Source organism: Acinetobacter sp. ANC 4218, from assembly GCF_002135245.1.
Classification (GTDB): domain Bacteria; phylum Pseudomonadota; class Gammaproteobacteria; order Pseudomonadales; family Moraxellaceae; genus Acinetobacter.
Genome location: NZ_NEGD01000019.1, coordinates 1 through 46,329 on the forward strand (window position 1 = coordinate 1; position 46,329 = coordinate 46,329).

Annotated in this window: 40 protein-coding genes and 2 rRNA genes; 21 read left to right on the plus strand and 21 right to left on the minus strand. The window is 41.7% G+C overall.

From position 1 onward, the window contains the following. Positions 1-277: ribosomal RNA gene (locus tag B9T38_RS15080) — 16S ribosomal RNA — on the minus strand; the annotation flags it as partial. A gap of 425 nt (positions 278-702) precedes the next feature. Then, a complete protein-coding gene (locus B9T38_RS15085) occupies positions 703-1,272 on the minus strand; it encodes a peptidylprolyl isomerase (protein WP_086197576.1) in 570 nt (189 codons plus the stop codon). Between the two features lie 102 nt (positions 1,273-1,374). Here B9T38_RS15085 and B9T38_RS15090 point away from each other — a divergent pair, with 102 nt between their 5' ends. Further along, positions 1,375-2,043, plus strand: coding sequence for an acetoacetate decarboxylase family protein (locus tag B9T38_RS15090; protein WP_171263255.1), 669 nt, complete (start codon positions 1,375-1,377; stop codon positions 2,041-2,043). Between the two features lie 53 nt (positions 2,044-2,096). On the opposite strand, the gene B9T38_RS15095 is transcribed toward B9T38_RS15090, so the two are convergent. Continuing rightward, complete coding sequence (locus B9T38_RS15095; protein WP_086197608.1) at positions 2,097-3,167, minus strand: alpha/beta hydrolase; 1,071 nt, start codon at positions 3,165-3,167, stop codon at positions 2,097-2,099. A gap of 1,094 nt (positions 3,168-4,261) precedes the next feature. Here B9T38_RS15095 and grpE point away from each other — a divergent pair. The 4 genes from grpE (at position 4,262) to B9T38_RS15120 (ending at position 8,389) form a co-directional block, all read left to right on the plus strand. Next, positions 4,262-4,810 (plus strand): nucleotide exchange factor GrpE, encoded by a 549-nt coding sequence (gene grpE, locus B9T38_RS15105; protein WP_086197579.1) that lies wholly within the window; start codon positions 4,262-4,264, stop codon positions 4,808-4,810. 122 nt (positions 4,811-4,932) lie between these two features. Beyond that, entirely contained in the window at positions 4,933-6,876 is a 1,944-nt protein-coding gene (gene dnaK / locus B9T38_RS15110; RefSeq protein ID WP_086197580.1) for a molecular chaperone DnaK, read from the plus strand. Between the two features lie 104 nt (positions 6,877-6,980). Beyond that, complete coding sequence (locus tag B9T38_RS15115; RefSeq protein WP_086197581.1) at positions 6,981-7,892, plus strand: matrixin family metalloprotease; 912 nt, start codon at positions 6,981-6,983, stop codon at positions 7,890-7,892. A gap of 119 nt (positions 7,893-8,011) precedes the next feature. Next, complete coding sequence (locus B9T38_RS15120) at positions 8,012-8,389, plus strand: hypothetical protein (RefSeq protein WP_171263258.1); 378 nt, start codon at positions 8,012-8,014, stop codon at positions 8,387-8,389. 93 nt (positions 8,390-8,482) lie between these two features. Here the strand turns inward: B9T38_RS15120 and erpA are convergent, their stop codons facing one another. The 4 genes from erpA to B9T38_RS15140 all read right to left on the minus strand — a co-directional run bounded on the left by erpA (position 8,483) and on the right by B9T38_RS15140 (position 12,433). Next, positions 8,483-8,818, minus strand: a complete 336-nt coding sequence (gene erpA / locus B9T38_RS15125; RefSeq protein WP_086176706.1) for an iron-sulfur cluster insertion protein ErpA — start codon at positions 8,816-8,818, stop codon at positions 8,483-8,485. A 117-nt stretch (positions 8,819-8,935) separates the two neighbouring features. Continuing rightward, on the minus strand, positions 8,936-9,946 hold the full coding sequence (locus tag B9T38_RS15130) for a putative solute-binding protein (RefSeq protein WP_086197609.1): 1,011 nt from the start codon (positions 9,944-9,946) through the stop codon (positions 8,936-8,938). Positions 9,947-10,179: 233 nt separating this feature from the next. Beyond that, on the minus strand, positions 10,180-11,190 hold the full coding sequence (locus B9T38_RS15135) for a putative solute-binding protein (protein ID WP_086197583.1): 1,011 nt from the start codon (positions 11,188-11,190) through the stop codon (positions 10,180-10,182). A 235-nt stretch (positions 11,191-11,425) separates the two neighbouring features. Next, positions 11,426-12,433 (minus strand): putative solute-binding protein, encoded by a 1,008-nt coding sequence (locus tag B9T38_RS15140; protein ID WP_086197584.1) that lies wholly within the window; start codon positions 12,431-12,433, stop codon positions 11,426-11,428. Positions 12,434-12,673: 240 nt separating this feature from the next. Between B9T38_RS15140 and B9T38_RS15145 the strand changes: the two genes are divergently transcribed. Continuing rightward, entirely contained in the window at positions 12,674-14,608 is a 1,935-nt protein-coding gene (locus tag B9T38_RS15145) for an ATP-binding cassette domain-containing protein (protein ID WP_086197585.1), read from the plus strand. Positions 14,609-14,983: 375 nt separating this feature from the next. On the opposite strand, the gene B9T38_RS15150 is transcribed toward B9T38_RS15145, so the two are convergent. From B9T38_RS15150 to dnaA, 5 genes are all read right to left on the minus strand, one after another. Beyond that, positions 14,984-15,367 (minus strand): hypothetical protein, encoded by a 384-nt coding sequence (locus tag B9T38_RS15150; protein WP_086197610.1) that lies wholly within the window; start codon positions 15,365-15,367, stop codon positions 14,984-14,986. 176 nt (positions 15,368-15,543) lie between these two features. Next, positions 15,544-18,012 carry a DNA topoisomerase (ATP-hydrolyzing) subunit B gene (gene gyrB, locus B9T38_RS15155; RefSeq protein WP_086197586.1) on the minus strand — a complete coding sequence of 823 codons (2,469 nt, stop codon included), beginning with the start codon at positions 18,010-18,012 and terminating at the stop codon, positions 15,544-15,546. A 54-nt stretch (positions 18,013-18,066) separates the two neighbouring features. Then, a complete protein-coding gene (gene recF / locus B9T38_RS15160) occupies positions 18,067-19,149 on the minus strand; it encodes a DNA replication/repair protein RecF (RefSeq protein WP_086197587.1) in 1,083 nt (360 codons plus the stop codon). Between the two features lie 27 nt (positions 19,150-19,176). Next, complete coding sequence (gene dnaN, locus B9T38_RS15165) at positions 19,177-20,322, minus strand: DNA polymerase III subunit beta (RefSeq protein ID WP_086197588.1); 1,146 nt, start codon at positions 20,320-20,322, stop codon at positions 19,177-19,179. A 109-nt stretch (positions 20,323-20,431) separates the two neighbouring features. After that, complete coding sequence (gene dnaA / locus B9T38_RS15170; RefSeq protein WP_086197589.1) at positions 20,432-21,811, minus strand: chromosomal replication initiator protein DnaA; 1,380 nt, start codon at positions 21,809-21,811, stop codon at positions 20,432-20,434. A 661-nt stretch (positions 21,812-22,472) separates the two neighbouring features. Between dnaA and rpmH the strand changes: the two genes are divergently transcribed. From rpmH to mnmE, 5 genes are all read left to right on the plus strand, one after another. Beyond that, a complete protein-coding gene (gene rpmH / locus B9T38_RS15175; RefSeq protein WP_000831329.1) occupies positions 22,473-22,607 on the plus strand; it encodes a 50S ribosomal protein L34 in 135 nt (44 codons plus the stop codon). Between the two features lie 30 nt (positions 22,608-22,637). Next, positions 22,638-23,027, plus strand: coding sequence for a ribonuclease P protein component (gene rnpA, locus B9T38_RS15180; RefSeq protein WP_086197590.1), 390 nt, complete (start codon positions 22,638-22,640; stop codon positions 23,025-23,027). Between the two features lie 9 nt (positions 23,028-23,036). After that, positions 23,037-23,357: a membrane protein insertion efficiency factor YidD gene (gene yidD / locus B9T38_RS15185; RefSeq protein ID WP_086197591.1), complete on the plus strand. Its 321-nt coding sequence runs from the start codon at positions 23,037-23,039 to the stop codon at positions 23,355-23,357. Positions 23,358-23,362: 5 nt separating this feature from the next. After that, positions 23,363-25,117, plus strand: coding sequence for a membrane protein insertase YidC (gene yidC / locus B9T38_RS15190; RefSeq protein WP_086197592.1), 1,755 nt, complete (start codon positions 23,363-23,365; stop codon positions 25,115-25,117). 99 nt (positions 25,118-25,216) lie between these two features. Next, a complete protein-coding gene (gene mnmE / locus B9T38_RS15195; RefSeq protein WP_086197593.1) occupies positions 25,217-26,572 on the plus strand; it encodes a tRNA uridine-5-carboxymethylaminomethyl(34) synthesis GTPase MnmE in 1,356 nt (451 codons plus the stop codon). A gap of 304 nt (positions 26,573-26,876) precedes the next feature. On the opposite strand, the gene B9T38_RS15200 is transcribed toward mnmE, so the two are convergent. Together B9T38_RS15200 and B9T38_RS15205 are read right to left on the minus strand one after the other, a co-directional pair. Then, positions 26,877-28,052, minus strand: a complete 1,176-nt coding sequence (locus B9T38_RS15200) for an MFS transporter (protein ID WP_171263256.1) — start codon at positions 28,050-28,052, stop codon at positions 26,877-26,879. 116 nt (positions 28,053-28,168) lie between these two features. Continuing rightward, positions 28,169-28,435, minus strand: coding sequence for a metal/formaldehyde-sensitive transcriptional repressor (locus B9T38_RS15205; RefSeq protein WP_086197612.1), 267 nt, complete (start codon positions 28,433-28,435; stop codon positions 28,169-28,171). Positions 28,436-28,489: 54 nt separating this feature from the next. Here B9T38_RS15205 and dmeF point away from each other — a divergent pair, with 54 nt between their 5' ends. Further along, positions 28,490-29,437 carry a CDF family Co(II)/Ni(II) efflux transporter DmeF gene (gene dmeF, locus B9T38_RS15210; RefSeq protein ID WP_086197594.1) on the plus strand — a complete coding sequence of 316 codons (948 nt, stop codon included), beginning with the start codon at positions 28,490-28,492 and terminating at the stop codon, positions 29,435-29,437. A gap of 132 nt (positions 29,438-29,569) precedes the next feature. Further along, positions 29,570-30,271: a DsbC family protein gene (locus B9T38_RS15215; protein WP_086197595.1), complete on the plus strand. Its 702-nt coding sequence runs from the start codon at positions 29,570-29,572 to the stop codon at positions 30,269-30,271. A gap of 100 nt (positions 30,272-30,371) precedes the next feature. On the opposite strand, the gene B9T38_RS15220 is transcribed toward B9T38_RS15215, so the two are convergent. The 4 genes from B9T38_RS15220 to B9T38_RS15235 all read right to left on the minus strand — a co-directional run bounded on the left by B9T38_RS15220 (position 30,372) and on the right by B9T38_RS15235 (position 34,046). Continuing rightward, a complete protein-coding gene (locus B9T38_RS15220; protein ID WP_086197596.1) occupies positions 30,372-30,629 on the minus strand; it encodes a GlsB/YeaQ/YmgE family stress response membrane protein in 258 nt (85 codons plus the stop codon). Positions 30,630-30,806: 177 nt separating this feature from the next. Next, positions 30,807-31,334, minus strand: coding sequence for a hypoxanthine phosphoribosyltransferase (gene hpt, locus B9T38_RS15225; RefSeq protein WP_086197597.1), 528 nt, complete (start codon positions 31,332-31,334; stop codon positions 30,807-30,809). A 222-nt stretch (positions 31,335-31,556) separates the two neighbouring features. Beyond that, on the minus strand, positions 31,557-32,873 hold the full coding sequence (gene guaD, locus B9T38_RS15230; RefSeq protein WP_086197598.1) for a guanine deaminase: 1,317 nt from the start codon (positions 32,871-32,873) through the stop codon (positions 31,557-31,559). Between the two features lie 216 nt (positions 32,874-33,089). Next, positions 33,090-34,046 carry a TerC family protein gene (locus B9T38_RS15235; protein ID WP_086197599.1) on the minus strand — a complete coding sequence of 319 codons (957 nt, stop codon included), beginning with the start codon at positions 34,044-34,046 and terminating at the stop codon, positions 33,090-33,092. Positions 34,047-34,426: 380 nt separating this feature from the next. Between B9T38_RS15235 and B9T38_RS15240 the strand changes: the two genes are divergently transcribed. After that, the gene (locus B9T38_RS15240) at positions 34,427-34,711 is read left to right on the plus strand and encodes a GNAT family N-acetyltransferase (protein WP_086197600.1); all 285 of its coding nucleotides are present in this window, start codon (positions 34,427-34,429) and stop codon (positions 34,709-34,711) included. 189 nt (positions 34,712-34,900) lie between these two features. Here B9T38_RS15240 and B9T38_RS15245 read toward each other — a convergent pair whose 3' ends face one another. Then, positions 34,901-35,986 (minus strand): zinc-dependent alcohol dehydrogenase family protein, encoded by a 1,086-nt coding sequence (locus B9T38_RS15245; RefSeq protein ID WP_086197601.1) that lies wholly within the window; start codon positions 35,984-35,986, stop codon positions 34,901-34,903. A gap of 229 nt (positions 35,987-36,215) precedes the next feature. Beyond that, positions 36,216-37,586: a UDP-N-acetylmuramate:L-alanyl-gamma-D-glutamyl-meso-diaminopimelate ligase gene (gene mpl / locus B9T38_RS15250; protein WP_086197602.1), complete on the minus strand. Its 1,371-nt coding sequence runs from the start codon at positions 37,584-37,586 to the stop codon at positions 36,216-36,218. A gap of 256 nt (positions 37,587-37,842) precedes the next feature. On the opposite strand from mpl, the gene B9T38_RS15255 reads away from it, so the two are divergent. The 4 genes from B9T38_RS15255 (at position 37,843) to B9T38_RS15270 (ending at position 42,196) form a co-directional block, all read left to right on the plus strand. After that, positions 37,843-38,181, plus strand: coding sequence for a DMT family protein (locus B9T38_RS15255; protein WP_086197613.1), 339 nt, complete (start codon positions 37,843-37,845; stop codon positions 38,179-38,181). A gap of 399 nt (positions 38,182-38,580) precedes the next feature. Beyond that, complete coding sequence (gene purE / locus B9T38_RS15260) at positions 38,581-39,093, plus strand: 5-(carboxyamino)imidazole ribonucleotide mutase (RefSeq protein WP_086197603.1); 513 nt, start codon at positions 38,581-38,583, stop codon at positions 39,091-39,093. A 27-nt stretch (positions 39,094-39,120) separates the two neighbouring features. Further along, on the plus strand, positions 39,121-40,242 hold the full coding sequence (locus tag B9T38_RS15265; protein ID WP_086197604.1) for a 5-(carboxyamino)imidazole ribonucleotide synthase: 1,122 nt from the start codon (positions 39,121-39,123) through the stop codon (positions 40,240-40,242). Positions 40,243-40,906: 664 nt separating this feature from the next. Next, on the plus strand, positions 40,907-42,196 hold the full coding sequence (locus B9T38_RS15270; protein ID WP_086197605.1) for a lytic murein transglycosylase: 1,290 nt from the start codon (positions 40,907-40,909) through the stop codon (positions 42,194-42,196). A gap of 80 nt (positions 42,197-42,276) precedes the next feature. Here the strand turns inward: B9T38_RS15270 and B9T38_RS15275 are convergent, their stop codons facing one another. Beyond that, entirely contained in the window at positions 42,277-43,404 is a 1,128-nt protein-coding gene (locus B9T38_RS15275; RefSeq protein WP_086197606.1) for an anhydro-N-acetylmuramic acid kinase, read from the minus strand. A gap of 63 nt (positions 43,405-43,467) precedes the next feature. Between B9T38_RS15275 and tyrS the strand changes: the two genes are divergently transcribed. The 3 genes from tyrS to B9T38_RS15290 form a co-directional block, all read left to right on the plus strand. Further along, positions 43,468-44,700, plus strand: coding sequence for a tyrosine--tRNA ligase (gene tyrS, locus B9T38_RS15280; protein WP_171263257.1), 1,233 nt, complete (start codon positions 43,468-43,470; stop codon positions 44,698-44,700). Positions 44,701-45,226: 526 nt separating this feature from the next. Then, positions 45,227-45,520 (plus strand): hypothetical protein, encoded by a 294-nt coding sequence (locus tag B9T38_RS15285; RefSeq protein ID WP_086197607.1) that lies wholly within the window; start codon positions 45,227-45,229, stop codon positions 45,518-45,520. Between the two features lie 708 nt (positions 45,521-46,228). Further along, positions 46,229-46,329 (plus strand): 16S ribosomal RNA (locus tag B9T38_RS15290); the annotation flags it as partial.

The following is a 46,329-nucleotide window of genomic DNA, read 5'->3' on the forward strand; positions in this document are numbered from 1 at the left end:
ATCGTCGCCTTGGTAGGCCTTTACCCCACCAACTAGCTAATCCGACTTAGGCTCATCTATTAGCGCAAGGTCCGAAGATCCCCTGCTTTCCCCCGTAGGGCGTATGCGGTATTAGCATCCCTTTCGAGATGTTGTCCCCCACTAATAGGCAGATTCCTAAGCATTACTCACCCGTCCGCCGCTAAGTTATGGTGCAAGCACCAAAACTCCGCTCGACTTGCATGTGTTAAGCCTGCCGCCAGCGTTCAATCTGAGCCATGATCAAACTCTTCAGTTTAAAATCAGTAGTAGCTTATGGCTACCAATCTTGGCTCATCAATTTTCTGACAAATATTTCTCAAATAAACTTCGAGTAATTTCTACCATCAATCAATGAAAATAATTTCGATCAATCAACCAGTAAAAATCCACACAAGTTGTTCTTCATAATCTCTTAATGATCTATTCCCTACCTCGTCAGTAGAAAATATAACGCAATAAACATTTAACAACTTAACCTGTTCAGCTAAGTTCGTTTGCTGTATCGCGTCGGGATGAGCCCATTATAGGGCAATTTCTTACCCATGCAAGTGCTTTTAACTGATTGTTTTATTGAGTGTTGTATTTTTATGCACTAAGTTGGTTCATTTTTATTCTAATTCCAATATAAACATATAATTTTAAAGCAAAAATATGAATAAAATATTTCTGCTTTATTTTTTCTTAATTTTTCACCTCTGCTGCTTTAATGTTCACGCTGATAATTTTCACCACTTGTTTTGGTACATTTTGATGCATTCCAAAGTTTGCAGTCGGTACTTGAGTGATTTTATCGACCACATCCATGCCTTTCGTAACCTTACCAAACACGGCATAACCTGCATTCATCTGACTTCTGTTTAAAAAGTCATTGTCTACTGTATTAATAAAGAATTGGCTGGTTGCTGAATTAGGCATATTGGTTCGTGCCATGGCCAATGTGCCACGTAGGTTCTTTAAGCCATTATAGGATTCATTTTGAATAGGGGCTTTGGTCTTCTTCTCGACCATGTTGGCATCCATTCCTCCCCCCTGAATCATGAAGCCAGGAATCACCCGGTGAAAAATGGTGCCGTTATAAAAGTTATCTTTTACATAGCTTTCAAAGTTCTTTGCTGAAATAGGCGCTTTATCATTAAATAGCTCTATTTCAATATTTCCCATTGAGGTTTTCATTTCTACCAGGGTATTTGCAGCCATCACCTGCAAACTCATACATGCAGTACCAATAGCAAATAAGGCCTTTTTTAACATTTCTTTACTCTTCTACGTTAAGTTGTCATTGTGAATATCTATATATTAATCTTTCAATATAAATATAACAGCTTCTCTTTTTGATATAAAATGAGCATTACAATGAGCGAAGAATTAAATACAACTACTTTTTCCCTTTACCCACCTTGGCATTTACAGGGTGATGCTTTTATTTTGAATTACTGGTTAACGCCCAAATTTATTGCGCAGCATCGGACTTTTTATATTGCTCCTTCTCCAATTGGACGCGTGGTACAGGTCATATTGGTTCGTTATCATGATTCTCCTGTAGGCCCATATGATGAATTGCTGATCTTGGATCATCCTTTAATCAGTAAAAGACGTTTGTCTTCCATTCCGAAAATTTATGTTTCTACCAAAGCCTCTATGCTAAATGGTCAACATTTTTGGGGAATACCAAAACAGCTGGCCCAATTTGAATGGCTCATCCATGATGATGTGGTGTATTGCAATATCTGCTTTGAGCAACAAGAAATGAGTTTGTGCTTGCAGAAATATAAACATAGCCAGATTTTTTATGTGAATAGTCATCATTTACCTGCACGGCTGCTCAAGATCAATCAAGCCTGGCAAGGTTTACGCTATCAGTTCACACTACAATTTCGCGGTAAACTGAGTAAATTAAAACAGGCGAGCTGGAAAAACACCCAGAACATTTTTCCCGATTTTTCTCACGCCCGCTATTTACAGAGCTTTTATGTGCCAGAATTTAGTCTCATCTTACCTAAAGCTAAAATCGAGAAAAAATAAAGGTGTTTCACGTGAAACACCTTTATTATAAATGAATACCCAGCTCAAAAAATTTAAGCGTGTTTATCCCAAAACTTTCTATAGTTTTTACTGATTTCAATAAAATACTTTTTAGCACGATAAGAAACGGGTGTGAGATTGACAAAACCATGCGCTTGATCGCTATATTCCTGATAATGCACCTTTACGCCACGATGACGTAATTTATGTGCATAAATTTCCCCTTCATCATGTAATACATCATGACCTGCAGTCACCACAAACGTAGGCGGTAATTTGTCATGCTGACCATAGGTCGGTGAAATCAGCGGATCATCGAGTTCAACCTGATGCGTATCTGCATAATAATGGGTGACAAAATCCACATCTTTACCGGTTAAAACCAGTCCTTCATTGTAGGCATAAAATGAAGGATGACGGCTTTTAAAATCGACTGCCGGATAAAGCAGTAATTGCGCTTGCGGTGCATACACTTTATGAGCTGTACGTTGTGCAACTACCGTGCTGATATTCCCTCCAGCGCTATCCCCCGCCACTGAAATTCTATTTTTTAAGATTTTCAGCTGCTTTCTGTTTTGATAAACCCATGCCAAGGCATCTTCACAGCTTTGAATCAGTTGATTCGGACTCGCTTCAGGTGCTAAAGGATAGTCAATACTTAAAACCTGCACTTTGGCATGGACGGCAAGTAAACGGCAGACCTCATCATGCGAATCCAGACTGCCTACAACAAAGCCGCCACCATGAAAATACACCACCATGGGCAATTTTTTAGTGGGTGCAGGATGATAATGTCGCGCAAAGATGGTGCCGCTGTGTAAAGGTAAACGTAGATCTTCCACCTGTTTCACCGGTGTAGGCTTGGCTTTGATGGACTGCATTTGCAAATCAAAGCTTTTACGGGCATGAATAATATCTTCACTGACCAAACCACTACTGCCCCGTTTTAACTGGGCTGCCATCATGCATTGCACCAAGGGATCAAGTTCAGGATATTGATGCGGATATCTTAAAATTTTAACTAGAAATTTTTGTGCAAAACTGGGCAATCGATCTAAAGTACGTGCCGCTGTACCTTGACCTTTTTCTAACATGGTCTGTAAAGTTCGGCTAAAAGCAACCATCATGGCACCTTCCTTTTATTTTAATCTTGATATTTTCTACATGATCAGCCAATGCGTGACCATACGCTTATATCAGTCTAATTATCGGTATACACAGTAAAAACATTCATACGCTAATCTTCTTTTCATACCTTGTCATTGACAATTTCCATGTATATTTCGGCGTTTTTTTGCCACTCCCGCCCACAAAAAGAATGAACGTTATGGTTAAAAGATGCCTTCTGCTATCATTAGCAAGGCTATTTTTGGCTGCATGATTATCCCCTTTCCTGAAGATGGCACTTATTAAAATGATTCTTATACTTGCTAGGACTGTCATTATAACCAAGCCTAGGGTTCAGGTTATGACTAGCAATATAAAGGGGAGTAATTCCTCAACGTTGGAAATATGATTCCTTCGCCTATTATTTAGATCCTAATTTAGAGGGGGGGTCCGCTCAGAATCCTGATAAAATTTTGCTAAACAGATACATAAATTCTATTTATTCTGCATTTACTTAACTTTAGGCAAAAAAAAAGCTTATCCAGAGGTTGGATAAGCCTAGAAAACACATTTCTAAATACCAAGAAGAAACTACAGCGATAGAATCTGGGTTAAATAGTAAGCATATAAAGCATTTTTGTGAAATATATAATTTATTTAATATTAATCGTTTTTAAGTCTAATAAAATCATTGCGAAGTTCATTCCTCTGCATGCAATCAAGCTTCTTAGATACATGGATATCAATTCTTTACTTCGGAACAGCCTATTATAACTGCTGTTGCGGTTAGTCCATCCATTATAGATCATAATGTGTATTTGTATCATGATCGGCTGTTCAAAAGAGTGAAACTGGTAGCTGGCTTAAATTCAGATATTCACCCGCCATCTCTCCATCATTTTGTGTTCTATTTTAGAAAAATAATGCTTTTTAATAATTTTAATCAAATTAAACAGATTTAATCGCTTATCTCGCTTGAATTTTTAGCGTCTGCCCCGAACTCTGTATTAATCATGAATTTTATCACTCATGGCAGTTCAGGATTAACGCAGTTAGCACTGAGGCCAAAAGGACTGACATGTTTAAAAACCCATTCAAACGGAGTAAATCTATGGCAACTGAGCAGAATCAAGACGCTCAAGATCTAGGGCAAGAGCAAGCTGAGCAACAAACAGTAGAATCTCAAGCTGAACCTGAACAGTCAGAAGTTACCGTTGAATCTTTACAAGAGCAGATTGCACAGCTTGAAGGTGACTTGAAGTTAGAAAAAGCCCGTACAGCCAATGCAGTTTATGAAGCACAAAAAAGCGTAGAACGTATTCAACGTGAAGCTGAAAAGCATAAAGAGACCGTGATTGAGAAGTTTGCTAAAGAGCTGCTCGACACTGTCGATAATTTAGAGCGTGCCATTCAAGCGGCTGGGGATATTGAATCGCCATTACTTGAAGGCGTTCAACTGACCCATAAATCATTACTCAGTACGCTGGAAAAATTTAACGTTGTAGAAGTCAACATGAACAACGGTTTCAATGCTGATTTACATCAGGCCGTCGGTATTGCACCTGACGTCAAAGCTGGTGAAATCGGTACCGTATTACAAAAAGGTTATGCCCTTTCAGGCCGTTTACTGCGTCCAGCAATGGTCCTCGTAGGTCAATAAGGTATAGAAATTCGAGAGTTTTTCTATTTTTTTCATGCAAACAACTTGAAAAATTTTGAATGGCTCTCATATCGGATAACAAGCAAAAACATTGCAAAAAATAATTTTGAGGAAACATCCAAATGGCTAAAATCATTGGTATTGACTTAGGTACAACAAACTCTTGTGTTGCCGTACTTGAAGGCGACAAAGTTAAAGTCATCGACAACGCTGAAGGCGCGCGTACAACTCCATCTATTATTGCCTATAAAGATGGCGAAATTCTGGTTGGTCAATCTGCGAAACGTCAGGCAGTGACTAACCCTAAAAACACATTATTCGCGATCAAGCGTTTGATCGGCCGTAAGTACCAAGACCAAGCAGTACAAAAAGACATCGGTTTAGTGCCTTACAAAATTATCCAGGCAGACAATGGCGATGCTTGGGTTGATGTGAATGACAAGAAACTTGCACCACAACAAATCTCTGCTGAAATCTTGAAAAAGATGAAAAAAACTGCAGAAGACTATTTAGGTGAAACAGTTACTGAAGCGGTAATTACTGTTCCTGCTTACTTCAACGATGCACAACGTCAAGCCACTAAAGATGCAGGTAAAATTGCCGGTTTGGACGTTAAACGTATCATCAACGAACCAACTGCTGCAGCTCTTGCGTTCGGTATGGACAAGAAAGAAGGCGACCGTAAAATCGCGGTTTATGACTTGGGTGGTGGTACTTTCGACGTATCCATCATTGAAATTGCTGACTTGGATGGCGACCAGCAAATCGAAGTATTATCTACAAACGGTGATACTTTCCTAGGTGGTGAAGACTTCGATAACGCTTTAATTGAATTCCTGGTTGAAGAATTCAAGAAAGAACAAAGCGTGAACTTGAAACAAGATCCTCTTGCATTACAACGTTTGAAAGAAGCCGCTGAAAAAGCAAAAATCGAGCTTTCTTCTTCTAATGCAACTGAAATTAACCTTCCATACATCACTGCAGATGCGACTGGTCCTAAACATTTAGTGATCAATGTAACGCGTGCAAAACTTGAAGGTTTGGTTGCTGATCTGGTCGCTCGTACTATTGAACCATGTAAGATTGCACTTAAAGATGCCGGTCTTTCAACTTCAGACATCTCTGACGTGATTCTGGTTGGTGGTCAGTCTCGTATGCCACTTGTACAACAAAAAGTACAAGAATTCTTCGGCAAAGAGCCACGTAAAGACGTAAACCCTGACGAAGCTGTAGCGATTGGTGCTGCAATTCAAGGTGCGGTATTGTCTGGTGACAAAACTGACGTATTGCTTCTTGACGTAACTCCATTGACGCTTGGTATTGAGACTATGGGCGGCGTGTTAACTGCAATTATCGAGAAAAACACCACGATTCCTGCTAAGAAATCTCAAGTGTTCTCAACTGCTGCAGACAACCAGCCTGCTGTAGACATTTCGGTTTACCAAGGTGAACGTAAAATGGCGCAGCAAAACAAATTGTTGGGTAACTTCCAGTTAGGCGACATCCCACCTGCTCCACGTGGTGTACCACAAATTGAAGTATCGTTCGATATCAATGCTGACGGTATCTTAAAAGTGTCTGCAAAAGACAAGAGCACTGGTAAAGAACAATCAATTCAAATTAAAGCAAACTCTGGTTTGAGCGATGCTGAAATTGAAGCGATGATCAAAGATGCGGAAGCAAATGCGGAAGAAGACCGTAAGTTCGAAGAACTGGCTAAAGCTCGTAACGAAGCTGATGCTTTAGTTTCTAGCGCGCAAAAAGCAGTAAAAGATCTGGGCGAACAAGTGACTGCTGACGAAAAAACTGCGGTTGAAACTGCGGTTTCTGAACTTGAAGCTGCAACCAAAGAAAATGATGTTGAAGACATCAAAGCGAAAACTGAAGCACTTCAAAACATCATCATGCCGATCACTCAACGCGCTTATGAAGCTGCGCAAGGTGCTCAAGGCGGTGCGCAAGGTTTTGATCCAAATGCATTCCAAGGTGATGCGGGTCAACAACAAAAAGCAGATGACGGCGTTGTAGATGCTGAGTTCACTGAAGTTAAAGATGACAAAAAATAATTTGTCGAATTAACAGAAAAAAGACCGCGCGCAAGCGCGGTTTTTTTATTTTTATTTCAGCTTAATTGTTATACAGTATAGAAAAATAATGATTTTAAGCTTTTATGCGCTTAGTGCTACTCAGCCTGTTGGTCATATTTCTGTTCGGCATGACCTATCAAACCCGAAATCATCCCCAAGTTCGCCACAATACCCTGTTGGATCGTATTCAACATCCTTTCGATACCCGCTTACGTTACCGTATTGCTGAGGTTGATTCACGTTTTGGTGTTACTGAAAATGAACTGAAACAGATTAGCCAGCAAGCCACTGACATCTGGAAAGCGGGTACAGGCAAAGACTATTTTGTTTATGATCCCGATGCCCGGCTCACCATCCATTTAATTTATGATCAACGTCAAGACGAATCGGTGCAACGTCGGCAGCAATTAGGCCAGATTCAAAACAACCAGCAAGTGTGGGTCAATAAAAATCAACAACTGCAGCAATTTAAAGATGAACTAGACCGTACCAATACTCTACTCGATGCGAAAAAAGCCCAACTCAATATACAAATAAATCAACATAATCAATATATTGCAATTATTAATCAAAGTGGCGGAATCCCGGCTTCACAACGTAATCAGCTCATGCAGCAGCAAAACCAGTTACAACAGCACATTTTTGTACTGCAGCAGGAGATCAATCTTTATAACCAGAAAATTCAGCAACTCAATCTTCAGGTTGATGACCTGAATCAGCTTAATCAACAGATTGATAGCTCTGTAAAAAGCTTTAATCAGCGTTTTCAGCCACGATTATTTGATAAAGGTTCATTTAATGGCAAGCAAATCAACATTTATGAATTTGAATCCGTTGAGGATTTACGCTTGACGCTGGCACATGAATTTGGCCATGCATTGGGCTTGAAACATAATCAGGATCCACAAGCGCTAATGTATCCAGTCATGAAAGAGCAGAACCTGCAAAATTTCCGCTTGTCCGCTGCTGATCTTGCCCTGTTACAGGTGCGTTAGACTCAACTTGAGATACAATGCAAAAAAACCTTACTTTTTATAAGTCTATGAATAGTAAGATATCGGCAATCAGGCAAATTTCGTGTTATGGTAATAACCAGAAATGACAACAGAAACCTCTGGAGATGCATGTGAGTTACTACCATATTCTTATTGAAGTAAATGATCACATCAGTACGATTGAACAGACTCGTGATATTGAAATTTTTGATATTATTGAGATTCAACCTTATCTCCATTCCATTCTTTTGCCGTATTTCAATGAGCAACTGATTGAACTTGAAGATGAAAATATAGAATATAAAGATATTCTGCATTTGCAAGTCAAACAGACCCTGTTGCCTATTCAAGATTTGATTGAAGAAGAACAACGTTTACTGCCAAGCGATACCGATATCACCATTAGTGCTTATGAAATTTTTAACAATCGCGATTTAAGCCAAGATGTGACTACGGTTATTTTTGATATTCTAGAAGCGGCAAAACTGCAAGCCTAATAATTTAAATAGCTTGCAACAGCAATTTAGCAGGCTGAACTGCAATAAAAAAAGCCCCCATTTTTGGAGGGCTTTTTATATTTGATTATTCGATTAAATTGAAAAAGATGAACCACAACCACAGGTGGTTGTTGCATTGGGGTTGTGCACGATAAAACGTGAACCTTCCAGACCTTCTACATAATCCACTTCTGAACCGACAAGATATTGATAGCTCAGTGAATCGACCAGCATTTTCACATCGCCATTAACAAATTCAGCATCATCTTCATTCATGCTTTCAGCAAAGTTAAAGCCATAAGAGAAACCGGAACAACCGCCACCTGTAACATAAACGCGTAACATTAATTCTTGGTTGCCTTCGCTATCACGCAATTGGCGTACTTTATTCGCAGCATTGTCGGTCAACACCAGAGCTTGGGCATTCATGTGGGATTCCTCTGTTCAATTCAGCTGTCTTGAAATATAAAAGACCATATATTAAGTATAGCATACCCAATATATGGTCAGTATTTACAGATTTAAAGTTAAATCAGACTATTTTTCTCAAGATTTTTTATAATTTTCATCCTGCAGACTACATTCAAAATTCTTCGGATCTTGCTTACAACGGAATTGCCACAGTAATTTCATCATACGTTTATCATAAACGCCGCGTTTGGTTAAATCGACCCGCGACTCGCGCATCAATTTTTGATAGCCCACTTTATCTGCTTCAGGAATTTGCATCCAGTATTTTTGCGGAATATCGGCTTTCATTTTGCCTAAAATCCCGAAGGCACGAGGTAACTGGCTTTTCACCCATTCACGTGACTTTTGCCCATATCCTGCCGGAAATTTATCTGGACGGATAATCACATTACCGGTGACTTGTAAAATAGGATAATTCACAATTGCGCCCTTATTGCCTAAACCCTTATACAGTTCTAAAGGTTTAAATACGGCAGCAGGTGCACCAATAATATCCACCTGACCATTGTTAAATTTAGCGCCAAAATTGGTGACATCTGCACTAATCGCCTGTGCACCCACTTGCTGAACCATAATTTTTTGCGCTTCATCATAATCAAGCACGGCAATTTTTTTGCCTGCAGCTTTCGCCACGGTATTGATATTACGATCATTAACCATTAAAAAGGCATCGCCGACTGGAATCACACCCACCACTTCATATTTGCTATTCAGCATATGTTTGGCAAAAGTTGGATTGGCTAAACCCTGCATCACTTTTACTGCCAATTTTAAATCGGGAATCGCACCAATAGCATCCAGTGAACCGGTAAAATGGTTAAACTGACGACCGCGCATACCGGTCACACTGATCCCGTCACACTTTCCAGCTTTAAAATCTTCAGCGATGACTGCTTCATTTTGGCCTACACGTAATTCAATATCGGCACCCCAATTTTTGGCTGCCAATTGATAATCTTTCATCAGGGCAAAAACATCCCCACTTTTACCCACCAAATCAAATACGCAAATAACCTGTTTGGCCTGAGTCATACTGGTGACAGCACACAAACCCAGACCAAGCAGCAGTGTTTTAGAGCATGGCATCATGATTTTTTTCTTCCTTGTTTTATTATTTTATTCAATCTTGAATTGAATCGTTTTTGCTTTTTTTATTCATCAGCCAGCAGCCGACTTGAAGAATTGTTTTTGTGGCTGATAAAATTTTACTATTATTTTAAGATTACGCCTTTTTTTACTCACCACAATGGCAAAAATGACAAAATACTAGTAACAAAAAAGCCTAGATTTAATCTAGGCTTTCTTTTTAAAAATCAATACTATTCACCACCAAGTGAACATTCAAAATTGGCTTTATCGACAGAGCAGCGAGCCTTTTTCAAAACCCCCATCATGCCTGGATCATAAATACCGCGGTTGGTCATATCCATACGGCCTTCACGCAATAATTTTTGATATTTGGTTTTATCTTCTGCAGTCAGGTTCAATTTAAACTTGGCCGGAATATTGGCTTCCAGACGATTAATTAGGGCAAAACTTTTTGGTAAGTTTTTCACAAACCAGTCACGTGATTTTTGACCAAAGCCTGCCGGGAATTGGTCTGGACGGATCACAAAATCTGCGGTCACCTGGAGTACAGGGAAATTAAACATCGCACCATTAGAACCTAAACCTTTATAAATTTCTAAAGGTTTATAGGCATAGGCAGGTGCACCTACCATATCGACCTGTCCATTATTGAATTTTGCGACAAAGTTAGATACATCAGAGATCACCGCTTGCGCACCTACACGTTGCACCATAATTTTTTGTGCATCGTCATAACCTAATACCGCAAATTTTTTACCTGCTGCTTTTTCAATCGAGTCAATTTTTTTATCGCGTACAAAAATAAAAGCAGAACCTAAAGGTGAAATACCCGCCACTTCATATTTTTTGCCGCCTAAATTACTGACCATTTTCGGCGCATTACGTTTATCCAAAGCAAAAGTGATGGCACGCTGAGCAATCGCATTACTTGGTGCACCACCGAGAGCATCAATAGAGCCTACGAATTTATTGTATTGACGAGCACGCATCGCGGTCATAAACACGCCGTCACATTTACCGGCTTTAAAGTCATTATCAGCAACCGCTTCGTCTTGACGTGGAATAAGATTAATTTCTGCCCCCCATCCTTTGGCAGCCAATGCCCATTCCTGAGCCATTTGAAAAGATTCACCCGATTTACCCAGTAAATCAAATACACAGACATCGACTTTAGCAGCTTGTGCTGTACTCGCTAAGCCTACAGCAGCAAATGTTGTTAATGTGAAAATCATTTTTTTCATTATTTCGGTCCTTTTAGAATCTTGTTGTTTGACGAGTATCCGTTCACGCCACAAATATTAAGCAAGTTCATTCTAAAAAAATAGAGTATTTACTCCAATTAATCAGGCTTAAAATGCCAATCGTTTTTCATTTTTTTAAGTTAGCAATAAAAATCATAAACTTATGTAACAGCGATTTTTAGGTATAATTTATGAAATTTGCGCTATTTTACAAATGAATACAATAATGATGGATTTATTCACCGCTTAATGAACACTCAAAGTTGGTTCTCTCTACCGTACAACGGGCTTTTTTCAGCACCGTCATCATGGTCGGTTCATAAATTCCTTGCCTAGTCAGGTCTAAACGTCCATCTCGTAATAATTTTTGATATTTATCATGATCTTCCTTAGTTAAATTGACTTTATATCTGGCGGGAATTTCCGCTTCCAGGCGTTTCACCATAGCAAAGCTTTTCGGTAAAAGTTTTACGAACCAACTCCGTGACTGATCTGCAAAACCTTCAGGAAATTTCTCCGGGCGAATCACCAGATCGGCAGTCACATTGACGACCGGAAAATTAATCATTGCCCCGCTAGAGCCTAAACCTTTGTAAATTTCTAGCGGCTTAAAGGCATAAGCGGGTGCCGCAATCATATCGACTTCACCATTGTTGAATTTCTTCACAAAATTAGAAATATCAGCCATCACCGGCACTGCACCAATACGCTGGACAACAATTTTTTGCGCCTGATCATAGTGCAGAATGGCAAATTTTTTACCTTGTGCCTTCTCTATAGAATTAATTGATTTATCACGTACAAAAAGATAGGCAGTACCAATTTGCCCAATTCCTGCCACCTCATATTTCTCATTGGCAATGCTACTGGTCAGCCGCTTTTTATTACGTTTGTCCAACACAAAAGCAATGGCTTTTTGTGCAATCTGATTACTTGGAACGCCACCAAGTGCATCAATTGAACCGGCAAATTTGTTATAGGCGCGGGCACGCATTGAGGTCATGTAAAAAGCATCACAGACACCGACCTTAAAATCTTTTTCAATTTTGGCTTCGTCTTGATAGGGCATTAGATTGACCTCGGCTCCCCAGTTTTTACTGGTTAAGGCCCATTCTTCAATTAATTTATAAGACTCACCTGCTTTCCCAAGTAAATCAAATACACAGATATTCTGTTTTGCCTGCGCTAAGCTGGAAAAACTCAAAAGTGTGAGCATAGATAAAATAAAAGTCTTTTTTTTCATGATGTGCCTTATTCTTTTTCGCTTACTTATCTTAGAAAATTACTATAATTTTGTTTTTATACTAAAAATAGAGCTGCTGAGGCCTTTCTGACGAAAGGCTGTTTTTTTGCACAATTTGTCACATTTTTATTCATCTACTTAAAATCATGCTTTTATAAAAAAGAATCATGCACTGCCTTTTTCTTTTCTGAGTGGCTTCCTTTAGAATACGCACATTATTCTTCTCATTTAGATATTTCAATGATTCAGTTAGATCAACTTTCTATACGTCGCGGTGGGCGTGTTTTATTTCAAAAAGCGTCTATGCAGCTACATCCAGGATGGAAAATTGGCCTAACCGGTGTCAATGGTGCAGGAAAATCGACCCTGTTCGCCGCATTATTGGGTGGCATGGAATCAGATGGCGGTTCTTTGACCCGTCCTGCTGCCTGGACGGTGGCTCATATGGCTCAGGAAATTAAAGCGCTGGAGATGAAGGCCATCGATTTTGTCCTGTCTGGAGATGAAGAATATTGGGACATCCAGCATAAACTGGAACATCCTGAAGCCCTTAATAACGATGAGTTAGCACATTTATATGGCCGCTTTGACGAAATTAATGGCTACTCTGCTCCATCAAAAGCATCACAATTGATGGCCGGTTTGGGCTTCTTTGAACATCAGTCACAACTGGATGTTTCCAGTTTCTCGGGTGGCTGGCGCATGCGTTTAAATCTGGCCCGCACCCTGATGAGCCGTTCAGACTTGCTGTTACTGGATGAACCGACAAACCATCTCGATTTGGATGCAATTTTATGGCTGGAAGACTGGCTAAAAGCCTATGAAGGCACCCTGATTTTAATTTCGCATGACCGTGATTTTCTTGATGCCGTTACCGATCATATTTTACATATCGAAAATCAGGAACTGATGCTCTATACCGGAAATTATTCTACCTTTGAACGTACACGTAGTGAACGTCTGGCACAACAACAACAAGCGTATGAAAAGCAGCTTGAAACACGGGCACATTTACAAAAATTTATTGATCGCTTTAAGGCCAAAGCCACCAAAGCCAAACAGGCACAGAGCCGGATTAAACAATTAGAACGTATGCAGGAACTTTCTGCTGCACATGTAGATACACCATTTACCTTCAGTTTCCGTGAACCGACTAAAATGAGCTCACCTCTGCTGCAACTGGAACATGCAGATATTGGTTATGGTGACAAGCTGATTGTAACCAATGTCAATTTGCAAATAACACCAAGCAGCCGGATTGGTTTACTCGGGATGAATGGCGCCGGTAAATCGACATTAATCAAATCTTTGGTCGGTGACCTGAAACTGCTCAAAGGAACACGCAAAGATTCCGAATTACTGAATATTGGTTATTTTGCCCAGCATCAAATGGATGCCCTAGATGGTAGTGCCAGTCCAATGCTGCAATTATCACGAATCGCGGACAAAAAAATCAGTGAAGCAACTTTACGTTCATTCCTCGGTAGCTTTGGTTTTAGTGGCGAACGTATGGACACCCCAAGTGAAGGCTTCTCTGGTGGTGAACGTGCGCGCCTAGCTTTGGCTTTAATTGTATGGCAACGTCCAAACGTATTGATTCTGGATGAACCGACCAACCATTTGGACCTTGATATGCGTCATGCCCTGACCATGGCTTTACAGGACTTTGAAGGTGCTGTGGTGTTGGTATCGCATGAGCGTCAATTGATTGCCAGCGTCTGTGATGAATTGTTATTAGTCCACAATGGTCAATGCCGTGAATTTGATGGTGATTTGGTTGCTTATGCAGACTGGTTACGTCAGGCACGGATTGACCTCATGAAAAATGGTCAGAAACCTGCTGAACCCGTGAAGTCACAAGTAGAAGTAAAACCGGCAATTTCAAAACTCGATAAAGAAGCTCAACGTAAAGAAACTGCGCGCCGCCGTGAACTGAGCCGACCGATTCGTAAAAATATTGAAAAAAATGAAGCACAGATCAGCAAGCTGCAACCCCGTTTAGCTGAAATTGAAGTATTACTGGGTGATGCGGCAATATATGAAGCCAGTCGTAAAGATGATTTACTCAAGCTGATGAATGAGCAAACTCAGTTAAAAAGCCAGCTGGAAACGGCGGAAGAACAGATGTTAGAGTTAATGATGGAATTGGAAGAGCTGGAAAGTTCTTTTGAATAAGGCATTTTTCCATTCTTAAGTAAAGCTAAAGTGACGTTTATTTTATGATCGCAGCACAATATTTAAGGTGTGCTGCGATTTTTTAATTTTTCTACACAACCATTCTATTCTACACAACCACTCTATATAGCCATTCTACCCAGCTATGACAAGCTATTTTAAATCAAACAACATGATCAGGTTTTAAATTCAAAAACCCTCTTAAAATAAATTTAAATTCAAAATCTGCTTTTAAATTTAAAAAATTTATCCACAACCACTTAAAATTCAAGTTTAAATTTAAAATAAAATATCGCCTTATGCTATGGATAAGTTAATTTTTACTCTTTTATTGAGCTGAAATGGCAGCTTAAAAACTTATCCACACTATACTCGTCATTTTAAATTAGTTTTTTGACTTATCCTGAGCTGTTTTTTGCGTTTTAAAAACCTGAGTTCAATGATTTTCCAGGCGCTCTCATTGACCCATAATTCCCGAATTTGTTTATGATTCTGCAAGCCAATCCAGACCTGGCAATGCTTTAAATCTTCATCATAATCAAATTCTTCAAACTCAACTGCGAGTTTTTGCGGCTTCCAGACACCATTTTTCACGGCATGAGCAATGCGGTCATAGCGAACAAAATTGCTTTCCACGCGACCTTCCTGCTCGTAGACCACTTTGAACTGTTCATGTTCATACTGAGCCAGCACCTCATAATTTCCGCTAAAAAAGGCCTGAGTCCAGATATCGCGGATCTGTTCCAGTTCTTGGTCCATAGTGCTCACCTCGTCATATTGCATGATGATTTCCTCTTTATTTGGAATCATCATGACAGAGGAATACGTCATTTTAATAAAAACAAAAATGGCTAAAAATTAATCGAATTAAAATAAAAACAGCATAAAAAAAGCATCCCGAAGGATGCTTTTTTACAATTTCACTCATCAATGCATCAAGCGTCAATATCCGCATTTAAGGCATTTTCCTCAATAAAGGCACGACGCGGTTCCACATCATCGCCCATCAAACAGGAGAACATGCGGTCTGCCTCAATGGCATCGTCAATGGTCACCTGCAGCATGTTACGGTTTTCAGGATCCATAGTCGTTTCCCACAGCTGTTCCGCATTCATCTCACCCAAACCTTTATAGCGCTGGATCATCATGCCGCGACGTGAGTCAGATAAAATGTGCTGCCAAACCTGATGGAAGGTCGACACCTGAATCTTGCGATCACCTTTCTGCAAATAAGCGCCTTCTTCAAGCAAGGTAAACCAGCTCTTCGAATTTTGCAGTAAACGCTTGTATTCACTTGAACCGAGCAATCCGGTATCCAGTAAATAATGATGCGGCAAGTTGTGCACATACACCGTTACACGTGGCCAGTAATGCACCACTTTGCTACCGTCTGCATGTTCTTTCTCAAACACTTCAAGCGTGATTTCAGGACGTAAACTTGGTTGATACGTTTCAATAGCAGCACGCAACTGTTCAGACCACTGTTTCACATAGTCTTCATCATGACTATGGTCTAACTTGAACGCATCTAGGCCCAGTAAACCATCCAGCAAGCTTGCTGGATAACGTAGCGTTAAACGCTGCAAGCTCTTTTGTGAAGTCTGATAGTCAGCAATGACTTTTGCTAAAGACTCACCACGAATCGCAGGTGCATCGGCGCTGACATGCAGTTCCAACTCATCAATTGCGTTAGAAATCAGGTAAGTCTCAAGCGCATCATTATCTTTAATGTACTGCTCTTGCTTGCCTTTTTTCAGTTTATATAACGGTGGCTGTGCAATATAGATATAACCGCGTTCTACCAGTTCAGGCATTTGACGGAAGAAGAAGGTCAACAGTAGCGTACGGATGTGCGAACCATCAACGTCAGCATCGGTCATGATGATGATTTTGTGATAACGTAATTTGTCCGGGTTGTACTCTTCACGACCAATACCACAGCCCAACGCTGTAATCAGCGTACCGACTTCCTGACTCGAGATCATCTTGTCGAAACGTGCACGTTCTACGTTCAGGATTTTACCTTTCAGTGGCAGAATGGCTTGCATCTTACGGTTACGGCCCTGTTTGGCAGAACCACCCGCAGAGTCACCTTCGACCAGGTACAATTCAGACAATGCCGGATCTTTTTCCTGACAGTCCGCCAGTTTACCTGGCAAACCGGCAATATCCAGCGCACTCTTACGACGGGTCATTTCACGCGCTTTACGTGCAGCATCCCGCGCACGTGCAGCATCGATAATTTTTCCGGCAATCGATTTTGCTGCTTGCGGATTTTCCAGCAGGTATTCCGAGAATGACTTGTTCATCGCCTGCTCTACAGCAGGTTTCACTTCACTTGAAACCAGTTTTTCCTTGGTTTGTGAAGAGAATTTAGGATCAGGCACTTTTACCGAAACAATCGCGGTTAAACCTTCACGTGCATCATCACCCGATACAGCAACTTTCTCTTTTTTGAGCAAGTTTTCGCTTTCCATATAGCTGTTTAAGCCACGGGTTAAAGCAGCACGGAAACCAGCTAAATGTGTACCACCATCTTTTTGTGGAATGTTATTGGTAAAACAACGCACGTTTTCTTGATACGTGTCATTCCATTGCAAGGCAACTTCTACACCAATGCCATTGTCTGCTTGCACAGTAAAATGAAAGATATCATTCAGATGGGTTTTGCCCTGGTTGATATATTTTACGAATTCAGACAAACCACCTTCATAATCAAACACATGTTCTGCATTGATACGTTCATCACGTAGCACAATACGCACACCGGCATTCAGGAATGAAAGCTCACGCAAACGGCGCGCCAAAATATCAACATTGAAAATAGTTTGACTAAAGGTCTCGGCACTTGGCCAGAAACGAACAGTAGTCCCGGTTTTGTCGGTATCACCCACGACTTTGAGTGGATAGACAGGATCACCATGTTTATATTCTTGTTGGTGAATATGACCGGCTCTGTAAATGGTTAATTCCAGTTTGCTCGATAAGGCATTGACGACCGAAACACCTACACCATGCAAACCACCAGAAACTTTGTAGCTATTATCGTCAAACTTACCGCCGGCATGCAGAATGGTTAAAATCACTTCAGCTGCAGATACGCCTTCTTCAGGATGAATATCTGTCGGAATACCACGACCATTATCGGATACGCTGACTGACTCATCTTCATGGATGGTGACCAGGATTTCGTCACAGTGACCTGCCAAAGCTTCATCAATGGCGTTATCGACCACCTCAAACACCATGTGATGCAAGCCTGAGCCATCGTCTGTATCGCCAATATACATACCTGGACGCTTACGCACAGCATCGAGGCCACGTAATACCTTGATACTAGAGGAATCATAAGCTTTTTCATGGGTTGGTTCTGTTTGAGAAGCAGCTTGATCTTCTGAACTCATGGTTTCTCCCTAGTGAAATATAGGTCTATCCAAAGATGGGTAAAATTTAAAAAGTTATTGCACAACAACCTGAACTTGACCATTTTCAACTTTGAATAATTGATATGAAATAGACAAATCATGTAAATGTTTTTTGACCGATTCATGCTCTAAAGTGGTAATAAAAACTTGACTACCCAGCTGGCTTAATCGCTCAATTAATCGTCGTTGTGCAGTTAAATCTAATTCTGCTGTCAGATCATCTAATAATACCACAGTTTCCTTATTACAGGCATGTAGCATTGCAATCTGTGACAGTTTTAGAGCCATAATCAAGAGCTTTTTCTGACCGCGTGAAAGCACCACATCAGCATCACCCAACGTTGTTTTTAAACGTAAATCGGCACGATGTGGACCGTATTCAGTATAACGGCGATCCACATCTTTCTGATGATGCACAGTCAGGTCATGCAGCAAGCCCTGTTCGGTATGAAAGCCAGGCATATATTCCAGTTCAACCGCAAGATTGGGTAGCAAGTGCTGCAAATCCTGCTCAAAATAAACTTTCCACTGCTCGACAATGCCGCTACGCTGCGAATTCAGCATTTCGCCATATTCAGCCAACATTTTGTTCCATGGTTCCAGATCATGCAAACCGAGATTTCTGCTCGATTTCAACAAGCTGTTACGTTGCTTTAAGGCACGTGCATAGTACTGCCAGGCATGATAAAAATCCGGTTCCACGTGGAACATCAGCCAATCCAGCAACTGCCGGCGCGGTTTGGCACCATAATCGATAATGTCGGTACTTTGCGGATCAATATGCTGTAAAGGCAGTATTTTGGCCAGTTGACCTTGGGTCGCGATATGATCGCCATTGACCTTAATCAGCTGTTCACCGGAGAGCAGCTTTTGCATGCCAATTTTTTCCGTTGCCGATTGTGCAAACACAATCGCATCGCCGGTTTCATTCTGAATATAATTTTTCGGGATATGGGTACGAAAAGAACGCCCGGTCGCCAGCAAATGAATGGCTTCCAAAATCGAGGTTTTGCCTGAACCGTTTTGCCCGTAAAAGACATTAAACGGCTGCAACTCATGGAGTGCAACCGTCTTTAAGTTTCGAACACGTTCTATATTTAAACGCGTAATATGCATGGTTAAATCTAATTCAATATCGGCAAATTAAACACGCATTGGCATTACAACATAGGTCTGATCCTGTTGTGCCGGATCATGCACCAATACCGACTGATTCGCTTCAGTCATGGTCATCGATACATCTTCACCATCTAATACACTCAGCACATCAAGCAGGTATTGGGCATTGAAAGACATTTCCATCGGTGCATCTGCATACTGAATGGCTAAATCTTCAATCGCTTCATCTTGCTCCGGGTTATTGGCACGCAGCTGCAAAGAATCGGCACCAAAATTCAGGAACACGCCACGTAATTTTTCATTACTGAGAATGGCCACACGTTGCAAGGATTGCTTGAATACATCATGCGCGATCAGTACATTTTTATCTCCACCACGTGGAATCACGCGACGGTAATCCGGGAATTTTCCATCAATTAGTTTAGTGGTGAAACGAACAGTAATATCGCCCTGCTCTTTATCACGACTTGGGGTACTGATGGTCACATTTAACAGTTCACGGCCAATCAATAAAGACAATTGCTCATCTTCAATGCTGAGCAGACGTTGCAACTCAGCTACCGCTTTACGAGGCACAATCGCCTGAATAGGCTGGGTTGCAGTAGATTGTGCAACCGTTTCACACAGCGCTAAACGGTGACCATCAGTCGTTACAGCACGCAATTGATTTTGGTCAATTTCAAGCAATGTACCGGTTAAATAGAAACGGACATCCTGTACCGCCATTGCAAAAGCCGTTTTTTCAAACAGGCGTTTTAACTCGCGCTGAGTCACGGTGACTTGCGTACCTTGGGCATTTTCAGTACTTAACAATGGATAATCTTCAGCCGGCAAAGTACCCAGTACAAAGCGGCTATTGCCCGATTTTAAAATACAGCGATCTTCAGTAATTTGCAGGTCAATCAATGCCGCGGCAGGCAAGGATTTACAGATATCCACCAGTTTACGTGCAGGTACAGTGGTTTCACCCGCCTGCAAGCAAGCCCCTTCAGCCAGTGTGGTACTGGCCACCAGTTCCACTTCCAGATCAGAACCGGTAATGGTCAAGGATTCATTATTGACCTGAATTTTTACGTTAGAGAGAATGTTTAAAGTATGGCGACGTTCAACCGCTCCTACGACATGTGACAGAACATTAAGTAAGCTTTCTTTCGCGATTTTCAAACGCACGGTACATTCCTCTAACAACTGAAGATGAAAATAAATAAATGTGTTTTTTAGCAGTGTACTATGCGGCAGAATATGCCGCATTGCAAGAATAGAATTTGATCAAATCAGATCAGCTTTGCAACAGCCGTTGCAGGTTTTTATAGTCTTCATTAAAGATCGGATCTTGTTCACGCAGACTGATGACTTTTTCACAGGCATGCATCACGGTACTGTGGTCACGACCACCAAAGGCCATGCCGATTTCGGGGAAACTGTCCCCGGTCAGTTCACGTGCCAAGCCCATGGCCAACTGACGTGGACGGGCATAAATCCGGGTACGTTTGGGACCGACAATTTCCTTTAAAGGAATACGGAAATATTCACTCACCACCCGCTGGATATTTTCAGTACTGATGGTACGGGCACGAATGGCCAGCACGTCTTTTAACGATTCACGCACTACATCCAGATCAATCGGTGTGCCTTTAAAACGGGAAATCGCCACCACTTTGTTCAGCGCGCCTTCCAGCTCACGAACATTGGCCACCACTTGCTGGGCAATAAACAGGGCACAGTTACGCGGCAACTCCACCCCACTGCTTTCGGCTTTTTTCAACAAAATTTCAATTCGGGTTTCAATATCCGGTGGTTCCACCCCGACTGATAAGCCCCAGGAAAAACGTGAAACCAGACGTGCATCCAGTTCCGTCAATTCTTTGGGATAACGGTCGGAAGTCAGAATAATCTGTTTTGATTCATCCAATAGCGCGTTAAAGGTATAAAAAAACTCCACCAGACTGGCTTCTTTACCGGCCAGCAAATGAATATCATCCACCAACAACAGATCGAGCGAGCGGCAATTCTTTTTAAACTCTTCCACTTTGCCTTGCTGTAAAGAACTGACAAAATCTTGTACAAAACTCTCGGCCGTCATATACATCACCCGTGCATTGGGTTTGGCCTGTAACAGGGCATTACCGACAGCTTGCATGAGATGGGTTTTACCCAAACCGGTCGGTCCGTATAAAAATAGCGGGTTATGCTGTGAAGCCCCCAACTGGGTTAACACTTTACGGCAGGTTTCAGCTGCCATCTGGTTGGAACGGCCTTCAACGAATAGTGAAAAAGTAAATAAGGGATTGAGTAAACGTTTACGGCTGTTTTTACTGCCCGTTTCATCTTTTTCTTTTTTCGGTTTGGAAACAACTGCCGGAACAGATTGCAATGCAGCCGTGGTGGTTGCTGGCTGTTCATTGGCTGACAAGATTGCACCCGGACGTGAATCCACCAGAATCTCGACTTTACGTACCCGGCCTTCAGACATCTGTTCAGCCAAAATCGTAATCAGCTCCAGATGATGCTCCTGAATATAGCGGGTCCAATACGGATTGGGTGCATAGAGTCTTAAAGTATCGTTCAGCTCTTCAGCAACCAAGGGGCGAATCCACATGGTAAAGACATTTCCCGAAAGCTCTTGTCGCAAACGAGTTAGACAGTCTGTCCAAAGCATGTGAAACCCCTATTCATTCCATTGTTAGTAAAAAAATCATGCGAGCCCGACCGAGCGGGTCGCCATTCTATCGAAGTTATCCACATCTGTCATGGCAAAATTCAGGAAATATCACTCAAAAAAGCAAATTTCCGATTAAATTTAAATTTAAATCGCGATGTGGATAAGTTTATCCGCAAGTTGTGGATAAAATATAACATAAAGTTATCCACAATTTAATAAAATTATAAAAACACAGATATCCACAATTTAAATTTATGTTTATTAAAAATAAAATAGCCTTTTCCACAGAAAAACACCGTCCTAATAGTAATAAATTTAAATTTATAAATTTGAATTTATTTATAAGAACGCCATTCTTTGGGGATAACTCGGAAAAGTTATAAATTTAAATTCATTTCACAACACAATCATTTTATTCACAATAAATTGTGGATAAGATTGTGAATATTTCTGTTTATAACTTATGTTATTTTATTAATCAATAATTTACACTGTGTATAAAATAGATACAACTTTTAATTATCTAAATGCATGTTCAACATATCAATCTTCTAAAAACCGGTTTATTTTGAAAGAAAGTTTGTTTTTGATTGACAGCTCATTGAATGAACACTAAAATCGCGAACCTTCATAGAAAGATCATTTTTGGAGTTTCAATATGAAACGTACATTCCAACCATCAGAATTAAAGCGTAAGCGTGTTCATGGTTTCCGTGCTCGTATGGCTACTAAAGCTGGTCGTCAAGTATTAGCTCGCCGTCGTGCAAAAGGTCGTCATAGCTTAACTGTTTAATCTGTTAACGCTATTACGATTTTGGGTGTTATGACACTTTATGGCTTCAGCACAGATGTACGCATACACTGTGCTGCCGATTATAAAAGTGTGTTTGATGGTGCGCTTTTTAAAGTGCATCAACCCCATTTCTTATTTCTTGCTAAAAATTCCGAGCAGCCGAAAAGCCGTTTGGGTATTGTTGTTGCCAAGAAAAAAGTGCGTCGCGCACATGAAAGAAATAGAGTAAAGCGTCTTGCTCGTGAAAGTTTTCGCCTGCATCAGCAGCAATTAGATTTATTAGATATTGTGGTCATGCCTAAAATGGGTATTGAAGCAATCCCTAATGCGGAATTGCAGCAGCAATTACAATTTGCTTGGCAGAAATTGCAACGCCTTGCCAAAAAGCATAAAAAGATAGCTCCCTCCCCACAAAAGTAGAGAAGGCCAATGGTACGTTTACTGCATTGGTTGATTCGATTCTATCAGATCGCGATTAGTCCTTTATTGGGACCCCGCTGTCGTTATATTCCCACATGTTCTCAATATTCTTTGGAAGCAGTGCATACCTATGGTGCTGTGCGTGGTGCGTGGTTAGCTACTAAGCGTATTTGTCGTTGTCATCCTTGGGGGGGCTCGGGATATGATCCGGTTCCGCCAAAGGCAATTCGTTTTATTTCATTTCAGCAAATAGATTCTCAAACGCTTCACGTTGTTGTACCCTTTCGTGATCGTTTATTGAACCGAAATCACTCTAACTACTTGGGATAATAGATATGCAACAATGGGCCAGGTTTGCAATTCTAGGGGCCATGTTTGTCGTCGCATATTTGCTTATTTTGGCTTGGCAAAAGGATTATGGTCATGCAGAAACTAAACCGCAGCAAGAAGCTGCCGTGGTTTCACATGAAGTATCTGCAGATTTGCCAAATGGTCAAACCGCTGCTACTGCGTCTGACATGCCTCAAGCGAATATTGCGACTCAGCAAACTACAACAGATGCCACTGCACCTGTAAGTCAACAGCTTATTTCAGTACAAACTGACCTTTATCATCTTTGGATTAATCCTAAAGGGGGTGACATTGTTCGTATTGAATTATTGAACCACGATAAAGACAAAGACAGTAATGCTCCGTTCGTGATGCTGGAAAGCGATGCACAACGGACTTATGTTGCTCAATCTGGATTGATTGGTTTAAATGGACCAGACAGTAACCGCAATGGTCGTCCTGTATATGAGATTGAAAAAGCATCTTATACACTGGCAGATGCCAAAGCGGAAAAAAACAAAGATGGTCAAGCGGTTAAGGTTTTATCGGTACCGATGGTCTACAAAACTGCTGACGGTGTAGAGATCATTAAGACTTTTACCTTCAAGCAAGGTGAATATCCGGTTATGGTCAGCCACAAAGTGCTCAACCGTAGTAACCAGAACTGGCAAGGCCAGATGTTTGGTCAGATCAAACGTGACAATTCGGATGACCCGGGTAAATCTTCCCAAGGTATTTTCACACTTGGCACATTCCTGGGTGGTGCGTGGGGAACGCCAGATGAACATTATAACAAGCTGAAATTTGCCAACTTCAACGATGAAAAGTTGAATGTTGAAGCCAAAGGTGGCTGGGTTGCTGTCGTGCAGCATTATTTTGTCAGTGCCTGGATTCCGGGTGATCTTAAACTGACTCAAGCCAATGGTCAGCCTTATAGTGCCAAACTGGAATCTCGCCAATCTACCGATAATATGAACATTATCGGTTTTACTTCACCGACCATGAATGTACCTGCCGGTACGACTGCGGAAGTGGACGCGACATTCTATTCAGGTCCTAAAGTACAGGCTGAATTAAAAGACTTGGCTGTCGGCTTGAATCAAACGGTCGATTATGGCTGGTTATGGCCAATTGCCAAATTATTGTTCTTGGGCCTTCAATTCTTCCATAACATTGTCGGCAACTGGGGCTGGTCAATTATCCTGTTGACCGTATTGGTCAAACTGATTCTTTGGCCATTGTCGTCCAAGAGCTACCGCTCGATGGCGAAAATGCGTGTCATTGCACCTGAAATGCAACGCATGAAAGAAGAATTCGGTGAAGACCGTATGCGCTTCTCGCAAGAAATGATGGCGCTGTATAAACGTGAACAGGTCAATCCATTATCGGGTTGCTTGCCATTGCTGTTACAAATGCCGATTTTCCTGGCCTTGTACTGGGTCTTGATGGAATCAGTAGAACTGCGTCATGCACCCTGGTTGGCTTGGATTCAAGATTTATCTGCAATGGATCCGTGGTTTATCCTGCCGTTACTGATGGGCGCGACCATGTTTATTCAGCAGTCTTTAAATCCGCAACCGGCTGATCCGATGCAGGCAAAAGTCTTCAAGATTATGCCGATTGTCTTCACCGTATTTATGTTGTTCTTCCCTGCGGGCTTGGTGTTGTACTGGATTGTCAACAACAGTATTACCATCTTGCAGCAAAGCCTGATCAACAAAGGTGTTGCGAAAGAACGCGAAAAACGCGACGTGGTTTAAGTAACGACTGATTGCGAATAGCTGAATAAATCCGCTTAAGATGGTAATCTTAGGCGGATTTTTCTTTGGCTGTGATTTGGGATTTTTTAGGTGAATTTTATGCAAAACCTTACTACGATTGCTGCGATTGCAACTCCGCCTGGGCGCGGTGGCGTGGGGGTAATTCGTCTGTCGGGTCCAAAATCTTATGCTATTGCTGAAGCTTTAACCCGAAAAGCTTTGCCTAAAGCCCGTTTCGCCGGTTTTCGTCAGTTTTATGATGCATCTGGTGAAGTCATGGATGAAGGCCTGGCCATTTGCTTCCCTAACCCACACTCGTTTACTGGTGAAGATGTGGTGGAGTTACAGGGGCATGGGGGCCCGGTGATTCAAAATGCCCTGCTCGGCCGACTACTGGAGTTGGGTGCAACCGCTGCCAAAGCCGGTGAATTTTCCATGCGTGCCTTTGAAAATGGCAAGTTGGATTTGGTCCAGGCCGAAGCGATTGCCGACCTGATTGATGCCACCTCTCAGGCCGCGGCACGTTCTGCAGTCCGTTCACTGCAAGGGGCTTTTTCTACCCGGGTTAATACGGTGCTAGAGAAATTGATTCACCTGCGTCTGCATGTGGAAGCTGCGATTGATTTCCCGGAAGAAGAAATCGATTTTTTGGCTGATGGCAAAATTTTAGCCTTGCTGGAAGATGTGCAAAGTTCGGTGGCTGCTGTTCAGACCTCGGCACGCCAAGGTCAGCTATTGCGTGAGGGCTTACAAGTAGTGATTGCGGGTAAACCGAATGCAGGTAAATCTTCCTTGCTGAATACCCTTGCGGGCAATGAACGCGCCATTGTGACTGATATTGCCGGCACCACCCGTGATGTGTTGCATGAAAAAATCACCTTGAATGGCTTGCCAATTACGCTGACCGATACCGCTGGTTTACGTGAAACCGGTGATGTGGTGGAAAAAGAAGGCATTCGCCGTGCGATTAAAGAAATTGAACAAGCCGATTTGTTGCTACTGGTCTATGACTTAAGCCAAGGGGAAGATCCGCTGCAATTGGCACAAAACTATTTTGCCGAACATTTGGAACCACGCCGTTTAATGCTGATCGCCAACAAGTGTGATTTAACCGGTGCAACTGCTGCAATTGGTGATTATCAAGGTTTCCGTCATATTACCGTTTCTGCCAAGCAGGAAACCGGGGTGCAGTCGCTCATAGATGCGATTACAGCGCATGCAGGCTTCCAGCCGGAAGAAGATACCTTTATTGCCCGTACCCGCCATTTAGACGCAATGAAGCGCACTCAGCACTATCTGGCAGAAGCGCGTGAACAACTGGTGGTGTTCCATGCCGGTGAACTGGTGGCGGAGTCATTGCGACTTGCCCAGAATGCCTTGGGTGAAATTACCGGGGACTTCAGTGCAGATGACTTGTTGGGCAAGATCTTTGGGTCGTTCTGTATCGGAAAGTAATTTCAATTTACCTTTATATTCCAGTAAGTTCTAAGGATAATTAAAAAGCATTAAGTTTTAATAACTTAATGCTTTTTTTATATCACTGAATGATTCAGGGTATGCTCAAAATCCATCTGATGGCATGATATTTTATTCTGTTATTAGTCACCAGATATGAGAAAAGCTGAATTAGAGAGAAAAGCTGAATTAGAATTTGAGCATTTCCATTCTGTCGATGAGGAATAAAATGGATTCAATATTATTGAGAATGAGCGTATAGCCTAAACTTCTTTCTGGGCAAGATCATTAAAGCTGAGGATGATTATTTATCATTTATTTTTTTATGCCAAATTAACAAATACAGACACAGTAAACAGAACGCAGCACAAAAACTGAGTACGCTTGCGGTTAAACCAAAATGATCGGCAAGATAACCCACTGCAAGAATGGGTAAAATGGTGCCTAAATAGGCTACAAATAAATAAGTCGACATCACCGCAGCCCGGTTGTGCAGGTTGGTCATGGCATGAATTAAACCAAATGCCCCGATCAGGGCTAATCCATGCCCAACGCCAACCAGTACATCACTGATAAAAAACAGAAAGCTCCAGTGTAGATAGATACATAAACCCAGAATCAATAAACTGAACAACAGCGTATACAGCCCATAATTCAGGCATTTTCTTGCAGGAATCGATCTTGAAAAATACTGTACCATGGCAGAAATTAGCAAAATACAGGTAATGGCTAATCCACTGACCAAAGGACCATGCCAGGGAATGATGAATTGTACAAATGAGGGAGAAAGTGAAGCGAATAGGCTAAACGCTGCAAAGGCACAAAAGGCAGTCAAACCGGTAATATAAAATTCAGCATGAAATTGTGCTTCAGGACGTTCTAAATGCGGTGCAATCGAGAACGCCTGTGCGCTAAACTCAGGCTGTGGCAGACGTAACAAGCCTACGAAGCACAACATTGCCCCAACAATGATAGGAATATACGGGGTAAATAGCGGTGTAGCAGAAAACTGGGCAATCAGTCCACCGACCAACGGGCCTAAACCAAAACCAACTGCGGTAATTACTGAACTGAGCTGGGGTGCATGGCTTTTATGTGATTCAGGAATGCTCCACATCAGACCAATCAATGCTGATGTAGTCATCAATCCCGAGGCAATTCCGATAATAAAACGCCCCAAAGACAGCCATAGCACATTATTCGCAAACATGGACAGTAGAAGCCCAAGTGTGATGATGACCAAACCAAGTTCTAAGGTTTTTAAAAAGCCAATGCTGTTACTGGTACGGCCTAAAAACAGGAGCGTGGCTAAACAGCCCAACATATAGGTGACAAAAATATAGGTGATATGACTCGGCAACAGATGCCAAAGTTGCTGATAGATGGGATATAAAGGGCTGGCCAGTGCCGTCCCCATCGTTCCAATACAAAGAGCCAGGCTCACCATCAAAAACGGGCGCCAGGATTGTTGATTTGTCATAGAGTGTCGCAAAAATATTTGCCACAGCGTTCAAAATGGCAAATAGGGGGGGAGAAAAGGAGAATTTAGCGTACTGGTTATCGATCTATAGCGTCAATGGATAAAATGTAAGAAGTTTAGCTATAACGCTTTAATAATTTAAGAAATTCTTCCAGTTCTGTTTCATTAATTGCTGTCTGTTCTCCAATCACGTGATGACGCAAATGTGCTTCAATAAGCTCATTTATCAGACCATTCACCGCACCTTTAATCGCGGCAGCCTGCTGCAATATTTGAATACATGAAGCATCAGGTGTATTTAAAGCCAGATCCACTGCATTAATCTGACCTTGTAAACGTTTGACCCGATTCTGAATTTTCTTGTCCTGATATAAATGACCCAACATTATTCTCCAAAAATAAATATACTATGGGGGAGTATATTGAAAATCTAGATTATGCAAGACGCCCCATTGACCCGAACCCATAGTCATCAGTTTGATGAAGGCAACCCGCTCGCACAAAAACGCATTTTATTGGCGACCATTCTAACGGCAGTGATGATGTTATTAGAAGTGATTGGTGGCTGGATTTACAACTCTATGGCCTTGCTGGCCGATGGCTGGCACATGAGTTCGCATATGCTGGCGCTGGGACTGGCTTATTTTGCTTACCGTTCTGCACGTCGTTATGCGCAGGATCATCGTTTTAGTTTTGGCACCTGGAAAATTGAAATTTTGGCAGGCTATAGCAGCGCCATCTTGTTGATGGTGGTGGCGGTGTTTATGGCCTTTCAATCGATTGAACGACTGCTCAACCCGGTTGATATTCTTTATAATCAAGCCATTCCGATTGCAATATTGGGCCTGGTGATTAATTTAATCTGCGCATGGTTACTGCATGATGATCACCATCACCATCACCATCACCATCACCATCACCATGATCATGATCATGATCATGAAAATGAGCATACTCATACCGAGCATGACTTAAACCAGAAAGCCGCTTTTATGCATGTGGTTGCCGATGCGGTGACTTCAGTTTTTGCCATTATTGCCCTGTTTGCTGCCAAGTATTTGAATTGGACTTTTCTGGATGCTGCACTGGGCATCATCGGATCCATTCTGGTGGCGAAATGGGCTTGGGGCCTCATTCAAGAAACTGGAAAAACCTTACTGGATGCAGAAATGGATCATCCGGTCGTAGAAGAAATTCGCGAGGTGATTGCAGAATTTCCTCTAGTAGAAATTACTGACCTGCATGTCTGGAAAGTCGGCAAAGGTAAATTCTCCTGCATTTTAGCTTTAGCCACCGATTTCAATTTGAATGCAGACCAGATTCGTGCAGCCTTGTCCATTCATGAGGAAATCGTACATGTTTCGGTAGAAATTAATCCACGCTAAATCCATGTTCCACGTGAAACCTTGCTGGGTAAATATGTGTATTTTCAGTAAGGCGAGCTAAAATTTTAAGATTACCTGGCTGGTTTTTGAGTAGAATCAGCGGGAAGGATTTTAAAGCGATGAGCAAAATAGATGATTAAAAAAACATTGGTATGTGCCTTGGTGAGTTTTATTTCCACTTTAACTTTGGCAAATGTCGATACAGTGAAAACCAACCTGAGTAAGCAACATCCCAAACTAAACATTGAAAATATTCAAACCACCGAAATGAAAGGGATTTATAGCGGCTCAATGGATGGCCAAGTGGTATATTTGGGGGAAGATGCTCAACATATTCTGGTCGGTTCCATGTTCCGATTAAGTGATCAGAAAAACCTGACCAAAGATTTAATACTGAAGCAGAACAGTGTTGACTGGAAAAAATTGCCGTTACAGGATGCAGTCAAAACCGTGCGAGGTAATGGTAAACGCCAGATTGCGATCTTTTCTGACCCAAATTGCCCGTATTGTAAACAGCTTGAGACTGAACTAAGCAAATTAAAGGATGTGACTATTTACACCTTTATTTACCCTATTAAAACTCAATCTGTGGCGGTTTCAAAACAGGTATTTTGTGAGAAAGATCCAGCTTTGGCCTGGTCAAATTTGATCGCTAAAGGCATTCAACCCAATGCTAATAAAAGCTGTGCCAATCCGATTGAGCGTAATTTAAGTTTAGGTAAAACTTTAGGTTTAACCGGGACACCAGCCATTGTTTTCTCCAATGGCTTTAAGGTCATGGGGGCCTACCCTGCCCAGGAAATTGAAAAAATCTGGAAAGAACCGGGTTTATAAAATAGATCTGCGCTGATGCGAGGAACTATAAAAAAGTAACTATAAAAAAGCACCGTGTACGGTGCTTTTTTATGACTTATTCTATGATTCGACAGGACATTTAACCCCTGGAATTCTTGGTCACCAGGTTATAAAGAAACAGAATAATGATGGCCCCAATCACCGAAGCAATAAAACCTGCTGCAGAGTTTTCACCATACAGTCCGAGTAAGCGTCCACCATAAGTGGCCAATAAAGAACCTGCAATACCGAGCAAGGCAGTAATAAAAAATCCTGCTTTATCATTACCTGGATGAATAGCGCGTGCAATTAAACCTGCAATAAAACCGACCACGATTGCAACGATCAGTGACCACATCAGTCTTCTCCTTTTGTTATCATTTATTTACTTTCAATTCGCTTTCATTTTTATAATTAATCATTTATCGAACATGAAACAGATGAATCCTGCTAATAACTGTTGTTTTTTTGTGCCTGTTGCAATTTAAAGCATAAAAAAGTGGCCTTCGGCCACTTTAAGTATCTTCAGTCTGTCTTATAGACCAATTTCACCAATAAATGGAATATGGCGATATTTTTGATCATAGTCCAAGCCATAACCGACAATAAATTTATCTTCCACTTCAAAGCCCAGGAATTTCACTTCAAGTTCAATTTCACGGCGTGAAGGTTTGCTGATGAGCGTACACAGTTCAATAGAGTTGGGACCGCGAGTGCTCAAGATTTCTAGAACTTTGCTCAGGGTATTACCAGAGTCGATAATATCTTCCACAATCAGTACATCTTTACCGCGAATTTCACCATCCAGATCTTTTAGAATTTTGACATCACGGCTTGAAACCGTCCCCCCACCGTAACTGGATACCGTCATAAAGTCGAGTTCATGTGGTTTGCTGATTGCACGACATAAATCCGCCATAAAAATGACAGAACCGCGAAGTAAACCAATCAGCACCAATTCTTTGTCACTATGGGCATAGTGAGCATTAATTTTTGCACCAAGCTGTTTGACTTTGGCTTGAATTTCTTCAGTTGAGATCATCACACTCATATGAACGGTCATGGGGAGATACCTAAAAGCAAATCAAAAAATAAAAAAGGTGTTGACCAGCAACACCTCTAAAGTTGTTTTAATTTTAATACATCTGTTTAAGAGATGCATCTTTTTTGCGCTCGTAAATCTAATCAGACCTTGTGCTGCACCGTATCGCGTTTCAGTAAAAATGCACACACCAGGGCAATTCCAGCCCACACAATGATCTTTTTAGCAGATTTTTTTCTCACTTCACTTTTTGACATAGGCTGCTGCTCCATAAATATAGGTGGCATGGATATTACGGTCATCGCCCATGGTCATCAGGGCAAACAAAGCATCTTCAATGCTTTTGGCATGTTCCTGACGCAGTGCCTGCAGTGCAGTGGCTTTTAAATCCAGCACAATAAAATCGGCTTCTTTGCCTAGGTTAAAGTTACCCAGTTTATCCTCCAGATCCAGCGCTTTGGCGCCGCCCAAGGTCGCGTGATACAGAGACTCAAATGCCGAGAGTTTATCGCCCTGAAGCTGCTGTACTTTATAGGCTTCATTCAAGGTTTGCAGCTGACTGAAGGACGTCCCTGCCCCAATGTCTGTGCCCAAACCGACTTTGACCTGTTTTTCCCAGGTTCTTTTTAAGGGAAATAAACCACTGCCCAAAAATAGATTTGAGGTTGGACAAAAGGCGATGGCTGAGTGGGTGGCATGCATACAGTCCCACTCGGTATCTTCTAAATGTACACAGTGGGCAAATACCGAACGTTGCCCGGTTAAACCATAATGGTGATAGACATCCAGATAGCCTTTTTGCTCAGGAAATAAGTCTTTGACCCAGGCAATTTCATTCTTGTTTTCACTTAAATGGGTATGCACATACACATCGGGATATTCGGCTTTCAGCTGCCCTGCTTTGGCCAGTTGCTCTGGCGTCGAGGTCGGTGCAAAACGTGGGGTAATGGCATACAGGTTGCGGCCTTTGCCATGCCATTTTTCAATCAATGCCTTAGAGTCCTGATAAGCAGTCTCTGGCGTGTCACACAAATCTTCTGGTGCATGACGGTCCATCATCACTTTGCCGGCAATTAAACGCATTTGATACTGTTCTGCGGCTGCAAATAAGGCATCGACCGATTCCGCATGGACTGTACAAAAAACCAAAGCTGTGGTGGTGCCGTTTTTTAATAATTCCTGGATAAAAAACTGCGCGATTTTGTCGGCATAGGCTTGGTCTTTAAACTGCAATTCAGTCGGAAAGGTATAGGTGTTCAGCCATTCAAGCAGCTGTTCCCCATAGGCCCCGACCATCTCGGTTTGCGGAAAATGGATATGGGTATCAATAAAACCCGGTACAATCAGCTTGTCGGGATAATGATGAACTTCGACATCAGCCGGAATATGCTGCTGGCCAGTTTGCCAGTCGCCAAACCAGCGAATTTTGCCATTTTCAGTAATGAGTAAACCATCTTCTACATATCGCACTTGGTCGTGAATATCACGCGCTTGGGCAACCGTATTCTGAATATCTAGGAAGCGACCGCGAACCGCCGTCGTTGCAACTACAGAAGACATTGAAAACCTGCGATTTTGAATTTTTTCGATTGATTGTACCTGATTTTTTCCCTTAAACCCGATCTGATGGGCTTAATCCTCTCCCCTGTGCGATGCATTGAGCTGCATGCTAAAGGATGAAAAACGCCATTGATAAATATCCAGTCGCTTGAAATAGGGGGGCATAAAAAAGCCTTCCATTTATGAGATGAAAGGCCGAATCATTTTATTTAAAAATTAAAGTGACTGTTGTTGCTTGTTGTAGCGAATCGATAACCATGCGGTAATGGACAGGACAATCACAATAAAGCCGAGTGATATCCAGATTGGCATATGGAACACATCCAGCATCAACATTTTGAAACCAATAAACAGCAGGATAATACCCAGACCATACGGCAGATAATGCATTTTGGATGCTGCACCTGCCAGCAAGAAAAACATGGCACGTAGACCTAAAATGGCCATTAAGTTTGCAGTTAATACGATAAAGGGATCACTGGTGACCGCGAAAATAGCCGGAATGGAATCTACTGCAAAAATGACATCGGAAGCTTCAACCAAAATCAAGACCAGGAATAACGGCGTGGCCCATAACAGACCGTTTTGACGGACAAAGAATTTATCTCCTTCCAGCTGCGGAGTAATACGCATATGTTTACGTAACCACTTGAGTAAGGCCATATCTTCAATATTGGGGTCTTCGTCATGACCTTTAAGAAATTTAAAGCCGGTATAGACCAGGAAAGCACCGAAGATATAAAGTACCCAAGAGAACTCCTGAACGAACCAGGCACCAATAAAAATAAAGATGGTACGTAATACAATGGCGCCGAGTACCCCATAGAGCAATATTTTACGTTGCAATGCCGGAGGAATAGCGAAGGCAGCAAAAATCATCAGCCATACAAAAACGTTATCAATCGCGAGGGATTTCTCTAATAAGTAACCTGCAAAATACTCCATGACTTTGGTATTTGCGATGGCTACCCCAGCTGTCTGTTGCAGGTAAAACCATAAGCCACCACCAAATAGCACGGCGACAGAAACCCAAGCCATACTCCAGTACGCTGCAGTTTTAATTTTGACTTCTTGGCCCTGTTTTTGTCTAAAGCCCAAAAAGTCGATGATGAGCATAACGGCAACTAAACCGAAGAATGCTAAATACAGCCATAAATTGCCAATGGATTCCATAAAAATCTCCACACCTGACAACCGGCCATAAAAAAACCTTGACCTGTTGCCAGATGATTTAAACATCTCTGTCAACATGATCAAGGTCTTGCCTACATCTGAATATTCATATTATGTAAATTCAGATGCTCAGATACCGACTTTTTGCAAAGTGTAATGACGATATTCTGACACCTGATCATTTTAAAACGGCATCATGATCAGGCTTGGAGGAGGCTACTCCCCTTGTTCAACTTAATTTTGTTTTGGATTTCATCCAAATATGGCTGAAGAATCGCATATTTATTGTAATTGTGCAAATTTTATCTATTCACACTGTTTTAAAATAATCTACTTTTAACGTATTCTGGTTTCAGTCAAATAAAAAGTGAGGACTAGCGATGCAGTTTCAACACAAGGATAATGGCCAAAAAGGTGAGTTTTTTACTTTGAATGATGCAGGTCAACGAATTGCAGAAATCAGTTATGTTTGGCGCAATGAAAATACCATAGTGGCTGATCATACCTGGGTGGATGATTGTTTGCGTGGTCAAGGCGTAGCACGAAAATTGTTAGATGTTTTAGTTGAATTTGCACGTGAAAAACAGTTAAAAATTATTCCCACCTGTTCCTATGTGGAGGTAATGTTTAAACGTGATCAGAGTTTTACAGATGTTGTAGCCTAAGTTTAAAGATGCTGGCCGATAGAGAGATTGTCTGTCATTTGGCTTTTAAATCTGGCAGATCAAGGCTTTGCAGTAGGGTATAAAATTCAGAACCTGCCTTCAGGCCAATAGCGGACCACTTTCCTATTTCTGATGCAGGTTAAAATAAAAAAGTCCGCGATGCGGACTTTTTTATCGAAGACTTAAAGTTTAAGCCATGTCGATCATCACCTTCAGTGCCTTTTCATCAGCGGCATGCTTGAAGACATCATAGGCCTTTTCAAATTCGTTAAATTTAAAGTGATGGGTCGCCAGTTTTTCCAGTGGCAGTTTGCCGGAACAGCAGGTTTTCAGCAGCATGCCGGTGGTGTTGGCATTGACCAGACCGGTGGTGATGGTCAGGTTCTTGATCCAGAGCTTGTTCAGTTCAAAGTTGACGGGTTTGCCATGCACACCCACGTTGGCAATATGGCCACCCTCTTTCACCACATGTTGGCAGATATTCCAGGTCGGTTCCACACCCACTGCTTCAATGGCACAGTCAACACCACGACCACCGGTCAGCTCTAAAATCTTTGCAATGGCATCTTCTTTAGCAGAGTTGATGACATGGGTAGCCCCTACAGTCTTGGCAAATTCCAGTCGGTTATCATCTGTATCCACCATAATAATATTGGCAGGTGAATAGAATTGTGCGGTGAGCAGACAGCTCATTCCAATCGGGCCAGCACCGACAATTGCCACGTTATCGCCCGGTTTAACATCACCATACTGCACGCCAATTTCATGTGAAGTTGGTAGAATATCAGACAGGAAAACTGCGACATCTTCATTCAGGCCTTCTGGCAAATGATAGAGTGAAGTATCGGCAAATGGAGTGCGGACATATTCGGCATGGGTGCCATCAATCATGTAACCCATAATCCAGCCCCCTTCATTACGGCAATGCGCGTACAGCTGTTTCTGGCAGTTTTCACAGGTACCACAGCGGCTGACACAGGAAATAATTACCCGGTCGCCTTTCTTGAAGTTTTTTACGGCTGAACCGACTTCTTCTACAATGCCGATGCCTTCATGACCGAGAATGCGGCCATTAAAGCTGCCGGTTTTTTCTTTTTCCACCTGTTCAATTTCGGGGTTTTTACCTTTCCAGATGCCGAGGTCGGTTCCGCAGATTGTGACTTTTGTGAGTTTGATAATCGCATCATCGGGATGCAGGATGGTAGGGATTGGACGTTCTTCGAAGCGGATATCATTGGCGCCGTAGTAAACCATTGCTTTCATTGTATTTGACATGGGGACCATCCTTCTTAATGATTATTGTAAAAGACATCCAGCCGCCTGGCTTATATAGCAACAGTCATGTTGGCGGGATGCTATCCAGTTAAATTAACAAGTCTTGATGACAAGGTCATTAGCAAAATAGTTATTTGAATAAAAAATAATATATGATTTATTAATTTGTTAGTGAAGGACCGCAGAACGATTGGCTACGATCCTGATCAAGTTCAGGCTGAAAAGAAGTTTAAGCGTTTTGCTGTAAGGCACTAATCAATTTCTGGTGTAATCCGCCAAAACCACCATTCGACATAATCACCACAGCATCGCCCTCACCTGCCTCAGAGACAACCGTTTGAATGATGTCATCTAAGCTACGTGCCACCACGGCTTTGTTTGGTGCGGCATCAATTACCGGCTGTAGATCCCAGTCCAGCCCTTCCGGTTGATACCAGATTACTTCATCCGCCAGACGTGCGGAATGCGCCAAACCATCTTTGTGGCTACCCATACGCATGGTATTGGAGCGCGGTTCAATAATGGCCCACAGTTTACGTTCACCCAGGCGTTTGCGTGCGCCGTCAAGCGTGGTTTCAATGGCGGTTGGGTGATGGGCAAAATCATCATACACCTCAATGCCTTTTACCGTATCCAGCAATTCCATACGGCGCTTGACGCCGCCAAAGTTGGAAAGTGCTTCACATGCAGTTTCGATCGAAACGCCCACATGTTCCGCCGCTGCAATGGTCGCCAAGGCATTGGCCACACTGTGCTGTCCGGTCATGTTCCATTTCACGATACCTTTAACGATACCATTTTCCAGTACTTTAAAATGTGAACCATCATTTAATAACTGTTCGGCAGAAAGTAACGCTTTGTCATTGGCATCCAATGAAGTGCGAACCACAGGTGTCCAGCAGCCCATCTGCAAAACTTCATCAATATTGGTTTCGGTAATTGGCGCAATAATGCGGCCTTCACTTGGAATGGTCCGTACTAAATGATGGAACTGTTTTTGAATCGCAGCCAGATCATCAAAGATATCGGCATGGTCAAATTCAAGGTTATTCAAAATCGCGGTTTTAGGATGGTAATGCACGAACTTGGAACGCTTGTCGAAGAAGGCAGAATCATATTCATCTGCTTCCACACAGAAGTATTTGCCGCCGCCTAAACGTGCACTTTCACTAAAACCCAAAGGTACGCCGCCAATCAAAAAGCCCGGATTTAAACCGGCCTGATCCAGTACCCAAGCCAGCATAGTGGTTGTGGTGGTTTTACCATGGGTTCCTGCAACGCCCAGCACATGTCTGCCTTGTAAAACATGATCGGCCAAGAACTGTGGACCTGAAATATAAGGCAGACCTTCATTGAGCATGTATTCCACCGCATCAATGCCGCGCTTCATGGCATTCCCGACAATCACCAGATCGGGATGTGGCTGCAAATGACTGCGGTCATAACCCTGCATCAAGCCAATGCCTGCATTTTCTAGTTGGGTTGACATGGGTGGATAGACATTTGCATCCGAACCCGTCACTTTATGTCCTAAATCACGTGCCAATAGTGCGAGCGAACCCATAAAGGTGCCACAAATACCCAAAATATGCAGATGCATGCGTTTTAACTCCACTGCTTTTTAGACACATCACGTTGTTATTGGTGGTGTTGTCATTATTGATTCAATTTGAAAGCAACGATATCAAGGGTTTTGCGGAAAAGATAGTCTTTCTTGTATCTATTCCCGGCATTGCATCCGGTAGTTTAGGGGGCTGTTGGATCGGGATTTCTCCGCGCTAAAATCCGTCCGGAAATCACATGCTTTTTTACTGGAAAAACGTAAAATATTTGCAGTTATTCCAGATCAATTGACTATGTACTTTGCCCTGCTGCTTTTAATTATTTCCAACTGCTTTATGACTTTGGCCTGGTATGGTCATCTTAAATTTTTACATGATGCACCCATTTGGCAGGCGATTTTATTCGGCTGGCTGATCGCCCTGCTGGAGTACAGTTTTATGATTCCCGCCACTCGCCTGCTTGCACAACAGGGCTGGGCTGTGGGACAAATGAAAATAACCCAGGAAGTGGTGACCTTGCTGGTCTTTGTACCTTTTATGATTTTTCTGTTTAAACAGCCGTTTAAACTGGATTATTTGTGGGCAGGATTGTGTCTTTTAGGTTGTGTATATTTTGTTTTTAGAAGTCAGTAAAACTTGATAATTTTATTTGGAATTTGAGTTACTTCATCGCCTTCTTCTCAAGTTATGATCCAAAATAATTTGTGGAGGCATTGTTTTACTTTTGAGGGATCAAAAGTAACAAAAATCCTTTGTTGATCTGATGATACTTCCTTGTATCACAGCTCAACGGCGACCTCCATGTCGCCTTTACGCGATAGCATCGTTGGAAATAATAATTTAATACTTTTTTAGAATTGATGATGATTTCTTTATTATTTACCTAAAAAGCAGCGGAAATACAGCAGTAAAGTATCTGTTAAATTTTGGTGAGATGAAAAATCAGTCTATAATATCGAGCTTGTGATTCATTTAAAACTTGGCTCTTGTCGAGATTTATCCTTCCTTACATTCGTTTATGGAACATTTGCAATGAATGCGGCTGCTGCAGACACTCAACCTCTCGTTGGAATTATCATGGGTTCCCAATCTGACTGGGCAACTCTGGAACACACTGCCAATATGCTGAAACAGCTTGGCATCCCATTTGAAGCGGAAGTTGTTTCTGCACACCGTACCCCAGACCGTTTATTTGAATATGCTGAAACAGCACGTGAACGTGGTATTCAGGTGATTATTGCCGGTGCTGGCGGTGCAGCGCATCTTCCAGGCATGTGTGCAGCAAAAACCGACTTACCGGTTCTGGGTGTACCAGTGAAATCTTCTATTCTTAATGGCGTAGACTCATTGCTTTCAATCGTGCAAATGCCTGCCGGTATTGCAGTCGGTACATTGGCAATTGGTCCTGCCGGTGCAACCAATGCAGCCATTATGGCAGCACAAATTTTAGGTTTAACACGTCCTGAAATTGCCAAAAATGTTGCTGAATTCCGTGCTGCGCAAACTGAAAAAGTGGCGAGCAAAAATATTCCTGGTCAAATCTAAAGCCAAGCTTAAAACGGGACACACGTTATGGATAAAACCATCGGTATTTTTGGTGGTGGTCAACTCGGCCGTATGATGGCACAAGCTGCCCTACCGCTGAATATTCAATGCACTTTCTTTGAAGCCAATACAGATTGCCCTTCTGCAGCGCTGGGTCAGGTCATCTCAAGCCAAGCTGAAAATGGTTTAAATGAGTTTATTCAAAGTGCAGATGTATTTAGTCTGGAGTTTGAAAATACCCCGCTTGCAGATGTGGATATTTTAACCCAGCAAAAACAATTACACCCGCCGCGTCAGGCTTTGGCTATTGCGCAAAATCGTTTGCTGGAAAAAGCTTTATTCGATCAACTCGAGATTCCAGTTGCGCCTTATAAGGCAGTCGATTCGCTAGAAACCTTACAAGTGGCTGTTGCTGAACTGGGTTTGCCAATCGTCTTGAAAACGGCAACAGGTGGCTACGACGGTAAAGGTCAGTTTGTGCTGCGTTCTGTAGATCAGGTTGATCAGGCATGGGCTGAGCTTGGTCCGGCTGGTTCACTGATTGCAGAAAGTTTTGTGACCTTCTCACGTGAAGTATCGATTATTGCGGTACGTGGTCAAAACGGTGAGGTGAAAACCTGGCCATTGGCAGAAAACCACCATCATAATGGTATTTTGTCGCACTCAATTGTGCCTGCACCTAACAGCGCCGATTTACAGCCTGTGGCACAAGACTACATCACTCGCCTGCTGAATCATTTGAATTATGTCGGTGTGTTGACGCTAGAGCTATTTGTCACTGACAAGGGCTTGTATGCCAACGAAATGGCACCACGTGTGCATAACTCGGGGCACTGGTCAATTGAAGGTGCTGTTTGCTCGCAGTTTGAAAACCACATTCGTGCGGTGGCGGGCTTACCTTTAGGTTCAACTGAAGTGGTTCGTCCAACGGTGATGATCAATATTATTGGTCAACATCCTAAATCTGAAGATGTCTTGGCTTTAAATGGCGCTCATTTGCACCTTTATAACAAGACTGAGCGTGAAGGTCGTAAAATTGGCCATATCACCTTGATGCCAAATGACAGTGCTGAACTGACTACTTTATGCCGTGCATTGGCGAAAATTTTGCCGAATCCACTGGCACTTAGCGAAGATATGAGCATTTAAACCCAAGTTTGAATGATAAAAAAGCGGTCATGCCAATGATCGCTTTTTTTATGCCTGCACTTCGGGCATGATTGCGCCTCTTTTCAAGAATGCGCCATTTATCGGAACAGAATAAAAATAATTGTGTGTAATTTATACAATGCTTTATAAATATACTGCATAAAAAACAAACAAATAGAATGGTTCTGTATTTTAGTTTTATTGTCGTAAAACAATGCAGAAATTTTTAAATTCAAAAGATAAAAATAAATTCAAAATATGAATTTAAATTTAAACTCGTGCATTTGAATTTAAAAAAATATGAATTCAAAGTATTTGAGCAGAAAATGAATTTAAACTTTTAAATTTAAAAAGTAGGATTTTAAATTTAAAGTATGAGCTTTCTAAGATTATAAAAACGGTCAGAATTAACTTATCCACAAGCCGTTTGAATTTAAAACTTTGCTTTAAATTTGAAATAATGAATTTAAATTCATATTTCCTTATGTTTTGAATTTAAAAAATTCTAAAAATAAAGCCTGTGGATAAAATTTTTAAATTTAAAAGTAAAATATGAATTTAAAATGAAGAAAATGAATTTAAATTTACGATTTGATTCAGAAACGATGTGCTGATGGTGGTATGGTAAAAGCATAATTTAAATTCAAAGATCGTAAAGGATACTATGCAGCGCTTAGCTTTCGTTTTAGGTTCAGTTTTCCTTGCCATGACTCAAGCCAATGCTGAGCTGATTATTAATGGTCAACCTGTCACAGTCACTTCAACCCCACCAGCCAATCAAATTTTGACTTCGCAAAATAATTTTCAGCAATGTCTGGCAAACTTACGTAGTCAAGCCATAACTTCGGGTGTGAGTAGCTCTACCTATGATCGCTATACGCAAAATTTAACGCCTGATTATTCTGTGATTGATAAATTGAATTATCAGCCTGAATTTTCGACCCCGATTTGGGACTATTTATCCGGTCTGGTTGATGAAGAGCGGGTACAGTTGGGGCAACAAAAACTGGCCCAGCACCGAGAGGTGTTAAATCGTGTTGCAGCCACCTATGGGGTGCCGGCTGAAACCGTGGTGGCGGTTTGGGGTGTAGAAAGTAACTTTGGCGATATTTCCGGAAGCTATCCTTTATTGCAGGCTTTGGGAACTTTAAGTTGTGAAGGGCGTCGCCAGGGGTATTTCCGTGGCGAATTTTTTACCACCATGCGAATTTTGCAGCGCGGTGATTTAAGCGAACAGCAAATGAAAGGCTCGTGGGCAGGGGCATTTGGCCATACCCAGTTTATGCCTTCTACTTATGATGAGTTGGCTGTCGATTTTGATGGCGATGGACGCCGTGACCTGGTGTCCAGTACTACAGATGCTCTGGCTTCAACCGCCAATTTTCTGAAAAAACGCGGCTGGCAAACTGGCATGCCTTGGGGCTTTGAAGTCAGAATTCCGGAAGGCATGTCTATTGCGGGTGAAAGCCGTCGCAATAAAAAGGCTTTAAGCAGCTGGATGAGTCGTGGTGTAGTTCGTGCGGATGGCAGTCCTTTGATTCAAGGCAATTTATCTGACAGCAGTGCTGCAGGTTTAATGACACCTGCGGGTGCAAATGGCCCGGTATTTTTAGTCTTTAAAAACTTCGATGCCATATATAGTTATAATACTGCGGAAAGTTATGCTTTGGCGATTGCGCATTTGTCTGATCGCTTACAGGGCCAGAGTGCTGGCTTTAGTAAAACCTGGCCCACCGATGATGCAGGAACATCACGTGCAGAGCGTCGTGAAATTCAGCAATTCTTGATCAATCGCGGTTATGACGTTGGTACTGTAGATGGCCTGATTGGGGATAAAACCCGTCAAGCGATCCGTCAGGAGCAGATTCGTTTGGGGCTTAGCCCAACTGGACGTGCCGGACAACAAATTTTAAATGCCTTGCGCAGTGAAAATGCAAAAAAAATGATGCAATAAATAGCTCCATTAACGTATAAAAATAAAAAGGTCTGCATCAAGCAGACCTTTTTATGCTAAAGCTTTGCATTAAAAAATGTTTAGACGGTCGTTATGCTTCCCAAAATACGATAGCCAGCCGCACCGGTGACTGCAGGCAGGTTACCACTTTGCTGATTCACAAAGCGCATAGCCAGCCAGGCAAAAGCAGTTGCTTCTACCCAGGTTGGGCTCAGCCCTAAATCTGCTGTAGTTTGTACTGTCCATTCGTGTTTGCGTAAACGCCAGCGCAATTGTTCAAGCAGGTTCGAGTTATAGGCTCCGCCACCGCAGACATAAACTTCACCGGTATCCATGTCGGAACGGTAAATGGCTTTTTTAATGGCGCGGGTGGTCAGTTTCATTAAGGTCGCCTGAACATTTTCAGGGGTATCTTCTAACTCGTCATATTCAAGGTCATTACGCCAGTCGAGAATCTGTTCATCCAGCCATTCCAGGTTGAAGTCTTCGCGGCCGGTACTTTTCGGTGGTTCTTTGGAGAAAAATTCATGCGCCTGCAAGCGGTCCAGCAGGCTGCGAATGGGTTGTCCGTATGCTGCCCAGTTGCCATTTTCATCATAGGGCTGACCAGTATAACGCTGACACCAGGCATCCATAAGAATATTGGCAGGACCGGTGTCAAAACCAAATACTGCTTCGGGTTTGCCGGCAGGCAGCATGCTGACATTGGCAATCCCGCCTAAATTCAGAATTACACGATGAATGCTGTCATGCTGAAACAAAGCTTGATGAAATGCAGGAACCAGAGGGGCACCTTGACCGCCAGCCGCCATATCACGACGACGAAAATCTGAAATGACCGGAATTTGCGTCATTTCGGTAATAATGTTGGGATCACCAATTTGCAGGGTGAAGCCATGTTCAGAACGGTGACGTATGGTTTGTCCATGCGAACCGATGGCTTTAATTTGCTTGCGATCTAAATGGTTCTTTTCAATGAGCGTATTAATGCCTTGACCAATCATGCTGGCTAAAGCAACGTCAGCTTTGCCCATACGGTCAATTTCATTGTCGCCCGGTAGGGTGAGCGCCATCAGTTCGTCACGAAGATCGGGATCAAATGGCAAAGTGAGGGTCGCATGAAGCTGTAAGGGATCAAAAGAAGCAGCAACAATATCGACACCATCCATGCTCGTGCCGGTCATTACCCCAATATAGATCGCTGTCATGATTATTCTTAAGCCTGCAATGTGCTGAAAAAGTGTTAGTATATCGCACAAATTGAATAACTGATGTGTTTGGGTTTTGTGATGTCAAATTTCCTGCCGGCTGAAGAACAACTTGCCCTCATTCAACGAGGCACGCATGAAATTATTTCTGAAGAAGATCTTCTGAAGAAATTAAAAGAAAATCGTCCGCTTAAAATTAAAGCGGGTTTTGACCCAACTGCACCTGACTTGCACTTGGGCCATACGGTTCTGATTAATAAATTGAAAGTGTTCCAGGATTTGGGGCATGAAGTTTATTTCCTGATTGGTGACTATACCGCCATGATCGGTGATCCAACAGGTAAAAGTGCAACACGTCCGCCATTGTCACGTGAAAAAGTGCTGGAAAATGCAAAAACTTATCAAGAACAAGTATTTAAAATTCTTGATCCGGCTAAAACCAAGGTGGTATTCAACTCTGAATGGTTTGCTCAAAAAACTGCAGCTGATTTAATCCAGCTGGCTTCACAGCAGACTGTGGCACGTATGCTGGAGCGTGATGACTTCACCAAACGTTATAACAGCCACCAACCGATTGCGATTCATGAATTCTTATATCCATTGGTGCAAGGTTATGACTCGGTCGCATTACATGCTGACGTAGAGTTGGGGGGGACAGACCAAACCTTTAACCTGTTGATGGGGCGTACTTTGCAAGGTCGTTATGACCAGGAAGCACAAGTCTGTATTACGGTACCGATTCTTGAAGGTTTAGATGGCGTGAATAAAATGTCTAAATCTTTAGGTAACTACATTGCCGTGTTTGATGCACCGGGTGCGATGTACCAAAAAGTCCTTTCAATGCCCGATTCCCTGATCGAGCGTTATTTTGATTTGTTAAGCTTCAAGTCGATTGAAGAAATCCAGCAGCTGTTAAAAGAAGTGGCTGAAGGTCGTAATCCGCAAGAAGTGAAAAAGATTCTTGCACTTGAATTGGTTGAGCGTTTCCATGGTGCCGAAGCTGTGGCAACTGCACATAAAGGTGCGGGTAACCTGATTACCGAAGGTGAATTGCCTGAAGGAACACCTGAGGTGACCATTTCACGTGGCGAATTTGGTGGTGAAATCTTTATTACCTCTATTTTACGTGCTGCGGGTTTAACTAAAAATGCGGCTCAAGCCAAAGATGCGATCGGTCGTGGCGCTGTTAAAGTAGATTGGAATCTGGTTGATGCTAATTTTTCTGTGAAAGAGAATGTGACTTTGATCGTTCAAGCCAGCAAAAAAGCAATTGCAAAAGTGACTTTTGTAGACTGAGTATTATTCTAAGTTGTTGAAATAAAAGCAGGCTTCGGCCTGCTTTTATTTTTTTAGTTATATATGAATTATATAAATATAGAAATTCAAAAAAAAGCTTATAAAAACAATACTTAAATTTTTCCAATTGTCTTGATTTTGTCATATTTTATGTTTAAGATTTATTCATCTAGACATTGTGTAGAAACATATCTAGAGGGTATATAAGAATAACTCCACAATTTTTAAGTCTCTTCCCCAAGAGGCTTTTTTTAAATTTTTGTAGATAACTATAATAATGACACGATGGATCGCATAAAGATTCAACTCCAGGGAAGAGATTTTGGGAGAGATCTCTTCCTTTTTTATTTCTGAATTTCCATGATTCCTACTGATTTTTTATTGGGCTGTTGCATTTTTCATTTACTTGAAATACGGGCTAGACTGTAGTATGGATGCTGAGATTGAATCCCATCATTAGCATGCTTGTGATATGGAATCTCAAAAATATTTATAAAAGTCATAAAAAAGAGGGTAAGCATTATTTATGTATCATTACCAGACTCAGGATATTTTTGATCAGGAAATCGATTTTATTTTACGTTTTCTATTTGAATACGATACGCCTGAACAGAAGCAGGAATCTTTTGAGCAAGCCTATGCTTTATTACAGCGATTAGATATTGCCTCTCACTATCTTTTATTTTCATTGGTCAAAGAACGTTTACCGCGTCGGGCTAAATTATTATTTGCTGCTGAAGACTATAAGGGTAAGAAAGAAATGATTGAAGAAGTCATGTGTTACTGGTTGGGGCGTAATGACTCACCCTATGTGGCTTAATTCATCTGAATAGGCTGTTCAATCTTTATGAACTCTTCATTTTTTGTGGTTGAAAATGAGATGGAGAGATAACGGATTCATTTTAAATCGCAAAAAATCTGTCTAAAAGTAGAAAGCTGCTTTGAATAAAGTGTTGTATATCTATAAGTCGGATGGAAAAGAGCAAAATATCGTCTGTAATCAGAGAAAGCTTTAAAAAATCCTTTGTAGCGAAAAGGAATTTTAGGATTTTATTGGAATTCCGTAGTTTTTTGATCGCTATCAGGTCTTAAAAAAATGGATTGTTTTTATTTGAATCACAATGAATCCGCTATTTTTTTAAGAAAAATGCTCAAAATTTAGATAAAAAAGCGATTTTTTGGCAATTTTTGTAGAAAAAAGAGACATACGTGAAAAATATAGTGAATTGGGGGTTGCAATGATTCTGAAATCCTCTAGAATGCACCCCATACCGACGAGATAGACGGAAACGAACGAAGCACGAAGTGCTAAGTTATTAAGTTTATTAAAGTCCAGCTTCTAATACTGACGAAGTATTAGAAAGATCATTAAGAGATTATGAAGAACAACTTGTGTGGATTTTTACTGGTTGATTGATCGAAATTATTTTCATTGATTGATGGTAGAAATTACTCGAAGTTTATTTGAGAAATATTTGTCAGAAAATTGATGAGCCAAGATTGGTAGCCATAAGCTACTACTGATTTTAAACTGAAGAGTTTGATCATGGCTCAGATTGAACGCTGGCGGCAGGCTTAACACATGCAAGTCGAGCGGAGTTTTGGTGCTTGCACCATAACTTAGCGGCG

What these genes read in the sequence shown, in the direction of transcription:
- B9T38_RS15085 (WP_086197576.1), bottom strand. Translation starts at nt 1,272, where the DNA reads ATGTTAAAAAAGGCCTTATTTGCTATTGGTACTGCATGTATGAGTTTG.
- B9T38_RS15090 (WP_171263255.1), top strand. Translation starts at nt 1,375, where the DNA reads ATGAGCGAAGAATTAAATACAACTACTTTTTCCCTTTACCCACCTTGG.
- B9T38_RS15095 (WP_086197608.1), bottom strand. Translation starts at nt 3,167, where the DNA reads ATGGTTGCTTTTAGCCGAACTTTACAGACCATGTTAGAAAAAGGTCAA.
- grpE (WP_086197579.1), top strand. Translation starts at nt 4,262, where the DNA reads ATGGCAACTGAGCAGAATCAAGACGCTCAAGATCTAGGGCAAGAGCAA.
- dnaK (WP_086197580.1), top strand. Translation starts at nt 4,933, where the DNA reads ATGGCTAAAATCATTGGTATTGACTTAGGTACAACAAACTCTTGTGTT.
- B9T38_RS15115 (WP_086197581.1), top strand. Translation starts at nt 6,981, where the DNA reads ATGCGCTTAGTGCTACTCAGCCTGTTGGTCATATTTCTGTTCGGCATG.
- erpA (WP_086176706.1), bottom strand. Translation starts at nt 8,818, where the DNA reads ATGAATGCCCAAGCTCTGGTGTTGACCGACAATGCTGCGAATAAAGTA.
- B9T38_RS15130 (WP_086197609.1), bottom strand. Translation starts at nt 9,946, where the DNA reads ATGCCATGCTCTAAAACACTGCTGCTTGGTCTGGGTTTGTGTGCTGTC.
- B9T38_RS15135 (WP_086197583.1), bottom strand. Translation starts at nt 11,190, where the DNA reads ATGAAAAAAATGATTTTCACATTAACAACATTTGCTGCTGTAGGCTTA.
- B9T38_RS15140 (WP_086197584.1), bottom strand. Translation starts at nt 12,433, where the DNA reads ATGAAAAAAAAGACTTTTATTTTATCTATGCTCACACTTTTGAGTTTT.
- B9T38_RS15145 (WP_086197585.1), top strand. Translation starts at nt 12,674, where the DNA reads ATGATTCAGTTAGATCAACTTTCTATACGTCGCGGTGGGCGTGTTTTA.
- B9T38_RS15150 (WP_086197610.1), bottom strand. Translation starts at nt 15,367, where the DNA reads ATGGACCAAGAACTGGAACAGATCCGCGATATCTGGACTCAGGCCTTT.
- gyrB (WP_086197586.1), bottom strand. Translation starts at nt 18,012, where the DNA reads ATGAGTTCAGAAGATCAAGCTGCTTCTCAAACAGAACCAACCCATGAA.
- recF (WP_086197587.1), bottom strand. Translation starts at nt 19,149, where the DNA reads ATGCATATTACGCGTTTAAATATAGAACGTGTTCGAAACTTAAAGACG.
- dnaA (WP_086197589.1), bottom strand. Translation starts at nt 21,811, where the DNA reads ATGCTTTGGACAGACTGTCTAACTCGTTTGCGACAAGAGCTTTCGGGA.
- rpmH (WP_000831329.1), top strand. Translation starts at nt 22,473, where the DNA reads ATGAAACGTACATTCCAACCATCAGAATTAAAGCGTAAGCGTGTTCAT.
- rnpA (WP_086197590.1), top strand. Translation starts at nt 22,638, where the DNA reads ATGACACTTTATGGCTTCAGCACAGATGTACGCATACACTGTGCTGCC.
- yidD (WP_086197591.1), top strand. Translation starts at nt 23,037, where the DNA reads ATGGTACGTTTACTGCATTGGTTGATTCGATTCTATCAGATCGCGATT.
- yidC (WP_086197592.1), top strand. Translation starts at nt 23,363, where the DNA reads ATGCAACAATGGGCCAGGTTTGCAATTCTAGGGGCCATGTTTGTCGTC.
- mnmE (WP_086197593.1), top strand. Translation starts at nt 25,217, where the DNA reads ATGCAAAACCTTACTACGATTGCTGCGATTGCAACTCCGCCTGGGCGC.
- B9T38_RS15200 (WP_171263256.1), bottom strand. Translation starts at nt 28,052, where the DNA reads ATGACAAATCAACAATCCTGGCGCCCGTTTTTGATGGTGAGCCTGGCT.
- dmeF (WP_086197594.1), top strand. Translation starts at nt 28,490, where the DNA reads ATGCAAGACGCCCCATTGACCCGAACCCATAGTCATCAGTTTGATGAA.
- B9T38_RS15215 (WP_086197595.1), top strand. Translation starts at nt 29,570, where the DNA reads ATGATTAAAAAAACATTGGTATGTGCCTTGGTGAGTTTTATTTCCACT.
- B9T38_RS15220 (WP_086197596.1), bottom strand. Translation starts at nt 30,629, where the DNA reads ATGTGGTCACTGATCGTTGCAATCGTGGTCGGTTTTATTGCAGGTTTA.
- hpt (WP_086197597.1), bottom strand. Translation starts at nt 31,334, where the DNA reads ATGACCGTTCATATGAGTGTGATGATCTCAACTGAAGAAATTCAAGCC.
- guaD (WP_086197598.1), bottom strand. Translation starts at nt 32,873, where the DNA reads ATGTCTTCTGTAGTTGCAACGACGGCGGTTCGCGGTCGCTTCCTAGAT.
- B9T38_RS15235 (WP_086197599.1), bottom strand. Translation starts at nt 34,046, where the DNA reads ATGGAATCCATTGGCAATTTATGGCTGTATTTAGCATTCTTCGGTTTA.
- B9T38_RS15240 (WP_086197600.1), top strand. Translation starts at nt 34,427, where the DNA reads ATGCAGTTTCAACACAAGGATAATGGCCAAAAAGGTGAGTTTTTTACT.
- B9T38_RS15245 (WP_086197601.1), bottom strand. Translation starts at nt 35,986, where the DNA reads ATGTCAAATACAATGAAAGCAATGGTTTACTACGGCGCCAATGATATC.
- mpl (WP_086197602.1), bottom strand. Translation starts at nt 37,586, where the DNA reads ATGCATCTGCATATTTTGGGTATTTGTGGCACCTTTATGGGTTCGCTC.
- B9T38_RS15255 (WP_086197613.1), top strand. Translation starts at nt 37,843, where the DNA reads ATGTACTTTGCCCTGCTGCTTTTAATTATTTCCAACTGCTTTATGACT.
- purE (WP_086197603.1), top strand. Translation starts at nt 38,581, where the DNA reads ATGAATGCGGCTGCTGCAGACACTCAACCTCTCGTTGGAATTATCATG.
- B9T38_RS15265 (WP_086197604.1), top strand. Translation starts at nt 39,121, where the DNA reads ATGGATAAAACCATCGGTATTTTTGGTGGTGGTCAACTCGGCCGTATG.
- B9T38_RS15270 (WP_086197605.1), top strand. Translation starts at nt 40,907, where the DNA reads ATGCAGCGCTTAGCTTTCGTTTTAGGTTCAGTTTTCCTTGCCATGACT.
- B9T38_RS15275 (WP_086197606.1), bottom strand. Translation starts at nt 43,404, where the DNA reads ATGACAGCGATCTATATTGGGGTAATGACCGGCACGAGCATGGATGGT.
- tyrS (WP_171263257.1), top strand. Translation starts at nt 43,468, where the DNA reads ATGTGTTTGGGTTTTGTGATGTCAAATTTCCTGCCGGCTGAAGAACAA.
- B9T38_RS15285 (WP_086197607.1), top strand. Translation starts at nt 45,227, where the DNA reads ATGTATCATTACCAGACTCAGGATATTTTTGATCAGGAAATCGATTTT.